Origin of the sequence: Sporosarcina sp. P1, assembly GCF_002743155.1 — a bacterium.
Taxonomy (GTDB): domain Bacteria; phylum Bacillota; class Bacilli; order Bacillales_A; family Planococcaceae; genus Sporosarcina; species Sporosarcina ureae_B.
Map to the genome: position 1 here is coordinate 230687 of NZ_PDYS01000002.1, position 57671 is coordinate 288357.

Sequence of the window (57671 nt, forward strand, 5' to 3'; positions counted from 1 at the left end):
GAGTCGGTAGTATATAGTGTCGCGGCAACGCGTCCATTGATTGACAGCAATCAGAAAATGAATGTCAGTAAATCGATCGCATCAAAAGTGTATGAAGTGATTATGCCTCGAAATCTTGAGAATAAACCGACAGAAGAAATCTACACTTTTTCTGTACGGGTAAAGCAGCGGAATCAATTACTAAAACCGGTAGCTGACAGGAAAAAGACAAAAGAAGTGGAACAGTGGAAGTTCCGTTATACGACATTTTTAAAGGAAGATATTATAAAGAATCCGAATCTCTTTTCACCGATACCATACTTTACAGGAGATGATCGGGACTTTAATCCAGAAGGGAAAAGCTTCCGTACCCGTGTGGATATAGAAGGAGAGTTTATCGGGGGAGACAGTACATTGCAATTTACGAAAGCCACGGGACCATCAATCGGCTTGAATACGATGAAACGGTATAAGCGTCATGACCATGCGTCTGTAGATGGTATAGACATTGATCGGTTGGAAGGGAAATCGACAGAAGTTCATTTTACAATCAATCATGACGTAGGCAATCCATTAACCACTTCACCGCCAATTCATTATGAAGTGAAAGCTCATGTGGATCAGGAAGGGAACATTGACCTGGTTGGCTATCATAATGATGCACCTCATCATGAAATTTATTTAGCGCTTGACGGAGAGGACTGGCGTTCCGTCCATCGTACTGAAAGTGAAGGATTAGCGTATTTGTCAGGTGTGTTGGGAGATAATTATTGGCGTTATACCACATGTAATTAATGCAGTTGAGAAAATAGTATCATCCATCCCCTCTATTCTATCGTCTAGTAAGTATAATTTTATCTATTATTGTCAAAGCTAAATGATATAAAAACGTTAGAGGGTTTTCGTATGAAAAAAACCGGTTCTATAAGTGTCTTGCATGTTATTTTCCTGTCGATGACAATAATTGGTTTGAAAAATCATGTGACTATTATCCCGTCATTGGTGAAAGGGGCGGGAAGGGATGGATGGATATCTATTCTAGTGGCAACTATTGCAATCTTTCCTTGGCTTTTTCTCGTACTTTACATCCATAAAAAATCAAATCAACAACCGTTAACAAAGTGGTTGGAGACGAACATCGGGAAAGTCGCTACAGCCATATTCCGGTACGTAACGGCTTTCTTTTTAATTATTATGGCCGCATTTACAATGGGTGAGACATTATTTTGGATGGTGTCAACTTTTCTGCCAGAAACGCCTATGCTGCCGTTGGTAATCGTTTACACCATTTTATGTATCCTACTTGTCACCACAAACTTACAAACGATTGCGATGGTTAATGTACTTATTTTATTTTGGATCGTTATTTTAGGTTTTTTTATTGCATTTACGAATATGCAAGTGAAAAATTATGAGTTGCTTCAACCTTTTTTGGAACATGGATTTCAACCTGTACTCACTACCGCGATGTTTGCAGCATCCGGATTTGTCGAGATTTTGTTGTTCTTGTTCATACAACAACGAGTCAAAGATCGGATGCGGTGGTATCATTTCGCTATTATGCTTTTCATTTTAATGGGTTTGACCATGGGTCCTACCATTGGAGCCATAACGGAGTTTGGTCCAACCGAAGCGACAAAACAAAGATTTCCCGCCTATGAAGAATGGGGACTGGGATCGGTTGGGCGGTTTATCGAGCATTTTGATTTTGCTTCAATTTATCAATGGTTGTCAGGTGCATTCATAAGAGTGGGGCTTCTTTTATTCATAGCAGCGGACTTGTTAAATATGACAGGAGACAAACAGCGTATTTGGAAAATACTTGCCCCCGCTTTTTTCTTTATGACGTTGTCGTTGTCTCTTTTGGATGATCGTCTTTTTCATACCATTAAAGGAGATTATGTATTGATCATCACTTTATTCTTCATGCTCTTTCTATCTTTCTTTTTAGTCGTTATTGCTTTGATTTCAAGAAAACCATCTAGAAAAGTCAGAACATAAAATCTATACAGAAAATGGTGAAGAACCATGAAGTCGGATGAAAAGGAAATAGATATAAATTCCATGAAACAATTGTTTCTAAAGTCCGCGGATGTTCAGTTTCAATCGTACACGTTCAATGAACGTCCAGTAGTATTCATTACATGTAATGCCATGATCGATCAGCAATTACTGAATGAAGTCATTGTTCAACGTGTTCAGCTTATGATGAATCATTTGAAGGATGTAACGACAGAAGAAGCCATTGTAGCACAATTACACATTCCGGATTTAAAAAGAGTGGAAGACATTAATGAAGCGGGTACACTCGTATACACCGGAAATTTGCTTCTATATTTTGAGGAGTTTGGTCTTCTCTTTTCAAGTAATATTGCAAAAAAACCAAACCGAAATCCCGAAGAGACAAAATTAGAAGCACCGGTTAAAGGGCCTAGGGATAATTTTATTGAAGATGTTTCGGTCAATATCGCGCTAATCCGGAAGCGTTTACCAACGAGTTCATTGAGTGTGGAAAAATTTGAATTGGGGAAGCGAACTAAAACGACAGTAGCTCTTCTATATTTTGACGATATCGCTAGTAAAGAGACGTTAAATAGTATAAAAAACCAGATAAAAAAAGTTGATATGGATATCGTATTCAGCCCGGACTTACTGATGGAGAGTATGGATATTAAGGGCGTACTCTTCCCAAGAACTAACTATACAGGTCGACCCGATAATGCGATTCAATCACTAGCAAGAGGTAGATTTCTCATTTTTGTTGATGGGGCGGCCTATGCTGTAATTTTGCCCATAAACCTGTTTTTACTTGTTAAAACAAGTGATGATAATGAGAATATAGCTATTTATAGTTCGTTGGAACGGATATTGCGTATTTTTGGTTTGTCGATAGGTATAACTTTACCGGCACTTTGGCTCGCATTAACAACATTTCATCAAGATCAATTGCCCCTTCTATTATTAGCGACAGTCGTGAAAGCTAATACGGGACTGCCGTTGCCTACAACACTTGAAATGCTACTCATGCTACTCATGTTTGAATTATTTCGTGAGGCAGGCTTACGTCTTCCAATTGCACTTGGAGGAACGATTGGCGTTGTGGGTGGGTTAATTATTGGAGATGCCGCCATTCGGGCAGGAATTACAAGTCCCGCTATGATTGTCGTTATAGCGGCTTCAACGATTTCGACATTTACGTTGGTTAACCAATCGTTGGTGGGATCCGTGAGTATACTACGTATATTTTTCATTATCTTAACGTCCTTTTTTGGACTGTTTGGATTATTTATGGCGCTCTATTTTACCGTTCTATACTTAGCTAGTATTCGAACATTCGGGGTGCCTTACATGAATATTGCGACGGATTTAAGCTGGGAGACCATACAGAAGTCGCTTTTGCGTTTATATCCCAAACAATATAAAAAGCGTCCGAATATGCTAAGTCCCAAGGATAAAACACGGAACAAAGAAGGTGGAAAATGACTGCACGTATACTTACGCTAGTTTTGGCAATCCTTTCAGCAGTCCTTTCTGGCTGTGTGGATTCTAATGAGCCCGAAAGAATGCTTTATATCAATGGAGTCGGTGTGGATTTTAAGGATGGAAAATACGAAGTGTATGTGCAACTTGTCAGTTTTGCTAATACAGCAAATAGCGAGCAACCCATTGATATCGGAGCCGTGCAAGCGGAAGTTGGACATGCCACAGGCAATACAATGGATGAAGCGCTTTTTGAATTATATCATTCAGTAGATCAAAAATTGTTTTGGGGTCATCTTTCTTATATTGTTGCATCAGAAGACGTGATGGTTAAAGGGAAATTAAGTCCGGTTATTGATAGTTTTATTCGCTATAAGGAAACAAGATATCAAATTTGGCTGTACACCACGAAAGATCCCGTGCAAGATGTTCTTTTATTAAGACCCGTTCTTAATAAATCAATCACATTGTCTAAGCTTGGTGATCCCAAGAACTCCTATGAACAAGAATCTTTCATTCAGCCACTAAATATTCGACAGTTACTAATCGGACTGGATGAGCCTGGCCATGAAGCGATGATTCCATTAATTTCAGTGGAGGAAAATTGGAAGTCTATGCAGGAGCCTATTAAAGCACCGGTTTTGTCAGGGGTGGGTGTAATCACCCCTACCAGCTTCAAGGGATTTATCTCAGGTGACAAAGCCCGAGGAATACAATGGATGTCAAATAATACGAAAAGGGGCCAAGTTACCTTTAAATTGGACGGAGGAAATTATTTTACGATGATCATTGATAAGGTGAAGGTGAAAATCAAGCCGATTACTGGAAAGGGAGAAGTGAAGTTTGATATTAATGTCGATTTGTCGGCAACTGTCAGTGAAATGGGAAAAGATATTACGACAGATCGAATTCGGAAAGAGATAGAAAAAGTGGTGGAAAGTGAAATTAAGGAAACGTATGAGGATGCTTTAACAATAGACGTTGATATTTATCATCTTTCAGAGAAACTATATAGAAAAAACGTTAAAGAGTGGAAGAAGCATCATAAGGAAGGTAAATTGGAGTTGACCGAGGATTCTATTCGAAACTTGAAGGTGCGTGTTACAAAGCTTTCCTCAGATAGAAAATCATATAAAGAGACGATTGAACGATAAAGAATGACAACACAACTAATGGAATAAGCGATTTCTATTTGTCTGACCTGCACTATGTGAGTGGATAGCGATTGAGCTTTATAAATCAATCTTGGCATCTATACTCTTTTCTTTCGAAAGTATAGAATGAAAATATTCTACATTGAATTTTTTTATCGCATAGTTGGATTATGAATAGTAAATAAGTTAGTTCCAGCCAGTGTAATTGGCGAAACTTCTACCGTATATTTAAAGTGAAAAGTATTTAGTTGAAAGAAATGGAATCTTCCGCTATTATAAAAGATACTACATGTAAGCGCATTCAATTTGCATAAAGTTCTATAGAGATTCGTATAGTAGCTCTGTGTGCAAAAATGATTGCACTAGACTAATAGAAAAATGAGAGAACAGGGAGTGTGACGCAGTATGGTACAAGCTTCAGAAAATCTAGTTTATGCAAATCCGAATACAGAAGGTTCAAAAGTTCAGTTCAAGGAACGCTATGATAATTTTATTGGTGGTAAGTGGACGGCACCAGTAAAAGGCCAGTATTTCGATAATCCAACACCAGTTACAGGTAAGGTATTTACCCAGGTGGCGAGATCTACGGAAGAAGACATTGAACTGGCTCTGGATGCTGCTCATGCGGCGAAAGATGCATGGGGAAAAACATCAGTCACTGAACGTTCGAATATATTACTGAAGATAGCAGATCGTATTGAAGAGAATTTGGAAATGCTGGCTGTAGCTGAAACATGGGATAACGGAAAAGCTGTCCGTGAAACGTTGAATGCCGATCTTCCACTTGCAGTAGATCATTTCAGATACTTTGCTTCTGCAATTCGTGCACAAGAAGGCGGAGTCAGTCAAATTGATAACGACACAGTAGCCTACCATTTCCATGAGCCATTAGGAGTCGTGGGTCAGATTATTCCTTGGAACTTCCCGATTCTAATGGCAGTATGGAAACTTGCCCCGGCATTGGCGGCAGGAAACTGTATCGTGTTAAAACCAGCTGAGCAAACACCAGCGTCTATTTTGGTATTGGTAGAATTAATCGAAGATTTACTACCAGCAGGTGTTTTAAACGTCGTCAACGGTTTTGGACTGGAAGCCGGAAAACCCCTAGCGTCCAATCCTAGAATTAATAAAATCGCTTTTACTGGCGAGACGACAACAGGTCGTCTGATCATGCAGTACGCTTCTCAAAACTTGATTCCGGTCACATTAGAACTGGGCGGGAAATCCCCGAACATTTTCTTTGAAGATGTAATGGCGAAAGATGATGCGTTCCTTGACAAAGCAGTCGAAGGTTTTGTTATGTTCGCCTTGAATCAAGGGGAGGTCTGTACATGTCCGTCCCGAGCGCTAATTCAGGAATCCATTTACGACAAGTTTATGGAACGTGCACTTGAGCGTGTTAAAGCGATCAAGACGGGTAATCCATTGGATCCAACAGTCATGATGGGTGCTCAGGCATCTACTGAACAACTGGAAAAAATTCTTTCCTACTTGGATATCGGAAAACAAGAAGGCGCAGAATGTCTGACGGGTGGAGAGCAGAACAAACTCGAAGGGGATCTTGCAGAGGGGTATTATGTGAAGCCGACTGTATTTAAAGGGCATAATAAAATGAGGATCTTCCAAGAAGAGATTTTCGGTCCCGTAGTAGCGGTTACAACATTCAAAGATAAAGAAGAAGCGTTAGAAATTGCGAACGACACATTATATGGACTAGGTTCAGGTGTATGGACGCGTGATATGAATACGGCGTACCGCTTCGGTCGCGGAATTCAGGCAGGACGCGTATGGACGAACTGTTATCATGCGTATCCGGCACACTCTGCATTTGGTGGCTATAAAGCTTCAGGGATCGGACGTGAAAATCACTTGCAAATGCTGGCACATTATCAGCAGACGAAGAACATGCTCGTTAGTTACGACGAAAGTAAACTAGGATTCTTTTAATCGAATCTATCTGGAGGATTCAAAGTGAATGGAGGAAATCCTATGCCAGATCGAGTAATCGCAACAGAAAAAGCGTTGGTTCTTATAAAATTGTTAAAAGATAAGCACGGTCCTTTGATGTTCCATCAGTCTGGCGGTTGCTGTGATGGATCTTCTCCGATGTGTTACGAAGACGGAGATTTGATTGTAGGTAATCAGGATATCTTGCTTGGTCATATTGGAGGTATGCCATTCTATATGATGAAAAGCCAGTTTGAGTATTGGAAACATACGCAACTGATTATTGATGTAGTCGACGGACGTGGGGGAATGTTTTCGCTCGAAGGAGTGGAAGGGAAACGTTTCTTAACTAGATCTCGTGCTTTTACCGACGAGGAATATAAGGAATTTACTTCATAAAAAAGCCTTCCATGCAATAGGAAGGCTAGGACTGGAAGCAACTCTCAAAAAATGGGAGTTTGTTTTCAGTTTTTTTATTTACTGCATCAGGGCTTTATAATGATTAAACACTTCATGCCATAAAACGTTGACGGTCCTCAGGTGAAGGCAACATGCAGGATAATTCTTTTTTACCGAACCATTTATATCGGTTTGTTGCAACATAGTCGTAGACGATATCGCGGATTGCTGGTGGGATGACTACGAATAGAAATGCCAAGTGCCATAAACCATCCAGTTTTTTTGCGATACGCAAGGCTGCGCCTGACTTTGTATAAGCTTTCCCATTTTCGATCAATACTAAGCTATCAACGTTGTCAGGAATTTGATAGTCCTTACGAAGTTTTCTACCTACATCATCTTGTAACGAAGCGAATGAAAAGTGTTTGTATGGATCACGTTTAATAATAAATTGAACGCTTGCATCACAGAAGTTACATTCGCCATCAAATAGTATAATTCTATTTCGTTTCATATTATATTCTCTCCTTTAAAAATAGATGATATCGTACTATACCCACATAGTTTTAACTTCACTCATGCTCATTAAACTGGATAGAGTGAATTACTTTGTGGTTAGTATATAAGAGAAGATGATTAGGATCGATTTGTCTTGTGCATCATATCATATAAAAAAGAAGGAGTGGACAGGTATGAAACGCCAATACATTCATCCAGCTGAGCTGGCGTTGCGTCGCGACTCTGACTTTTTACACTCTGAGAATATGGTAGGTGAAGGTGCTCCGGTCCATAGCGCATTAAACGGGTGTAAATTTATTGTGAAGAAACCAGAATCAATAGAAAATAGTCTAGGTTATGAGTAGCCTTCTATACGGAGAAGCTGTGAGTTATAAATAGCTTATTAACAAAATAGCAATGACTTTTATCTCTAATGATAAAGGTCATTGCTATTTATTTTTCACTATACTATGGCGGTAGCCCGTAACAAATGTGTTAGCTCGCATGTAATAAGGTATAAGGAGGTGGAGAAATGAATCAAGGACATTGTGGAATGTCAGGCGGACATGGTCAGCAGGGATGGGGACACCATCAGCATCATCAAGGTATGCATGGTCAGCAAGGTTTTCAACCCGTTTTTTGCCCACCGCAATATCGCTTTAACGATTGCTTCACTAAACAGGAAATGCCATTTATTCATCCGATCGTGAATGTGAATCGACACCACGTAGTCGGTGTGCCACAGCACTACTATACAGAAACTACTGAAAATGTTATGGGCTCTACTATCATGCCAGGAAGAGGGCCGGGATATGGAGGTATGTGGGGTGGCGAAGGTTGTCACCGCCGCAGAAGATGCCGCTAATCATTTTTTAATACGAAGAATCCGCCAACTCTAGTATTTCAGAGATGGCGGATTCTTTTATTTCCTCCAACGCCTGTCGAGTCTAGACGGCGCTTTTAGCATTAGGGTCATCCAGCTTCAAGCGCCAGACTCTCGGGACGTTTCAGAAATACCAAAAAGGTAAAGAGCACCTTTGTGGTATTTCCTCCACCGCCTGTCGAGTCTAAACGGCGCTTTTAGCATTAGGGTCATCCAGCTTCAAGCGCCAGACTCTCGGGACGTTTCAGAAATGCCAAAAAGGTAAAGAGCACCTTTGTGGTATTTCTTCCAACGCCTATCGAGTCTAGACGGCGCTTTTAGCATTAGGGTCATCCAGCTTCAAGCGCCAGACTCTCGGGACGTTTCAGAAATACCAAAAAGGTAAAGAGCACCTTTGTGGTATTTCTTCCAACGCCTGTCGAGTCTAGACGGCGCTTTTAGCATTAGGGTTATGCGTTAAAGTATCGTGCGTCGGGGTGTGCGAAGACGATGGCTGATACGGATGCTTCTGGTTCCATCATGAATTCTTCGGTTAGCACGACGCCGTGATCTTCCGGTTTGATGAGGCCGAAGAGTTTAGCTTGATCTTCTAGATTTGGACAAGCAGGGTAGCCGAATGAGAATCGCTGACCTTGGTATTTAGCTGCGAAACGTTCGAGCATGGTAAAGTCTGTTGGGTCAGGGAATCCCCATTGATCACGAATTTCTTGGTGAATCCGTTCAGCGAAACCTTCCGCTAATTCCAATGCAGTTGCTTGGAATGCGTGGCTTTCAAGGAATTTCCCTTCTTCCTTCAGTTTGTTTGCATAATCACGGACCCCTTTACCAGCGGTCACTTGCATGAATGCAACGTAGTCCATTTCGCCACTTTGCACTGTTTTCAAGTAATCAGCCAAACATAGGAACGGATCTTTTTCTTGACGCGGGAACGTAAATCGTTCAATTTCAGTTTTTGAATCTTTCGGATCATAAATGATTACGTCATCGCCGTCTGCTTGGGCTGGGAAGAATTGATAAATACCGGAAGCTCTCATCTTGTCGGACTTCAAGAATCCAGTCACCATTTCATGAAGTTGTACTGCGCGTTCTTCTTTTCTTTCAAGCATTTTATCGACATTTCCTCGTAGGCCTAAGTGGTGACCAATAAGTGTACGCATATTTACGTAAGGATGTAGGTGGGCAACCGAGTAATCTTTCACGACCCGTCTGCGTAAATCAGTTGGGGTGAATACAGGAACATCGGTGCGTACCGTTTTCACAGGACGTGGCTTCACTGCAACCGCTGAAGTACCTCGACTTGCTTTAATCGCATCATTGGTTTCACGTTTCTCTATACTATCTGCTAATTCCTCGAGTAGCGTGCCTTTGTCATTACTTTGGAGACGGTTTGCTAAATCAAGGCCTTGCATCGCGTCTTTTGCAAAAATAACAGGGCCGTCATACTCGGGTGCAATCTTTGTTTCAGTAAAGCGTCTTGTTAATGCAGCTCCACCTACCATTACCGGTGTGTCAATTCCTGCTGCCTTAAAGTCCTGTGCCGTCAACACCATCTGTTGTGCAGACTTTACAAGAAGTCCTGATAGTCCTACGATGTCTGGTTTTTCTTTACGAATTACTTCAATTAATGCAGCTGGAGTAACTTTAATACCGATGTCTATTACTTTAAATCCGTTATTACTTAAGATGATTTCCACGAGGTTTTTTCCGATATCATGTACGTCACCTTTTACAGTTGCAAGAATAATCTTGCCTTTCCCACTATCGTCTTCTTTCTTATCCATAAATTGTTCAAGATAGGAAACAGAAGCTTTCATGACTTCAGCACTTTGAAGAACTTCAGCTACGATCAGTTGGTTATCATTGAATAGTCGTCCAACTTCAGCCATTCCTTTCATTAAAGGACCATTGATGATATCGAGTGGTTCATCATATGTCTTTAAAGCTGTTTCCAAGTCAGGAATTAAACCTTCTTTTGTACCTTCCACTACATAGTATGCAAGACGATCAGGCACGGTTTTTGGAATGTCATCTTCTGACTTTTCTTTTTTCTTCCCACGATAGAAATCCGTAAACTCAGCTAATGTTTCATCAGTTGTTGTAAACAGCAAGTCGTTTGCCAGCTTGATTTCTGCTTCTGGAATCGATGCAAAGCGTTCAAGTTTCTCTGTATTTACAATCGCGTAATCTAGACCTGCTTGTGTACAGTGATACAAATACACGGCATTCAACACTTCACGACCAACAGGAGGTAACCCGAAAGATACGTTGCTGACACCGAGAGTCGTTAAGGTGCGCGGTAGTTTTTCTTTGATTAATCGAATTCCTTCAATCGTCTCCACCGCTGATCCGATGTATTGCGCGTCGCCTGTACCAACAGGGAAGACAAGTGGATCAAAAATGATATCTTCTGGTGGGATCTCCCATTTATTGACGAGTAAATCATAAGAACGCAAGGCGACTTCTAGTTTACGTTCTCTCGTAACTGCCATCCCGATTTCATCAATCGTTCCTACAACGACAGCTGCTCCATATTTTTTTACTAAAGGAAGTACAGCATCAAAGCGTTCTTCACCATCTTCTAAGTTAATAGAGTTAATGATTGCTTTACCTTGCGAAAATTTCAGCGCCTCCGCAATAACGTTTTCGTCCGTAGAGTCGATGACAAGAGGAACTTTGACTTTTTTCACGACTTCTTTCATGAAACGAGTCATATCGTACAATTCATCACGGTCAGGGTTCGCAAGACAAATATCTAATACGTGAGCACCACGTTTTACTTGTGCTCGTGCGATTTCAGCAGCTTCTTCAAACTTTTCCTCTACAATTAGTTGTTTGAATTTACGTGAACCGATAACGTTTGTACGTTCACCAATTAATAATGGACGCAATGTATCGTCGTAAAGCAAAGGTTCAATCCCTGAAATAGCATGACCATGAGGGTTTTCGGGCATCTTGCGTGGAGCCTTATCTTTAACTACCTCACGTATTGCGCGAATATGATCAGGCGTTGTACCGCAGCAGCCGCCCACCATGTTCAACCAACCTTTTTCAGCGAAGCCTTCCAGTTTTTTCGATAGTGATTCAGGAGATTCATGATAATGTCCTTCCTCATCTGGCAATCCCGCATTTGGATAGCAGGTTACGTAGCTTGTCGCTAAGTCCGATAATGAACGCAAATGGTCCGTCATGAATTCTGGACCTGTCGCACAGTTTAAACCCACCGAAAGTGGATGGACGTGTTCAATGGAAATATAGAATGCTTCAATACTTTGTCCAGCAAGTGTTGTACCCATCGGTTCGATCGTACCTGAAATCATGATAGGAATTTCGCGTCCAAGCTCTTCAAATGCCTTTTTAATACCAATTGTTCCAGCTTTCACATTCAGCATATCCTGACTCGTTTCCATCAGTATCAAATCACTGCCTGCTTCTATAAGCGCTTTAGCCTGTACATAGAAATCATTGGATAGTTCATCGAACGTAATACCGCCCGTGACCGAAAGCGTTTTTGTCGTAGGTCCGATCGCACCTGCGACAAAACGTGGCCATTCTGGAGTAGAAAACTTCGCCGCACTTTTTTTCGCTATCTCTACAGACTTTGCATTAATTTCATCTGCACGATGACCAAGTGAAAATTCATTTAGTACTAGGGGAGTGCCGCCAAATGTATTCGTACAAATGATATCAGCACCGGCTTCTAAATATTCATCGTGAATTTTCTCCAAGACGTCGGGGCGCAACACACTCATGTATTCATTACATCCATCATATTCTTCTCCGCCGAAGTCTTCCGTCGAGAAATCTTCCGCTTGCAGCATCGTCCCCATCGCACCATCAATGATCAGGATTCGTTTATCTAGTTGTTCTTCAATAGGATGTCTCTGCATGTGTTAATTCCCTCTCCTTCTGCTGGTCTATTTTCTTAATATACTCATACAACTCTAATGTCATATCGTAGCGCAGGAATGGTGTGATGAGATACAGCCCATTAAAATATTGTGCCGCTGTATCTATCAATTCTTTTGCGATTTCAAGACCTGTTTCAGTTGATCTTTCGCGATCCTCTCCGCATTCACGCATTCTTTCCAACACATCTTCTGAAAGCTTGATGCCCGGTACCTCGTGATGCAGGAACTCTGCATTTCGTATATTCGTCAATGGCATGATACCGATGAAGATCGGTGTATCCAAGTGTTTTGTTGCTTCATATACATCGATAATCTTTTCTTTCGTATAAACTGGCTGAGTGATGAAATAGTCCGCACCCGCTTCAATTTTCTTCTCAAGCCGTTGTACAGCACGATCGATTACACGTACGTTCGGATTGAAAGCTGCTGAAATGGAGAAGCTGGCTTTCTTGCGCAACGGCTTACCAGAGAATGAAATCCCTTCATTCAATTTCTTAATCAATTGCAATAACTCCATGCTGGATACATCGTAGACACTTGTAGCACCGGGGAAGTCCCCAACTTTTGTCGGATCGCCTGTTACAGCTAGGATATCGTGAATACCTAATGCATCAAGCCCCATCAAATGTGATTGTAAGCCGATAAGATTGTGATCCCGACACGTTAAGTGTACAAGCGGGCGGATATTATGTTGCATCTTAACGATCGAGCCCATCGCCATGTTGCTGATGCGAGGGGAAGCAAGTGAATTATCTGCCATTGTTATAGCGTCAACTCCAGCGTCATATAACATATTTGCACCTTTGATATAATCGTCCGTTTCCAAGTGGCGTGGTGTATCTAGTTCTACAATTACTGTACGCTCTGTTTTCGCTTTTTCATGAAGAGGTTGATGTTTTGCAGGACCCGCTTCATGAATCACGATAGGTTTTGCCGGTTGTACAACCTTTTCTGTGATAGGTGTCAGTCGCGCTAACTGTGTTTTCGCAGCTTTAATATGCTTAGGTGTTGTCCCGCAACATCCACCAATCAGCCGAACGCCTTGATCACGAAGTAATACGGCAGCGCGTCCAAAGTATTCTGCTTCTGATTCATAGACAATACGGCCATCCTCAACATCTAATAGACTGGCGTTTGGATATGCGGATAAAAATGCTTTTTCCGGTAATGTCACATTATCGAATGCTTGAATCGTGTGGTAAGGACCTAATCGACAATTGACTCCTACGATATCTGCTCCAAGAGACTCGAGCTGATGAAGTGCGGCGTTTAATGAAAGTCCGTTCTGCAATACGCCGGGATCATGCATAGAAACTTGTGCAATCAATGGGACATCCGTGATTTTCTTTAATGTTGTAACTACGGATGATAACTCTTCAAAGTCATAATACGTCTCTAATAGAAGACCATCAGGATCACCTGCCAATAATGCATTGGCTTGTTCTAGTACGACTTTTTCTATTTCATCCAATGTAGCATCGCTTTTACGTATCCCCCGCAAGCCGCCTATTGTTCCAAGTACAAATTGCCCCCCAGGTGCCGCTGCACGTTTTGCAATTTTCATAGCTGCCTTATTGAATTCTGTAACATGACTTTCTAGACCGTAGCGAGCTAATTTGTTTGCGTTCGCACTGTAAGTGTTTGTCTGGATAATATCTGCACCGGCTGAGATGTAATCTTGGTGAATTTGCTCTATAATTTCAGGCTTTTCTATGTTTAGTTCTTCATAACAGTAATCAATTCCGTAAGAATATAAAATCGTCCCCATTGCACCATCTGCCGTTAGGACATTTGTTTGTAGTTTCTCGAGCAATGACATAATTCCATCTCCCTTTGCTTTTTTTAATCAAAAAAAGCCTTCAAGTATATTAGAAGGCTTTGTAATCTCAATGACTAGTTCCCTCTCATCTTTTCAGTGTGTCGATTTGACAGACTGCTGGAAGTAGCACCTTGCCAAAATGGCTGGTTGCTGAAGCGTCGACGGGCCAGTCCCTCGGCTTCTCTTGATAAGATATGATTCTTATTCAATTATTTCGATTATTCTAACCATATCATAGCGGCTTTGTTGGATACCGTCAAGTGAACGTTTGGTGAAGTTCAAAGTGCGGAGTTAGAGCATAGAGAAATTGTGGCATATATGATAAAATACAAGAATCAACTCAAAAAGGTGAGGAATTATGCGATTCTTTAAATACTCATTTCCAATCGCTGTTCTTGTAGGTACACTTGCTTGGATTATGATAGGCAATAGTTACGAGGAAGTTGCTTATGATATGCGTGTGTACATTACGATAGCGGCTGCTATATTTAGTGGATTAATCTCAAGTGTTTTGTTTCGAAAAGAAAAAGAAGAACAGATTGATGAGAAGAAGTAGACTGTCAGCGTGATGCTGCAGTCTTTTTTTGTCTACTTTTATTGGTTAACTAAATAATAAATTGTGTTGACAATAAATGAGTTAACCGATATTATTTGTGAGGTAACTAATATAAAAAGAGGTGTCGTAATGACAATAGCAACAGAGAGACGAGCGGTAAGTAGATTTAGCGCATTAACTATTGTCTACAGTGGGATGTTCGCAGCGTTAATGATGATTGGAGCGAATATTACATCCTTCGTGCCGTTTTTAGTAGTTGGTGGAGTACCCATCACATTGCAAACATTTTTCGCAATCTTATCAGGACTATTACTTGGCAGTCGTCTAGGTGCGTTATCGATGACGGTTTATATGTTAATAGGGCTAGCGGGTGCGCCGGTTTTTGCTAAATTTTCTGGAGGCTTCGGTCAGATCTTGAGTCCGACGTTTGGCTTTATTCTCACATTTATTCTGATCGCTTATGTAGCGGGAAAGATTGTAGAGCGAAAACACACCATGTCTGCTTTTATTACCGCAGCATTGGTCGCTACAGCAATCAACTATATACTAGGCACAAGTTGGATGTATTTTGCGTACAAGATGTGGGCTGCTGCACCCGACGTGTTTACCTATAAGATTGCTTGGCTATGGATGATGCCTCCACTGCCAAAAGATTTAATTCTTGCTGTATTGTCAGGCGTATTCGCGTTTAGAATGTCAAAACACTTGAAAGTGAGGCGTACGTTATAATGAACTACCAAAGATTGGCTACACAAGTACTTGAAGGTTATGTATTGACTGATGAGGAATCACTCGCAATATTAAATAGCCCAGATGAAGATTTACTATTATTACTGCACGCAACGTATTCAATTCGATCGCATTATTTTGGAAATAAAGTGAAGTTAAATATGATCATCAATACGAAATCAGGATTATGTCCAGAAAACTGTGGGTATTGCGCACAATCCATCATTTCAAAAGCACCTGTCGAAAAGTATGCGATGATGAAATCGGAAGAAATACTAGAAGGTGCAGAACGTGCTGCTGCTAATAAAGCGGGCACCTATTGCATTGTAGCAAGTGGACGGGGACCGCGTGACAGTGAACTGGACATTGTCATTGATTCTGTTAAACAGATTAAAGAGAAACACAAAGGCATGACGGTATGTGCTTGTCTAGGTATTTTGAAACCAGGACAAGCGACTCGTTTGAAAGAGGCAGGAGTCGATCGCTACAACCACAACTTGAACACTTCTGCAGAGCATCACGAAAGTATTACTACATCGCATACATACGATGATCGGGTAAATACTGTAGGACTTGCCAAAGAAGCAGGCATATCTCCATGTTCAGGTGTCATCGTCGGCATGCGTGAAACAAAGCAAGATATCATCTCCATGGCGCGTAGCCTAAACGAACTGGATGCAGACTCAATACCTGTAAACTTCCTGCATGCAGTGGATGGAACTCCATTAGAAGGGACATCAGAACTGGAGCCACGTTACTGCTTAAAAGTCCTGTGTCTGTTCCGCTACATTAATCCTAGCAAAGAAATCCGCATCTCAGGTGGACGTGAAGTTAATCTAAGAAGCCTACAACCACTAGGCCTATACGCTGCGAACTCTATCTTTATCGGCGATTACCTCACAACAGCCGGCCAAGAAAACGATCAAGATCAAAAAATGCTTGAAGATATGGGCTTCGAAGTTGACTTGGAACCTTTGAACAAAGAACCCATCACTATTTAAATAAAATGAATAAAATTATTTGTATACTTTGTGACTGAAGACAATCCACTATAAGGATCTGTACTTCAGTCTTTTACTATTCGTTTAGAATACACTATAGAAAGATTACAGTAGTTCACCGTAAGTAGAAAGTACCCGTCTGGAACGATGGACAACGGTGCTAACCTATCCGCCATGTTTTTGTCTCAAGACTAATTGAATAATCATTAGCTAAATGTGGCAACCTAGCAATAGGTTTTCTTTCGACGTAATAAGGTATACATATAAACAAATGAATTGCATCCCACCTAATTTCTGCGATACAATCAAGTCAAAGATAGTCAAAGTCAACTAGAAGATCGAGCGAAATGAGGTGACGAGATGCGTAATATTTCTGACATTATAGAAGGATATTTGAAGTCGATTATAGAAGAGGAAGATAGCGCTTCTATTGAAATCAAAAGAAATGAGATTGCCGAGAAATTCCAATGCGTACCATCACAAATCAATTACGTAATCAAAACCCGGTTTACAGTCGAAAGAGGCTACGCCGTAGAGTCTAAGCGAGGGGGCGGGGGCTATATCCGGATTTACAGGGTACGTACCAACTCCCGAAAGGATTTACTTGAACAAGCGTTGGAGATTTTAGAGAGTGAAGCGTCTTCTACTATGGCGGAAGATGTCATCATCCGTTTAATTGAAGAAGAAGTCATTACAGAACGTGAAGCTAAGCTGATGCTTGCTGCGGTGGGCCGTGCTACTTTGCGTTATATGTTACCTGAGCGGGATGCGTTACGTTCGCGTATTCTTCGCGCCATGTTAGTTACATTAATTTATGAAGAGATAGAATGAGGTGAATCTCAATGCTTTGTGAAAACTGTAAAGAACGACCAGCTACTGTAGTGTTTAAACAAGACACCTTAAATGATAAAACTGAGCGCCATTTATGTGATAAATGTGCATTTTACTCGCAAACATTTTCATTCAGTCCGGATCAGGAACCGTTATCAATTCAACAATTTTTAGCACACTGGTTGGGCGGATCAGAATTATTCTCAGAACAAAAAGCCGATGAGAGATTACCGGATGGTCCGAAATGTCCGAATTGTGATTTGACCTTCCATCGTTTCCTTGACATCGGAAAGTTTGGTTGTGCTACATGTTACGTGGCATTCAGCGGACAGCTACCAAGGTTGTTTGCTAAATTGCATAATGGGCATACCCAACACCGCGGAAAAATTCCGGTTTCCCTTAATGAGCGTTTTGCTTTAAAGAAAAAACTAGAAGATATCCGTACGAAAATGCAGCAAGCTGTAGAAAATGAACGATTTGAAGAAGCGGCAACTTTGCGGGATGAGGCGAACCAGTTGAAACAGCAACTGTCCGACGGGGGTGATGATCAACATGTCATTTGAAAAATTCTTCAAACAAGAACTGACGGGTTGGATGGTGGCGGAAGGTGAGCATGCTGACATTGTCTTATCCACAAGAATCCGGCTAGCTCGTAATTTACAAGATCATCTATTTCCTATAAATGCTTCACAAGAAGATGCAAACCGTGTAAGCCAAGCGTTGAATCAAGCAGTCGAGACGATGCAGGATCACCACTTCACAGGCACCACGATGAAAGATTTGTCACCACTTGAAAGACAAATTTTAGTCGAGAAACACTTGGTCAGTCCGCAATTGATCAATCCTAAAAAACATGGATCGGTTTTGCTGTCGGAAGATGAAACGATCAGTATTATGGTGAATGAAGAAGATCATATTCGCATTCAATGTATTTATCCAGGCTTTCAAATAGATCAGGCATATGAGCATGCTGATCAAGTGGATAGCGAATTGGAAGTGAATTTGAACTATGCCTTCGATGAAACATTCGGCTATTTGACAAGTTGTCCATCTAACACAGGTACAGGAATGCGCGCTTCTGTCATGATGCATTTACCTGCATTAACTATCACTAAGCAAATCGAGCGAATTATTCCTGCGATATCAAGGCTTGGAATGGTCGTACGTGGAAGTTACGGAGAGGGCAGTGAAGCGCTAGGCAATATTTATCAAGTTTCCAATCAAATTACACTTGGCAAATCAGAAGAGGAAATACTGAAAGACTTAGGGAGTATTTCAAAGCGTTTGATTGCGCATGAAAAGAAATCCCGTGAATTATTATTGGCTAAGTCAGAAGTTCACTTAGAGAATAGATTATTTAGAGCACTTGGCACACTGACTCATTCGCGGATTTTACCATCAGCGGAAGCAGCAAAATGTTTGTCTGACGTCCGTTTGGGTATTGATTTAGGTATCATTGAAAATATTGATATGACCATTTTGAATGAATTGATGATTTTCATGCAACCAGGTTTTCTCCAACAATACGCGGAGACAGAGTTAACATCTGATGAACGAGATATTCTTCGTGCACAATTATTCCGGGATCGGCTAGGCGTAGTACGATCTGCTACACAAAAAAAAGACAGTGATCCGTTATGAGCAAAGTTTTTGCAAGAAAGACTCATAGCATTTATAATTAATCAAAGATAGTCAAAGTCAATATGCGAATTAGGTTGTATCGCGAACTGACATGAATATATATAGTTATATGAAACAAAGCATGGATGCGTTATTTTGCATAACATAGAATATAGTCCACTGATGAAGGAAAGAGGGGAATGGATATGATGTTTAATCGATTTACACAACGTGCACAAAAAGTTTTACAACTGGCTCAAGAAGAGGCTATTCGTTTAAAGCATGAATCTATTGGTACTGAGCATATTCTACTTGGATTGATTCGAGAAGGCGGCGGCATCGCGGCAAAAGCTCTTGAAGCAATTAGCGTGAGTGCAGATACTATTGAACGAGAAGTAGAGATTTTAGTAGGCGTAGGCTCTAAAGATGTGGGTCCGATCGTTCATTATACTCCGCGTGCAAAACGTGTGATCGAATTATCTGTTGATGAGTCTCGCAAATTAGGACATTCTTATATTGGTACTGAGCATATTTTATTGGCTTTAATTCGAGAAGGAGAAGGTGTGGCGGCACGCGTTCTGAATAATGCAGGTGTTAGCTTGAATAAAGCTCGCCAGCAAGTACTCCAATTGCTTGGTAATGATGAAAGTTCTGTTGGAAACCCAGCGAATTCTGCATCAGCAGCAACACCTACATTAGATGGCTTAGCGCGAGATTTAACTGAAATCGCACGTGAAGGTACATTAGATCCAGTAATTGGGCGAAGCAAAGAAATCACGCGTGTTATTGAAGTATTGGCACGTCGTACGAAAAACAACCCAGTACTGATTGGGGAACCGGGTGTAGGTAAAACAGCGATTGCAGAAGGCTTGGCGCAGCAAGTCGTAAGTAATGAAGTACCGGAAATCTTGCGCGACAAACGCGTTATGACACTGGATATGGGTACAGTTGTCGCAGGTACAAAATACCGTGGTGAGTTCGAAGATAGAATGAAGAAAGTAATGGAAGAAATTCGTCAAGCAGGTAACATCATTTTATTCATTGATGAATTGCACACATTGATTGGTGCGGGTGGAGCAGAGGGTGCTATCGATGCATCCAATATCTTGAAGCCATCACTTGCACGCGGCGAACTACAATGTATCGGTGCTACAACACTTGATGAATATCGTAAATATATTGAAAAAGATGCAGCGCTTGAACGACGTTTTCAACCAATTCAAGTCGATGAGCCATCCGTAGACGAAACGATTCAGATCATTAAAGGCTTGCGTGACCGTTACGAAGCGCACCACCGTGTGAAGATTACGGATGAAGCGGTTGAAGCAGCAGCGAAGATGTCTGATCGTTATATCTCGGACCGTTTCTTACCAGATAAAGCAATTGATTTAATTGACGAAGCGGGTTCGAAAGTCCGCTTGCGTTCGTATACAACTCCTCCTAACCTAAAGGAGCTCGAGGTGAAGCTTGAGGCCATCCGTTCCGAGAAGAATGCAGCCGTACAAAGCCAAGAATTTGAGAAAGCTGCTTCTTACCGTGATAAAGAGCAGAAGATGAAGGAAGAATTGGAAACAACGAAAGCGGCTTGGAAAGAAAAGCAAGGGCAGACTGAATCCGAAGTGACAGTAAATGATATCGCATCTGTTGTGGCGATGTGGACAGGAATTCCTGTTGACAAGATTGCAGAAACAGAGTCCGCTAAATTGCTTAACATGGAAGAAATTCTACATGAACGCGTCATTGGTCAAAATGAATCTGTTGTAGCAATTTCCAAAGCAATCCGCCGTGCACGTGCGGGGTTAAAAGATCCTAAACGTCCAATTGGTTCATTTATTTTCCTTGGCCCTACTGGTGTAGGTAAAACTGAACTAGCTCGCGCGTTAGCAGAAGTAATGTTCGGTGATGAAGATGCGATGATTCGTATCGACATGTCAGAGTATATGGAGAAGCATGCAACATCTCGTTTGGTGGGATCACCTCCCGGCTATGTTGGTTATGAAGAAGGTGGTCAGTTAACGGAGAAAGTTCGCCGTAAGCCTTATTCAGTAGTACTACTCGATGAAATTGAAAAGGCACACCCTGATGTATTCAATATCTTATTGCAAGTATTGGAAGATGGGCGTCTGACAGATTCTAAAGGACGTACAGTTGATTTCCGTAACACGGTAGTCATCATGACTTCTAACGTAGGGGCAACGGAATTGAAGAAAAACCGTTACGTTGGCTTTAATATTCAGGATGGCGAGTCCAATTATGATGATATGAAAGAGAAAATGCTTGCAGAGTTGAAAAAAGCATTTAGACCAGAGTTCTTAAACCGTGTAGATGATATGATTGTCTTCCACTCATTGGAGAAAGAGCACTTACGTGAAATTGTTAGCTTGATGAGTGATGAACTTGCAAAACGTTTGGCTGAACAGGACATCGAATTGGTGTTGACTGAATCTGCTAAAGATAAGATTACGGAAGAGGGATATGATCCTGAATACGGGGCTCGTCCACTACGTCGTGCATTACAGAAACATGTGGAAGATCGATTATCTGAAGAGTTACTTGAAGGTAAAGTTCTGATGGGTGAAAAAGTAATCATTGATGTAGAGGATAATCAGTTTGTCGTACGTACGGAAAAACAAACAGTAGCAGCAGAAAAATAATAATAGGATAAACCGGATAGCTCGCTCGCTTAGTTTTTAAAAAGCGTAGCGGGCTGTCCTTTTCGTATTTTAAGATAAGGAGAGAGTATATGGCTAAGCGTAAATCAAAGTTCATGTGCCGCTCTTGTGGATATGAATCCGCTAAGTGGATGGGGCGCTGCCCTGGTTGTGGAGAATGGAACACAATGGATGAAGAAGTAGAGATTGTGCAAAAAGGACCGCGTGCCGCATTTCAGCACGGGGAAAGAATGAATCAGAAAGCTTTGCCGATCAGTCAGGTAGAAATGGCTGAAGAGCCCCGTGTCAAAACGGAATTAGAGGAATTAAACCGCGTACTTGGAGGGGGGATCGTTCCGGGCTCGCTCATATTAATCGGTGGTGATCCGGGAATCGGGAAATCTACATTATTGCTTCAAGTCTCGTCATTACTTGCGAATCAACAGCAGCGCGTACTATATATATCAGGAGAGGAATCGATTAAGCAAACTAAGTTACGAGCAGAACGTTTAGGTGTGAAGTCAGACGAGTTATATATTTATGCCGAAACCGATCTCGCAATGATCAATGAAACTGTGGACGATGTGAAGCCGAGATTTGTTATTGTGGACTCGATTCAGACTGTTCATCATCCAGAAGTATCATCAGCGCCAGGGAGTGTATCTCAAGTGCGTGAATGTACCGCAGAACTAATGCGTATAGCAAAGACGCAAAACATTGCTATATTCCTCGTAGGTCACGTAACGAAAGAAGGGCAGATTGCAGGACCACGATTGCTTGAGCATATGGTGGATACGGTACTATATTTTGAAGGAGAACGTCACCATACATACCGTATTTTACGCAGTGTTAAAAATCGCTTTGGTTCCACCAATGAAATCGCCATTTTTGAAATGTTGCAAGCGGGATTAAAGGAAGTCTTAAATCCATCTGAAATGTTTTTGCGTGAGCGGTCACAAGGTGGAGCGGGCTCTACCATTGTCGCTTCTATGGAAGGCACACGACCGATACTCGTTGAAATTCAAGCATTAATGACGGCATCAAGTTTTAATTATCCGAAGCGTATGGCGACTGGACTGGATCAAAACCGTGTGCAATTATTGATGGCGGTATTGGAAAAACGTGCAGGGATGCTATTGCAGACACAAGATGCGTATATTAAGGTTGCGGGCGGTGTTAAATTGGATGAACCCGCCATTGATTTAGCAGTCTTACTAAGTATCGTTTCTAGCTATCGTGACACGGCTGTAGGGGCGCGGGATTGTTTTGTTGGTGAAGTAGGGTTAACAGGAGAGGTTAGAAGGGTATCTAGAATAGAACAACGCGTTACGGAGGCGGCGAAGCTTGGTTTTGATCGCATTATCATTCCGTCGTCCAATCTGGGTGGTTGGGATGTTCCGGAGGGGATTGAAGTTGTAGGAGTTGAAACTATAACGGAGGCGTTGGGAGTGGCATTCAGATAATAAATTTTTATACAACGGGATAAGTAGAAAGATAAGAAACTTTCCTGTAATTTAAATAGTCCTAGTAGGTTAAGTGAGGAATTTTCAGAAATTCCTCACTTAACCTAAGCGGCTAACCATAATTCGTTGTATACTATTAGAAAGAAAAGGAGGTGGAAGAATATGTTGAAAAAGGTAGTCCAAGTTTCGTTCTTATTAATCGGAGGAACTCTCGGTGTATTATTTTTACCGTACTTATTCGCTATGTTTGAGTTTACATCTCGCCCCATTATAGAGAACCCGTATGTGGAGGCAATTATAGGAGCCATCATTCTATTTTTATTAAGCTTATTTTTAACTGAACCGATTGTAAATTTCATTAAATGGATTGAAGAAAGACTTCTGAAAGCACCGATCATGGATTTATTATTCGGTACAATTGGATTAGTCGTAGGATTAATCGTTGCATTTTTATTCAGTTTCGGACTAAGTGCTATCGGTTTTCCGGTAGTGTCTTCTGTTGTGCCTGTATTATTGTCTATTCTTCTCGGTTATTTAGGTTTCCAAGTAGGTTTTAAAAAATGGGAAGAATTCATTAATGCATTTTCTAATTTACGCATGACAACAGCAAAAAGGAAAGAATCGTCAGAACCAGTTGTCACTCCTCCACAAAAAGATGTATATAAATTATTAGATACTAGCGTCATTATCGATGGACGTATTGCGGATATAGTGGCAACAGGATTTTTACAGGGAATTTTAGTTGTACCTCAGTTTGTACTGACGGAACTACAGCATATAGCAGATTCATCTGACACGTTGAAGCGAACAAAAGGTAGACGTGGTCTGGATATTCTAAAACGTTTACAAAATGATGACGGCCCTCAAGTGCTCATTACGGACGAAGATATTCCAAATGTAGCCGAAGTGGATCTAAAGTTAGTTAAACTGGCGAAGAAAATGGATGGCCTAGTTGTAACAAATGATTTCAACTTAAATAAAGTATCGGATTTGCATGGTGTTGCAGTTTTGAACATAAACGATCTCGCTAATGCAGTAAAACCGGTAGTCATTCCGGGTGAAGAAATGCATGTGGTCGTCATCAAGGACGGCAAAGAACATAATCAAGGCGTCGCATACTTGGATGATGGCACAATGATCGTCATTGAAGATGGTCGGTCTCATATCGGGGATGCCATTGATGTTGTAGTGACAAGTGTATTGCAAACATCCGCGGGACGAATGATTTTTGCGAAACCCAAGGGTCGATAACCAGCATAGAAAGCAGAGTGACAAACGTGAAATATACAGTGATGATTCCTGCTGCAGGAAGCGGCAAACGAATGGGTGCTGGACAAAATAAACTCTTCCTGAAAATTGGAGGGCATTCAATCTTGTATCATACAGTAAGTGTGTTTCAAGAAGACCCCAATTGTGAAGAAATCATTATGGCTGTGAAGCCGGAAGAGCAAGCCGTGATTGAAGAGATTCTTGAACTGCATCAACATGCGAAACCTATTACATTTGTAAAGGGTGGTGGTGAGCGTCAAAAAAGTGTGGCGGCTTGTATCTCTGCTTATGAAAAGGAAGGTATTGTTCTCGTCCATGACGCGGCTAGACCTTTCTTAAATTCATCAGTCATTACCGAACTGGTGCGTACCGCTAATGAAAAAGGTGCAGCTATAGCGGCAGTTAAGGCGAAAGATACAATTAAGTACGCGGAAGCTGGTGCTGTAAAAGAAACGTTGGATCGTGAAAAGCTGTGGCTTGTACAAACGCCTCAAGCATTTCAATATAAATTGCTTAAAGAAGCCTCTGACTCGGCCATTCAAGACGGTTTCCTGGGCACGGATGAATCCATGCTAGTGGAACGGATTGGCCACGAAGTCCAAGTGGTGGAAAGCTCATATGACAATGTAAAAATGACAACCCAGGAAGATCTGGCTATAGGTGAAATCTTACTGGCCAGAAGAAAGTAGGAGGAATAATCACATGTTTCGAATTGGACAAGGTTTTGATGTACATGCATTTGAAGAAGGTAGACCACTTATTATCGGCGGTATCACCATTCCGCACACAAAAGGATTGATTGGTCACTCCGATGCGGATGTGTTGTTGCATACCGTAACAGACGCTGCACTTGGTGCAATTGGTAAAGTGGATATTGGCACACATTTCCCTGATACGGATGATGCGTTTAAAGACGCCGATTCTGCTGTTTTATTGGAAAAAGTGTGGGCGATGGTAAAAGAAGAAGGTTATCGTCTAGGTAATATTGATTGTACGATTATTGCGCAGCGCCCGAAAATGGCACCATATATTGGGGATATCCGTGAACGCGTGGCGGAATTGCTTGAAGCGGATCTGTCGCAAGTGAACGTGAAAGCTACGACTACGGAACGTCTAGGTTTCCCTGGGCGCGAAGAAGGAATCGCAGCGATGGCAACGATTTTACTAATGAAAAACCAGTAACTTTCAAAACATCCTCTACAGTGCTAAAATAGATAGGAAATTATATAAGAACGTAATCAATTTGAAACGGAGAGGTAAATCATATGACACAAGAAGTACGAGTGCGTTATGCACCAAGTCCAACAGGCCAACTACATATTGGTGGCGCGCGGACCGCGTTATTCAACTATTTGTTCGCTCGCCACTATGACGGGAAATTCATTGTTCGTATTGAAGATACGGATACAGCACGAAATATTGAAAGTGGTGAGCTGTCACAACTTGAAAATTTGACGTGGCTCGGTATCCATCATGACGAATCAATTGATATTGGCGGAGAATATGGGCCGTACCGTCAAATGGATCGTCTGGATTTGTATAAGAAGTATGCAGATGAAATGCTCGAAAAAGGGCATGCTTACAAATGTTTCTGTACACCTGAAGAGTTAGAAGCAAAGCGTGACGCACAGAAAGCAGCGGGAATCGCAGCGCCTATGTATGATGGCACTTGTCGCAATTTGACAGCTGAACAAGTAGCGGAAAATGAAGCCGCTGGGAAACCTTACAATATTCGTATGCGCGTTCCTAAAGACGTTACGTATACAATTGATGACCTTGTGCGCGGTGAGGTAACATTCGAATCAAAAGACATCGGTGACTGGGTTATGGTTAAAACGAACGGTATTCCTACGTATAACTTTGCTGTAGTCGTCGATGATCATTTGATGAAAATCTCCCATGTTTTCCGCGGAGAAGAGCATTTGACGAATACACCAAAGCAACTAATGGTATTTGATGTATTCGGTTGGGAACATCCGCGATTTGGTCATATGACGCTGATTGTCAATGAAGAACGTAAAAAGCTTTCAAAACGTGATGAATCCATCATTCAATTCATTACACAATACAAAGATTTAGGTTATTTGCCGGAAGCAATGTTTAATTTCTTCTCTTTGCTTGGTTGGTCGCCTGTTGGAGAAGAGGAGATCTTCTCACATGACGAACTTGTGAAACAATTTGATGAGTCTCGCTTATCAAAATCACCTTCTATGTTCGACACGGATAAGCTGACGTGGATGAATAATCAATATATAAAAAAACTGTCTTTGGAAGAAGTAATTGAATTAACATTGCCTCATCTACAAGCGGCGGGATTGGTTTCTGAAAATATGTCTGCTGAAGAACAAGCATGGGTTCACGATTTGATCGCGCTATATCATGGACAATTAAGCTTTGGTGCTGAAATCGTCGAGTTATCTGCCCAGTTCTTCCAGGATACATTGGAATATGATGAAATAGCATCGGAAATTTTAGCTGGTGAACAAGTGCCTGAAGTGATGACTTCGCTTAAGAAGCAACTTGAAGAATTAGAAACTTTCGACGCGCCATCCATTAAAGCGGCTATTAAAGCAGTTCAAAAAGAAACGGGACATAAAGGCAAGAACCTATTCATGCCTATACGTGTTGTGGCGACTGGCCAGACATCAGGTCCTGAACTACCAGATGCAATTGCACTGATCGGTAAAGAAAAAATCATTCAACGCGTTGGAAGATTTGCAAAATAATCAATATTGACAATTCAATGAATTTATGTAAAATGAACCTAATATGAAATTACCATATATAAAGCGTTGAGAAGGAAAGTACGTAGTGGATACTCTGTAGAGAGGGTCATCTAGGCTGGAAATGACCTGAGTCGTTCACTATCGAAATGCACCTTTGAGCGATGAGCCGAAACTGTTAGTAGGCCATACGTATAGTCTGCGTTAAAGACATTAAGCGGGGGACGATTAAGTTCTCAAGCGGAGTGGAACCACGCATTTAATGCGTCTCTGTCATCATAAGTGACGGGGGCGCTTTTTTTATCTCACAAAATTTTTCTATAGTGGAAACCACCGTCATGTGAAAGAGAAAAAAGGGGGAAGTTCATTGTTCAAACGTATGAAAGAAGATATTCGGTGTATTTTCGATCAAGATCCGGCAGCCCGCAGCACGATTGAAGTAGTCTTAACGTATTCGGGGTTGCATGCAATTTGGATGCACCGTATTGCACATGTGTTTTATAAGCGTAATTTCCGTTTCTTGGCCCGTGTAGTATCGCAAGTTAGCAGATTCTTTACGGGTATCGAAATTCATCCTGGAGCCGTGATAGGTAGACGTCTTTTCATCGATCATGGGATGGGTGTAGTAATAGGAGAAACATGTGAAATTGGTGATGATGTGACACTGTATCAAGGAGTCACATTGGGCGGGACGGGTAAAGAAGGCGGTAAGCGACATCCGACGCTCTGTGATAATGTATTGGTTGCGTCAGGTGCCAAAGTACTTGGTTCCATCACGATCGGTGAGAATAGTAAGGTAGGAGCGGGTTCGGTCATTTTGAAAGAAGTGCCGCCCAACTCTACAGTGGTTGGGATACCAGGGAAGATCGTTATTTCAAATGGGGTACGTGTGAAAAGTAAACTGGATCATTCTACGCAAGATCCGATTGCGGATGAAATCAAGCGATTAGAAAAGCAAATTCAGGAGTTAAAGCTGCGTACTGAGCAGTTGGAAACTATGAATGAAAAAGAAGGAGATTTACATGAGCATTCAACTTTATAATACATTGACACGTAAGAAAGAAAAGTTTATTCCAATAGAAGAAGGAAAGGTTAAAATGTATGTCTGTGGACCGACCGTTTATAACTATATTCATATCGGAAACGCTCGTCCTGTGATTGCATTTGACACGATTCGCCGCTACTTGGAATACCGGGGGTATGAGGTGAATTACGTCTCGAACTTCACGGACGTAGACGACAAAATTATTAAAGCGGCGAATGAATTAAATGAAGAAGTTGGAGAGTTAACCGAGCGTTTCATTGCGGCGTATCACGAAGATGTTAGTGCTCTCGGTTGTGAAGTAGCAACTGCACATCCTCGAGTAACTGAGCATATTCATGACATTGTGGAATTCATCCAAGTTCTTATCGATAAAGGATTTGCCTACGAGTCTTATGGAGATGTCTATTTCCGTACACGTGAATTCGAAGGCTATGGGAAACTTTCACACCAATCTATTGATGAACTAAAAGTAGGTGCGCGGGTGGAAGAAAACGCCATCAAAACAGATCCTCTTGATTTTGCACTTTGGAAATCGGCAAAAAGAGAAGAAATTTCGTGGGATAGTCCGTGGGGCAAGGGGCGTCCGGGGTGGCATATCGAATGTTCGGTAATGGCCAAGCAACTTCTCGGGGATACCATTGATATTCATGCAGGTGGGCAAGATTTAACATTCCCGCACCATGAAAATGAAATCGCGCAGTCTGAAGCAGCTACAGGCAAAACTTTCGCCAACTATTGGATGCATAACGGGTATATCAATATTGATAATGAAAAAATGTCAAAGTCTTTAGGTAACTTTATTTTGGTACATGATATTCGTAAGCAAATCGACCCGAAGGTACTGCGTTTCTTCATGCTATCTGTGCACTATCGTCATCCGGTCAACTTTGCACAGGAACTTGTAGAGAGTGCGGCGAATGGATTGGAGCGTATCCGGACTTCGTACAGCAACTTGCAGCATCGTCTGACGATTTCGGCGGATCTAGCGGAAAATTCCGAGTCATGGTTAAATAAGATCAGCGACCAAGTTAACGCATTTGAGAAATCAATGGATGATGACTTCAATACTGCTAATGCAATCGCGTCAATTTTTGAACTGTCCAAACAGGCAAATGTTTACTTGCTTGAGAAAAATACAGACCGTCACGTACTTCAGCAATTCATAGAAGCGTTTGATCTGTTAATGGGTGTACTTGGATTGCCTTTTGATAGCGCGGATGAATTAGTGGATGATGAAGTGGATAAATTGATCCAGGAACGTCTTGATGCTCGGAAAAATCGTGATTTTGCACGGTCGGATGAAATTCGTGATGAACTAAAAGTGCGAGGGATTATTTTAGAAGATACAGCGCAAGGTACTCGCTGGAAAAGAGGATAACGGCGTGGAGAAATTACGTGAAATAGACGTTAAACAACTCAATGCACTAGCCCTTGCTTATATGGGAGATGCCGTATATGAAACAGCAGTTAGAGAACATTTACTACGCCGTGGACGTGTAAAACCGCAAATTTTGCATAAGGAAGCTACGCGCTTTGTCTCTGCGAAAGCACAGGCGCGAATTATCCTAACGATGAGAGATCAACAAATTCTCACGGAAGAAGAATTGGCGGTAATGCGCCGTGGTCGCAATGCGAAGGCGGGATCTGTCCCCAAAAACACTGATGTGACAACATATAATTATAGCTCTGCATTCGAAGCAGTTCTCGGGTATGTACATTTATTGGATCGGCAAGAGCGACTGGCTGAACTGATCGAGACAGCTATTCGACTGGTGGAGCAGCCTGAGGAGGAGAAAGCATGACAGAGTTAGAAGTTGAATTGATTGGTGGAAGAAACCCTGTCGTAGAAGCGCTACGTTCAGGAAGACAACTGAATAAAATCTGGGTAGCAGAAGGCGTTAATAAGAAAAGTATCGGCGAAATTATGAAGCTTGCTAAAGAAGCGGGAGTAGTTGTGCAGACAGCACCGAAGCAGAAATTGGATGGTATGACGGATCTGAGTCACCAAGGAATTCTCGCTTCAGTTGCTGCTTACGATTATGCGGAGCTGGAAGACTTATTTGCAATTGCTAAAGAAAGGCAAGAAGATCCGTTCTTCATCATTCTTGATGAGCTAGAAGATCCACATAATCTAGGATCTATCTTACGAACTGCTGATGCTTCAGGCGTGCATGGCATCATCATTCCGAAGAGACGTGCTGTTGGTTTGACAGGTGTAGTGGCGAAAGCGTCAACAGGTGCGATTGAACATATACCCGTTGTGCGTGTGAATAATTTGTCCCAAACTGTGGATGAGCTAAAGAGACAAGGGATTTGGATTGCGGGAACGGATGCTTCCAATGCCACTGATTATCGCCATATGGATGCCACATTACCTTTGGCTGTCATTATAGGTAGTGAAGGTAAAGGGATGTCACGCATTTTGCGAGAAAGATGCGATTTCCTTTATGGATTGCCAATGGTCGGAAAAGTTACGTCATTAAATGCTTCGGTAGCGGCGGCATTATTGATGTATGAAGTTCTACGAAAGCGTCAATCCGCTCAGGCTACATCATGAAGAAAGATGTGCTACTCGTTGATGGATATAACATCATCGGTGCGTGGCCTGAACTGCAACAACTGAAACAAGAAGATTTTGCGCAAGCGCGTGATCGACTTATTGAGCGGATGGCGGAATTTCAGGCCAATAGGGGATGGCGTGTCATTGTAATATTCGATGCCCACCTGGTACCAGGTATCGAAAAACGAAAAAAACAATACCGTGTAGAAGTCGTCTTTACAAGAGAGAATGAAACGGCGGATGAGCGGATTGAAAAATTGGTGTCCGAATTATCCGGTCGTTTGACGCAAATCCATGTAGCTACTTCAGATCTTGTAGAACAATGGGTAGTGTTTGCCCAGGGTGCACTCCGCATCTCTGCACGGGAGTTAGAAATTGCTATGAAAGAAGTGGACCGCGTAATTGCGCAAAAGTTAAAAGATTCAATAGAACAACGGCCTCTATCAAAAATTCCTCTGACAGATGAAGTGGCAGCGGAATTCGAAAAAATGAGACGTGGTGGAAAATGAGTAGTTGACGTGAAAAATCACCGCGTCTATACTGGCATATAAAACCAATTAGTACTCTGGGGTGGAGAGGTTGGTGCGGGACATGGAAAATGTAAAGAGTAAAAACGAGTTTTCTAAACTATCTGATGAAGAAATGGTGGAATTGATCCATTTAGGGAATTCGGATGTATTAGATTTTTTAATAACTAAATTTCAGCCAATTGTCCGAATGAAAGCAAGAGCGTATTTCATTATTGGTGGAGATCGTGAAGATATCATGCAAGAAGGAATGATCGGACTCTATAAAGCGATACGTGATTTCCGTCCTGACAGATTAAGCTCCTTTAAAGTCTTTGCTGAGCTATGTATTACGCGACAAATTATTACAGCTATTAAAACTGCCACGCGTCAAAAACATATTCCACTAAATACGTCTATTTCGTTGGACAAGCCGATGTATGATGAAGATCAGGAGCGAACGTTGCTAGATATCATATCGGGCTCTACATTAGATGACCCTGAAGATTTGATAATCCATAAAGAAAACTTCACATTCATGGAAAAAGAGATGAATAAAGTGTTAAGCGGATTGGAAAAAGAAGTATTAACATTGTATTTAGAAGGTCAATCCTATCGCGAAATTTCTGAAGTGTTGAATCGCCAAGTGAAATCGATAGATAATGCTTTGCAACGGATCAAACGCAAATTGGAACACTCGATGGCGGTGGATTTGGTACGTTAAACTTATCGATAGTAAATTGACATATCGTTAGTTAAATGGTACTCTTTAGCGAGACTATTGTCTTGAATTAGGTGAATTGAAATGTCGAAAAAAATAACTTTAAGCTGTGAGATATGTGGTTCGCGAAACTATTCTTTACCCGCTGGCAACAACGGCCGTGAGGGAAGAATGAGTATAAAGAAGTTTTGCAGTCATTGCAATGCGCATACATTGCATAAGCAAACCATTTGACCAGTTACATAGAGTTCGAGTCAGAACGCTATGTCATTCGGAAGGGTTGGAGAAGAATGGGCAAGATTACCGATTTTTTGAAAAAAGTCGTTTCGGAAATGCGGAAAGTCAGCTGGCCGAAACGTAAAGAACTAACAAAGTATACTGTAGTCGTTATTTCGACGGTTATATTCATGGCTGTCTATTTCTTCGTAGTGGATTTAGGAATCTCTGGAGTAATGAAATGGTATACAGGTCTGTAATAAAGAAAGTATGAATAGCGTGAGAATATCCCGTTTTGATGAATAAACGGGTTTTTTCAGCTTTAATTTAAAGGAGGGACGGACGCGCAGTCCTCAATGTCATGGAAATGGATAAAAATTGGTATGTTGTGCATACGTACTCAGGGTATGAGAACAAAGTAAAGGCTAATCTTGAAAAACGTGTCGAGACAATGGGCATGTCTGATAAGATATTCCGTGTCGTCATTCCGGAAGAAGAAGAGACGGATATTAAAGATGGTAAAAAGAAAACGGTTATGCGTAAAACGTTCCCAGGCTATGTTTTGGTTGAATTGATCATGACAGATGACTCGTGGTACGTTGTTCGCAATACGCCAGGTGTTACTGGGTTTATCGGTTCATCAGGTGGTGGAGCGAAGCCTACACCGTTGTTGCCGGAAGAAGTAGAATTCATCCTAAAGCAAATGGGTATGAAAGAGCAACGTGTAGATATCGATTTTGGAGTAGGCGAAAGTGTAACGGTGTTAGAAGGGCCGTTTGCCAACTTTGAAGGTAAAGTGGAAGAGATTGAAATGGACAAAGGTAAAGTGGTCGTAAGTGTTGATATGTTCGGACGCGAAACGAAAATGGAACTTTCGTTTGATCAAGTAGAAAAAATGGATTGATGGGTAATAGGGATTTCCCTCTTGCAAAATCTGTGTAATGGTGGTATCATTTCAAAGGTCAGACTTAGTCTGTACGGATTAACCAATTCTACCGACATCGTCGGCAGGCACATATTTGAGTGGGAGGGGCAACCCAATTACCACATCACGGACTTAAGGAGGTGTGTCTCGTGGCTAAAAAAGTTACTAAAGTAGTGAAATTGCAAATTCCAGCTGGTAAAGCAAATCCAGCACCACCAGTAGGGCCGGCATTAGGTCAAGCAGGTGTTAACATTATGGGATTCTGTAAAGAATTTAACGCTCGTACAGCAGATCAAGCTGGTCTAATTATCCCAGTTGAAATCTCAGTATTCGAGGACCGTTCATTTACATTCATCACAAAAACTCCGCCAGCAGCAGTATTGCTAAAGGTTGCAGCAAACGTTCAAAAGGGTTCAGGTGAGCCTAATAAAAACAAAGTTGCTACAGTTAAGCGTGATAAAGTTAGAGAAATCGCAGAACAAAAGATGCCAGACTTAAACGCGGCGTCAGTTGAAGCGGCGATGGCAATGGTCGAAGGTACTGCTCGCAGTATGGGATTCAAAATCGAAGACTGATTTTGGTTTTTCATAATACAGCAATTGTTTGAAGGTGGAGGCTGCGGTCGAATGAGATTCGCAGCCTTCATTAAGTGGGAGGTTTAATCCGTTAAAACCACAAATGAGGAGGAAAATTCTGATGGCTAAAAGAGGTAAAAAATTCGTAGATGCATCGAAGCTTGTAGATCGTACAGCTACATACTCTGCGAAAGAAGCAATTGAACTTGCTAAAAAGACAACTACTACTAATTTTGATGCAACAGTTGAAGTAGCTTTCCGTCTTGGTATTGATACACGTAAAAACGATCAGCAAATCCGTGGAGCAGTAGTGCTTCCTAATGGTACTGGTAAAACTCAACGCGTATTAGTATTCGCTAAAGGTGAAAAAGTTAAAGAAGCAGAAGCTGCAGGCGCAGACTACGTAGGCGACGCAGAATTAATTGCTAAAATTCAACAAGGTTGGTTCGAATTTGATGTAATCGTTGCTACACCTGACATGATGGGCGAAGTTGGTAAGATTGGTCGCGTACTTGGACCAAAAGGTCTTATGCCGAACCCTAAAACAGGTACAGTAACATTCGACGTAACGAAAGCTATTGAAGAAATCAAAGCAGGTAAAGTTGAATACCGTGCGGACAAAGCTGGAATCATCCATGCGCCAATCGGGAAAGCTTCTTTCGATAACGAGAAGTTGGAAGAAAACTTCTTGACTATCTTTGAAACGATTCAAAAAGCTAAACCGTCATCGTCAAAAGGAACATACATGAAATCAGTAAACGTTACGACAACTATGGGTCCTGCTGTAAAAGTAGATCCGTCAAGCGTTACTGTTAAAAAATAATTGACAAGCATAAAGTGATCTGTTAAGATTACGCTTGTTATGATGATAACCATTTGTACCGAAGACAGCAGGTGTGGCTTGCCACTTAATGCTCCTGCCGAGGACAAGACGCTCTTTTTTAAAGATGACGACTTTTCTGCCCTCATGTCTTAGACATTGAGGGCTTTTTATATCGGTATAAGTGACCCTAATTACCAGGAGGTGTCAACATGAGCAAAATTTTAGAAGCTAAACAAGCGGTCGTATCAGAAGTCGCTGAGAAGTTGCAAACAGCAGCATCTGTAGTAGTTGTCGATTACCGTGGTCTTACGGTTTCGCAAGTTACAGAATTGCGTAAACAACTTCGTGAAGCGGGCATCGAGTTCAAAGTTTATAAAAACTCTATGGTGCGTCGTGCGACAGTAGTTGCAGGACTAGAAGGTTTGAATGAAAACTTGACAGGTCCAAACGCTATCGCCTTCTCAACAGAAGACGTAGTAGCGCCAGCTAAAATCTTAAATGATTTCGCTAAAAAGAACGACAAGCTTGAAATTAAAGCGGGTGTGATTGAAGGAAACGTTGCATCAGCTGAAGATGTGAAAGCATTGGCTACTCTACCGTCTCGCGATGGTCTACTATCTATGCTACTCAGCGTTCTTCAAGCGCCAGTACGAAACTTTGCACTTGCTACAAAAGCAGTTGCAGAACAAAAAGAAGAGCAAGGTGCTTAATTTCGCATTTTGACTATGACCGGAACAAACTAGCCGGTTAAATACAACTTTCCAGGAGGAACTTAAAATGACTAATGCACAAATTTTAGACGCAATCAAAGAAATGACAGTTCTTGAACTAAACGACCTTGTTAAAGCAATCGAAGAAGAATTCGGCGTAACAGCAGCAGCACCAGTTGCAGCAGCTGGAGCAGTTTCAGAAGCAGCTGAAGAGCAAACTGAATTCGACGTAATCCTTGCATCAGCTGGAGATCAAAAGATCAAAGTTATCAAAGCTGTTCGTGAAATCACTGGCCTAGGCTTGAAAGAAGCTAAAGCTCTTGTAGACGAAGCTCCTAAAGCTGTTAAAGAAGCAGCAACTAAAGAAGAAGCAGAAGAAATGAAAGCTAAACTTGAAGAAGTTGGCGCATCTGTAGAAGTTAAGTAATTTCTACTTCCCTGAGAAAAGCCCGTCTATCTGACGGGCTTTTTTCTTCATATACAGATAATGTAACTCTACGCAGGAGGTGTATGTATGGGAGAGCATTACTATTCAAAAAGTCCCCAAGTGTCAAGTGCCCCCAAGCAGTGGAAGGCTGAGATTCGCAACAAAGTCTTTTCATTCACAACAGATGCTGGTGTATTCAGTAAAGGTAGCATAGATGAAGGATCAAAATTGCTCGCTGAAACGTTTAAAGTACCATCAGTCGGGGGAGACTTATTGGAAATAGGTTGCGGCTATGGTCCGATTGCCTTGTCTATTGCGTCAGATTTCCCTGAACGGCTTGTCCATATGGTTGATGTTAACGAGCGAGCATTGGCTCTTTGTAAAATAAATGCCCAGCAAAACAAGATCACCAATATACAAATTTATGAAAGTAGTGGAATCGATCAAGTTCAATCTGATGGTTTTGCTGCAATTATAACGAATCCACCTATTAGAGCAGGTAAGCAAACAGTCTTTTCATTCTACGACGGTGCTTATGAAAAATTGACTTCGGGTGGGGAGTTATGGGTTGTCATTCAAAAGAAACAAGGAGCTCCATCCACAATAGATTACTTGAAGAAGTTGTTTGGTAATGTGGATACGGTTGCCAAGAAAAAAGGCTACTTTATTTTGGTGGCGAAAAAAGTTTGACAGGATCGACATCTTGTAGTAGCATTATTGAATGCATAAATATTTATATTGCAGCTGTATGCCCTTTTGTGTGATGTAGTAGAGGAAAAGGCATATTGATGTTTGGATAAAGATTGTGAAATCGAAAATGAGCTCTTGTCGGAACTCGTTTTCTTTTTGTTTTTTCGAAGTCACAGCGGAATTTCTGATTTTGCAAAAAACTAATATTGTTTTAATGAGGGGTGAATGAGTTGACAGGTCATTTAGTTCAGTATGGTCAACATCGTCAGCGTAGAAGTTTCGCGCGAATCAAAGAAGTACTCGACTTGCCGAATTTGATTGAAATTCAAACGGCATCTTACGAGTGGTTCTTAGAAGAGGGGTTACGTGAAATGTTTCGGGATATTTCTCCTATCCAGGATTTCACAGGTAACTTATCCTTGGAATTTATCGATTACAAACTGGGTGAACCAAAATATCCGGTAGACGAATCAAAAGAGCGCGATGTGACATATGCCGCACCACTTCGTGTAAAAGTACGTCTTCATAACCAAGAAACAGGCGATGTAAAGGAACAAGACGTTTTCATGGGAGATTTCCCACTCATGACAGAAAACGGAACATTCATTATTAACGGAGCTGAGCGTGTTATTGTTTCACAGCTCGTTCGTTCGCCAAGTGTTTACTATAATGATAAGACGGATAAAAATGGTAAGCGTGGATTTGGCGCTACTGTTATTCCGAACCGTGGAGCATGGCTTGAATATGAAACAGATGCAAAAGACGTAGTGCATGTCCGTATCGACCGTACTCGTAAGTTGCCAATCACTGTTTTATTGCGTGCGTTAGGCTTCTCTACTGATCAAGAAATTATCGATTTAATCGGTGATAATGAGTATTTACGAAATTCATTAGAGAAAGATAATACCGAGACTTCAGAAAAAGCGATGCTTGAAATCTATGAGCGACTTCGTCCAGGTGAACCACCAACACTAGACAGCGCAAGAAGTCTTTTGTATTCACGTTTCTTTGATCCGAAGCGCTATGATTTAGCGAATGTCGGTCGTTATAAAATGAATAAGAAGCTTCACTTGCAAAATCGATTGTTCAATCAAACAGCTGCTGAAACACTTGTCGACCCTGAAACTGGCGAGATTTTAGTGGAAAAAGATCAGCTAATCGATCGACGTACATTAGATAAATTACTACCGTTTTTATCTCAAGGTATCAATACTGAGTCGATTGAACATGTAGGGTCTATATTGGAAGAACCAATGGTTATCCAGACGCTAAAGATTTACGCACCGAAAAGTGAAGAAAAGCAAGTGATCAACGTCATTTCTAACGCTGAAGTAGACGAGTCTATTAAACATATTACCCCTTCGGATATCGTTGCTTCTATTAGCTATTTCTTTAACCTCTTGCATGGTGTAGGGAACACGGATGATATTGACCATCTTGGTAATCGTCGTTTGCGTTCTGTTGGTGAATTACTTCAAAACCAATTCCGTATCGGTCTTTCCCGTATGGAGCGTGTGGTTAAAGAGAGAATGTCTATCAATGACACGCAATCTATCGTACCCCAACAATTGATCAATATCCGTCCAGTTATTGCATCAATCAAAGAGTTCTTCGGAAGTTCACAGCTTTCTCAGTTCATGGACCAAACAAATCCATTGGCTGAATTGACGCATAAGCGTCGTTTATCTGCACTAGGACCTGGTGGTTTGACTCGAGAGCGAGCAGGAATGGAAGTTCGTGACGTTCACTACTCTCACTATGGTCGTATGTGTCCAATTGAAACACCAGAGGGACCGAACATTGGATTGATTAACTCGCTGTCTACATTCGCGAAAGTGAACCAATTTGGTTTCATTGAAACTCCTTATCGTAAAGTAGATCCTGAAACGGGTCGCGTTACAGCGCAAATTGATTATTTGACAGCAGATATTGAAGATAACTATGTTGTAGCACAGGCTAACTCACTACTTGAGGAAGACGGATCATTTACTAATGAGGGCGTGGTAGGTCGTTTCCAAGGGGATAATACTGTATTCCGCCGCGAACAAATTGACTATATGGACGTTTCACCTAAGCAAGTTGTATCTGCAGCTACTGCATGTATTCCGTTCTTAGAAAATGATGACTCTAACCGTGCATTGATGGGTGCGAACATGCAACGTCAAGCAGTTCCTTTATTAAATCCTGAAGCACCATTTGTGGGTACAGGTATGGAACATATTTCCGCGCGTGATTCAGGGGCGGCTGTTGTATCTAAATACCACGGTATCGTAGAACACGTTGAAGCGAAAGAAATTCGTATTCGTCGCATTGAAGAAGTGGGCGGTAAAGAAGTCAAGGGTGACCTTGTCGTTTGTCGTTTGTCTAAATTCATTCGTTCGAACCAGGGAACTTGCTATAACCAACGCCCGATTGTAAAAGTTGGCGACCGCGTAAAACCGCTTGATATTCTTGCGGACGGACCATCAATGGAACAAGGAGAACTTGCGCTTGGTCGCAACGTTCTAACAGCATTCATGACATGGGATGGCTACAACTATGAGGATGCGATTATCATGAGTGAGCGTCTGGTGAAAGATGATGTATTCACATCCGTTCATATTGAAGAATATGAATCAGAGGCACGTGATACTAAGCTTGGACCAGAAGAAATCACGCGTGATATTCCAAACGTCGGAGAAGATGCACTGCGCAACTTGGACGACAGAGGAATTATCCGTATCGGTGCAGAAGTACGTGATGGTGATATCCTGGTCGGTAAAGTAACGCCTAAGGGAGTTACGGAATTGACTGCGGAAGAACGTCTTCTACATGCAATCTTTGGGGAAAAAGCACGCGAAGTTCGCGATACTTCATTACGTGTACCCCATGGAGCAGGCGGAATTGTTCTGGATGTTAAAGTCTTTAACCGTGAAGATGGCGATGAGCTATCCCCAGGAGTAAACCAGTTGGTACGAGTATATATCGTACAGAAACGTAAAATCTCTGTTGGAGATAAGATGGCAGGACGTCACGGTAACAAGGGTGTTATTTCCCGAATTTTACCTGAATCGGAAATGCCGTTCCTTCCAGATGGTACACCGATCGATGTCATGTTGAACCCACTTGGGGTTCCATCACGTATGAATATCGGACAGGTTCTTGAAATGCATCTTGGTATGGCTGCGCGCAGTCTAGGTATTCACACTGCATCTCCTGTATTTGATGGTGCGAACGAAGAAGACGTTTGGGCTACAATGGAAGAAGCGGGAATGAACCGTGACGGTAAAACAATGCTATACGATGGCCGTTCAGGTGAACCATTTGATAACCGCGTGTCAGTCGGCGTTATGTACTTGATCAAACTTGCCCACATGGTAGATGATAAGTTGCACGCGCGTTCTACTGGGCCATACTCTCTCGTTACGCAGCAACCACTCGGCGGTAAAGCCCAGTTCGGTGGACAACGTTTCGGGGAAATGGAAGTATGGGCACTGGAAGCATATGGTGCTGCTTATACATTGCAAGAAATCTTAACAGTCAAATCCGATGACGTCGTAGGTCGTGTGAAAACATATGAAGCGATTGTCAAAGGTGATAGCGTACCTCAACCAGGTGTACCGGAATCATTTAAAGTACTAATCAAAGAACTTCAGAGTTTGGGATTAGACGTGAAAATGTTGACGGAAGACTTTGAAGAAATTGAGCTTCGTGATCTAGATGACGAAGAAGACTTGCAACCAACTGACGCATTGAACTTGATGAAAGAAGATCAGCCGATCGCCTAAAGTCGATAACGCTAATCTGAAATGTAAATAAACCAAACAAAAACGAATAGAAGAGGGCTTCGAGCACCCTCTTCTATTTTATTCAGTAAGAAGAATGTCTTACGTGAATGTACTATTACAAGTTAAGTTGACTGATAAGCCGTTATGGCGATTAGACTAAAGGGAGGTTGGCTCCTTGATAGATGTTAATAATTTTGAGTATATGAAAATTGGCCTTGCTTCACCTGACAAGATTCGCTCTTGGTCGTATGGAGAAGTGAAAAAACCTGAAACGATCAATTACCGTACACTAAAGCCAGAGAAAGACGGATTATTCTGTGAGAGAATCTTCGGCCCAACGAAAGATTGGGAATGTCACTGTGGTAAATATAAACGGGTTCGTTATAAGGGCGTTGTCTGTGATCGTTGTGGCGTAGAGGTAACGCGTCAAAAAGTACGTCGCGAACGAATGGGTCACATCGAGCTTGCGGCACCTGTCACACATATTTGGTACTTCAAAGGAATTCCTAGCCGTATGGGCCTGATTCTGGATATGACACCACGTGCATTGGAAGAGATTATCTACTTTGCATCTTACGTAGTTGTCGAACCGGCGGATACGCCACTTGAGCGTAAACAGCTGCTTTCTGAAAAAGAGTACCGTTTGTACCGTGAAAAATATGGTTCTAAATTCCAAGCTGCAATGGGAGCAGAAGCAATCGAGCAGCTACTTCGTGCAATCGACTTGGATAAAGAAACAGATTCATTGAAAGAAGAGTTGAAAACAGTACAAGGTCAGCGTCGTACACGCGCAATCCGACGTCTGGAAGTCGTGGAATCTTTCCGTAACTCTGGAAATCGTCCGGAATGGATGGTATTGGAAGTACTTCCTGTTATCCCTCCTGAATTACGTCCTATGGTACAGCTAGACGGAGGGCGTTTTGCAACATCTGACTTGAATGATCTTTACCGTAGGGTTATTAACCGGAACAATCGTCTGAAGCGTCTATTGGATTTAGGAGCGCCTGGTATTATCGTTCAGAATGAGAAGCGGATGCTTCAAGAAGCAGTAGATGCACTAGTAGATAATGGCCGTCGTGGAAGACCTGTAACGGGTCCAGGCAACCGTCCATTGAAATCACTTTCTCACATGCTGAAAGGTAAGCAAGGACGTTTCCGCCAGAACTTACTTGGTAAACGTGTAGACTATTCTGGTCGTTCGGTTATCGTAGTAGGCCCTAACTTGAAAATGTACCAATGCGGTCTGCCAAAAGAAATGGCGATTGAGCTATTTAAGCCGTTCGTTATGAAAGAATTAGTAGAACGCAATTTGGCGCATAACATCAAGAGTGCGAAACGTAAAATTGAACGTCTTCATTCCGAAGTGTGGGATGTATTGGAAGATGTCATCAAAGAACATCCAGTGCTTCTTAACCGAGCACCAACGCTTCACCGTCTAGGGATTCAAGCGTTTGAACCGATACTGGTCGAAGGGCGCGCAATTACATTACACCCGCTAGTATGTACAGCTTACAACGCTGACTTCGATGGTGACCAAATGGCTGTTCACGTACCGCTATCTGCTGAAGCTCAAGCTGAAGCGCGTTTATTGATGTTAGCTGCCCAAAACATTTTGAATCCGAAAGACGGAAAACCAGTTGTAACTCCTTCACAGGATATGGTTCTTGGTAACTATTACTTAACAGTCGAGCGTAAAAATGCAGCTGGAGAAGGTTCTGTGTTCAGTGATCCGAATGAAGCGTTAATCGCCTATCAAACAGGACACGTTCACTTACATTCCCGCATCGCAGTTCAGGCTGGCAGTATTAACAATCCAACGTTTACGGATAAGCAAAATAGTCAGCTATTGTTAACGACTGTAGGTAAAATCATTTTCAATGAGATTCTACCGGAATCGTTCCCGTACATTAACGAACCGACGAATCAAAACTTACAGGTAGAAACACCTGAAAAGTATTTCATCGACGGAACAGTGAATGTTAAGGAACATTTGCAAGAAGCAGAACTGATCACGCCATTCAAAAAAGCAATCCTTGGGGAAATTATCGCGGAAATCTTCCGACGCTTCCACATTACAGAAACTTCTAGAATGTTGGATAGAATGAAAAACCTAGGATTTAAATATTCTACTCGTGCTGGAATTACGATCGGTATTTCCGATATCGTCGTTTTGCCAAATAAAGCAGAGATTCTTCATGAAGCACAAGAAAAAGTTGACAAAGTCACGCAGCAGTTCCGACGTGGTTTAATTACCGAAGAAGAGCGCTATGATCGTGTCATCTCTTATTGGAGCCATGCGAAGGATATCATCCAGAATAAGTTAATGGATTCATTGGATATTGAAAACCCGATCTTTATGATGAGTGACTCCGGAGCCCGTGGTAACGCATCAAACTTTACACAACTTGCTGGTATGCGTGGACTAATGGCCAACCCGGCTGGGCGGATTATCGAACTTCCGATCAAATCTTCCTTCCGTGAGGGGCTAACAGTACTCGAATACTTTATCTCTACACACGGTGCGCGTAAAGGTCTTGCCGATACAGCACTGAAGACTGCCGATTCAGGTTACTTGACTCGCCGTCTCGTAGATGTAGCGCAAGATGTTATCGTTCGTGAAGAAGATTGCGGAACAGACCGCGGTCTTGCGATTACTGCATTAACCGAAGGAAATGAAATGATCGAAACACTGTTTGAGCGTATTGAAGGTCGACACACGAAGAAGACTATCAAACATCCGGAAACAGGTGAAGTCATTCTTGAGAAAAACGGATTAATTACTGCGGACATAGCGAACATAGTAATTCAAGCCGGTATCGAAGAAGTGACGATTCGTTCTGCATTTACTTGTAATACAAAACATGGCGTATGTAAAAAATGTTACGGTATCAACTTGGCTACTGGAGAGACGGTAGAAGTAGGGGAAGCAGTGGGAATCATTGCGGCACAATCTATCGGAGAACCAGGAACGCAGTTAACGATGCGTACATTCCACACAGGTGGAGTTGCTGGAGATGATATTACACAAGGTCTTCCACGTATTCAGGAGATTTTCGAATCCCGGAATCCGAAAGGTGTAGCGGTTATTTCTGAAATTGCAGGTACGGTTATTGAAATTGATGAAATCCGTGAAGGGTTAAAAGAAATCACTATTGAAGGCGAAGTAGAAACACGTAAATATCCTACGTTGTATAATGCGCGTTTAAGCGTAGAAGTAGGCGATGTGGTTGAGCGTGGACAAACTATTACTGAAGGTTCAATTGATCCTAAACAATTGATCATAGTAAAGGACGTTTCAACTGTACAAGAGTATCTGTTGAAAGAAGTTCAAAAAGTTTACCGTATGCAAGGTGTAGAGATTGGTGATAAGCACGTTGAAGTGATGGTACGTCAAATGCTTCGTAAAGTTCGAGTTATCGAAGCAGGAGACACGGATCTTCTTCCAGGTTCATTATTGGACATCCACCAATTTTCTGAAGCGAACGAAAAGGTGTTGTTAGCGGGTAAAGTTCCAGCTACTTCACGTCCTGTAATTCTTGGAATTACGAAAGCTTCACTTGAAACGGAATCGTTCTTGTCAGCCGCATCATTCCAAGAAACGACTAGAGTTCTTACAGATGCAGCTATTAAAGGTAAAACAGATGAGTTGCTAGGTCTGAAAGAAAACGTTATTATTGGGAAATTGGTTCCTGCAGGTACTGGTATGCAGAGATACCGTCAAATAAAAATGCAACATGATGAAGTAGAAGAGACTATTACAGCTGAATAAAAATAAACGGGACATCGTTCCCGTTTATTTTCTTAAATTTGTTGACAAGTCGTTGTGAAGATGATAATATACAAAAGGTTGATAGTTGTTGACCGTTAACTTATCAGGAAGAAAAATGTTCTTTCGAATAAGTGCAAGGCGATAAGCAATCATCATTATAAAATAACAGTAAGCAGAGATCTCTGGAGTTACTGTCACCCGTTTTTGTGTGTGCACGCACAAAAACTTTGTTTTTACTCAAAAATGAACCACCTGGGTGTGTGGTATTATAAAAAGCTCGGAAGGAGGAACAACCTGATGCCTACAATTAATCAATTAGTCCGTAAACCTCGTAAATCGAAAACGGAAAATTCTAAGTCTCCGGCTCTAGGAAAAAGCTATAACAGCTTTAAAAAGTCTATGACAAACGTGAACTCACCACAAAAAAGAGGTGTTTGTACACGTGTTGGTACTATGACTCCTAAGAAGCCAAACTCGGCGCTACGTAAGTATGCTCGTGTTCGTTTAACTAATACATTGGAAGTAAACGCATATATTCCAGGTGAAGGCCACAACTTGCAAGAACACAGTGTGGTACTAATCCGCGGAGGACGCGTAAAAGATTTACCGGGTGTTCGTTACCATATCGTACGTGGGGCACTTGATACAGCTGGAGTTACTGGCCGTATGCAAAGCCGTTCAATGTATGGAGCTAAAAAGCCCAAAGTTAAGAAGTGAGACAAAACTAACCATATTGAAAGGAGGAACTAATTATGCCTCGTAAAGGTCCAGTAACAAAACGTGATGTACTACCTGATCCGATTTATAATTCCAAGCTTGTAAGCCGCCTTATCAACAAAATGATGGTAGACGGTAAAAAAGGTACTTCTCAAAAGATTCTTTATGGAGCGTTCGAAATTGTTAAAGAACGTTCTGGACAAGAGCCAATCGAAGTATTCGAAGCAGCTTTAAATAATGTAATGCCAGTTCTTGAAGTGCGCGCTCGCCGCGTAGGTGGAGCTAACTATCAAGTGCCGGTTGAAGTACGCCCTGAACGTCGTTCGACTCTAGGTCTTCGTTACCTTGTAAACTATTCACGTACACGTGGAGAAAAAACAATGGAAGAACGTCTAGCGAATGAAATTCTTGATGCATCAAATAACACAGGTGCTTCTGTTAAACGCCGTGAAGAAATGCATAAAATGGCTGAAGCCAACAGAGCATTCGCTCACTATCGCTGGTAAGGTCGGATAAACAATAGCAGTAATCCGAAACGGAAGGAGATTACAAAATGGCTAGAGAGTTCTCACTAGAGAATACTCGTAACATTGGTATCATGGCTCACATTGACGCTGGTAAGACAACGACAACTGAGCGGATCCTTTTTTACACAGGTAAAATCCACAAGATTGGTGAAACGCACGAAGGTGCATCACAAATGGACTGGATGGAGCAAGAGCAAGAACGTGGAATCACGATTACTTCCGCTGCAACAACAGCAGCATGGAAAGGTCACCGCGTAAATATCATCGATACACCGGGGCACGTAGACTTCACAGTTGAAGTTGAACGTTCACTTCGCGTATTGGATGGTGCTGTAGCGGTACTTGATGCTCAATCAGGTGTTGAACCACAAACAGAGACAGTTTGGCGTCAAGCGACAAACTACAAAGTACCACGTCTTGTATTCGTAAACAAAATGGATAAGACGGGTGCTGACTTCCTTTATTCTGTAGGAACACTACGTGATCGCCTACAAGCGAATGCACATCCGATTCAATTGCCGATCGGTGCGGAAGATAACTTCTCAGGAATTATTGACTTAATCGAAATGAAGGCAACTATGTATCCAAATGATCTAGGAACAGATACGACAGTCGAAGAAATTCCTGCTGAACATCTTGAACTAGCTAAAAAATATCGTGAGAGCCTAATCGAAGCTGTTGTAGATTTCGATGAAGATCTTATGGAAAAATATCTTGGCGGTGAAGAACTTACAATAGAAGAACTTACAACAGCTATTCGTAAAGCTACGTTGGCAGTTGAATTCTATCCTGTAGTTTGTGGAACTGCTTTCAAAAACAAAGGTGTACAACTAGTACTGGATGCGGTAGTAGACTACCTACCATCACCACTTGATGTACCACCAATGATGGGCTTCAACCCTGAGACTGAAGAAGAGGAAGTGCGTGAATCAACTGATGAAGCACCTTTCTCAGCATTGGCGTTTAAAGTTATGACGGATCCTTATGTAGGTAAACTTACATTCTTCCGTATATACTCTGGTGTTCTTCAAGCAGGTTCTTACGTAGCAAACTCTACAAAAGGCAAGCGTGAGCGCGTAGGACGTATTCTACAAATGCACGCAAACAGCCGTGAAGAGATTTCTGAAGTACACGCGGGTGAAATTGCTGCTGCTGTTGGTTTGAAAGATACAACTACTGGAGACACACTATGTGACGAGAAATCATTGATCATTCTTGAATCAATGGTATTCCCTGAACCGGTAATCTCTGTAGCGATTGAACCGAAAACAAAGGCGGATCAGGATAAAATGGGTCAAGCTCTTGGTAAGCTACAAGAAGAAGATCCAACATTCCGTGCGCACACAGATCAAGAAACAGGAGAAGTTATCATCGCAGGTATGGGTGAACTTCACTTGGATATTATCGTCGACCGTCTACGTCGTGAATTTAAAGTGGAAGCAAACGTGGGTGCACCACAAGTTTCTTACCGCGAAACATTCCGTCAGTCAGCTGAAGTCGAAGGTAAATTCGTTCGTCAATCAGGTGGACGTGGACAGTTTGGTCACGTATGGATCGAATTTGGTCCAAACGAAGAAGGAAAAGGATTCGAGTTCGTGAATAATGTTGTTGGTGGTTCTGTTCCTCGTGAATATATCCCAGCAGTTGAAGCGGGAATTCGTGATTCATTAGATAACGGTATTTTAGCTGGATATCCATTAATCGATGTCAAAGCACGCCTGTATGACGGATCTTACCATGACGTTGACTCCAACGAGATGGCATTTAAGATTGCTGCATCAATGGCTTTGAAAAATGCTGCATCAAAATGTAATCCTGTAATTCTTGAACCGACAATGAGAGTAGAAGTAATCATTCCGGAAGAATACATGGGCGATATCATGGGTGATATTACATCACGCCGTGGCCGTGTTGAAGGTATGGAAGCTCGTGGTAACGCACAAGTAGTTCGTGCGATGGTTCCGCTTGCTGAAATGTTTGGTTATGCAACATCTCTACGTTCAAACACGCAAGGACGCGGAGTATTCTCAATGGTGTTCGATCACTATGAGGAACTTCCAAAGTCTATCGCTGAAGAAGTAATCAAGAAAAACAAAGGTGAATAATAAAGTTCATCCTTGTTTCTTTTAAGCAATACTTGTAAGATATGGATAGTCGAAGGTATACATTCGACTATCCATATTATAAAAATTAATCTTTTTAAATAAAGGGAGGACCTCTAAAATGGGTAAAGAAAAATTCGACCGCTCCAAGGAGCACGCAAACGTAGGAACAATTGGTCACGTTGACCATGGTAAAACAACTTTGACTGCTGCAATCGCAACAGTTCTTTCTAAAGCACAAGGTGGAGAAGCAAAGTCATATGCTGACGTTGATAACGCACCTGAAGAAAAAGAGCGTGGAATTACAATCAGTACTTCACACGTTGAGTACGAAACTGACAAGCGTCACTATGCACACGTTGACTGCCCGGGTCACGCTGACTACGTTAAAAACATGATCACTGGTGCTGCACAAATGGACGGCGGAATCTTAGTAGTATCTGCTGCTGATGGTCCAATGCCACAAACACGTGAGCACATCCTTCTTTCACGTCAAGTAGGTGTTCCTTACCTAGTTGTCTTCATGAACAAATGTGACATGGTAGATGACGAAGAACTACTTGAATTAGTAGAAATGGAAATCCGTGAACTTCTTTCTGATTACGACTTCCCTGGTGATGATATTCCTGTAATCAAAGGATCAGCTCTTAAAGCTCTTGAAGGAGAGCCAGAGTGGGAAGAAAAAATCCTTGAACTTATGCAAGCAGTAGATGACTATATTCCAACACCAACTCGTGACACTGACAAGCCATTCATGATGCCTGTTGAGGACGTATTCTCAATCACAGGTCGCGGTACAGTTGCAACTGGCCGTGTTGAGCGTGGAGTAGTTAAAGTCGGAGATGTTGTTGACATCATCGGTCTTGCTGAAGAACCAAAAGCTACTACTGTAACTGGTGTAGAAATGTTCCGTAAACTTCTTGACTATGCAGAAGCAGGCGACAACATCGGTGCTCTTCTTCGTGGTGTATCACGTGAAGATATCGAGCGTGGACAAGTTCTTGCTAAGCCAGGAACAATCACTCCACACACTCAGTTCAAATCTGAAGTTTATGTTCTATCAAAAGAAGAGGGTGGACGTCATACTCCATTCTTCTCAAACTACCGTCCTCAGTTCTACTTCCGTACAACTGATGTAACTGGTATCATTCAACTTCCTGAAGGCGTAGAAATGGTTATGCCTGGAGATAACGTTGAAATGACAGTTGAACTTATTTCTCCTATCGCGATTGAAGAAGGTACTAAATTCTCAATCCGTGAAGGTGGACGTACAGTTGGAGCTGGCGTTGTAGCAACAATCACAAAATAATTTGTTTTGATCCCGCCCTTGAGGCGGGATTTTTTTGCTTTCGATCATACTAAAGGCAGTATGTAATCGGATATAGATTAAGAAATAGATTCTATAAGTGCACATCGAATCGCGTGCAAATCAAGAAGAATGCTGGTAGTATAGTAAACGGATTAAAAGTTAAACTAATTTCTTCAAAAGGGTTGCACAATCCTTTTATATTATGTATAATGTTGAATGTTGGTCTTTGACTGCGATGAAGCGAGAGGTTACCGATACACCCGGCCGCTTTGCCATGGCGCGTGTAAGGAAAATTTTCGTGGAGAATTGTCTAGAAAATAGGCGAAAGGGAGGGAAAATAATGGCAAAACAAAAGATTCGTATTAGATTGAAAGCTTACGATCACAGAATGATCGATCAGTCAGCTGAAAAGATTGTTGAAACGGCTAAACGTTCTGGAGCTAGTGTTTCAGGTCCAATTCCGTTGCCAACTGAAAGATCAGTTTACACGGTATTGCGTGCTGTTCACGTATACAAAGATTCACGTGAGCAATTTGAAATGCGTACGCACAAACGTTTAATCGATATCGTGAATCCAACGCCACAAACGGTGGATGCACTTATGAAGCTTGATTTACCATCAGGCGTCGACATCGAAATTAAACTATAAAACATAAAAACAAACAATATTACAGGAGGTGTGACTAATGACCAAAGGAATCTTAGGAAGAAAAGTCGGAATGACGCAAGTTTTTGCTGAAAACGGCGATCTAATCCCAGTAACAGTGATTGAAGCTGCTCCAAACGTTGTTCTTCAAAAGAAGACAATAGAAACAGACGGCTACGAGTCAATCCAACTAGGATTTGATGATAAACGTGAAAAGCTTTCAAACAAGCCAGAACAAGGCCATGTAGCAAAAGCTAACACTGCACCTAAGCGCTTCATTCGCGAAGTTCGCGGAGCTGACGTTAGTGCATACGAAGTTGGTCAGGAAGTCAAAGTCGATACATTCGCAGAAGGCGAAGTAGTAGACATTACAGGAGTTTCAAAAGGTAAAGGATTCCAAGGTGTCATTAAGCGCCACGGTTACTCACGTGGACCAATGTCTCACGGATCACGTTTCCATCGCGCACCAGGTTCACTTGGAGCAGTTGATGCACAACGCGTATTCAAAGGAAAAAAATTACCTGGACGTACTGGTGGCAAAACAGTAACGATCCAAAACGTTGAAATCGTTCGAGTTGACGCTGAGCGCAACTTGTTATTAGTAAAAGGTAACGTTCCTGGAGCTCGTAAATCACTTGTACAAGTGAAAAGTGCTATCAAAGGAAACTGAGTAAAACAGAAAGGAGGAAACAGGAATGCCTAAAGTATCTGTAGTAAGTCAAACAGGTTCTGCTGTCGGCGACATCGAACTAAACGATGCGATTTTTGGAATCGAGCCGAATGAAGCAGTATTATTCGAAGCAATTGTTCAACAACAAGCTTCTTTACGCCAAGGTAACCACAAGGTTAAAACTCGCGCGGAAGTAGCAGGCGGCGGTCGTAAACCATGGCGTCAAAAGGGTACAGGTCGTGCTCGTCAAGGTTCAATCAGATCACCACAATGGCGTGGAGGCGGTATCGTATTCGGCCCTTCACCACGTAGTTACAGCTATAAAATGCCTAAGAAAGTTCGTCGTTTAGCTCTTCTATCCGCTCTTTCTACGAAAGTAGCAGCTGAAGAACTAATCGTTCTAGAAAACTTAGCATTTGATGCACCAAAAACAAAGGGCTTTGTAAAAGTGCTTGAAGATCTTTCAATCACTAAGAAAGCATTATTTGTTACAGCTGACCTAGAAGAATCAGTAGCATTGTCTGCTCGTAATATTCCAGGAATCAGCGTCGTTTCAGCGAACGGTATTAATGTTCTAGACCTAGTCGGACATGACCAGCTTGTAATGACAAAAGCAGCAATAGAAAAAGTCGAGGAGGTGCTTGGTTAATGGAAGCACGTGATATTCTGAAACGTCCGGTCATTACCGAGCGTTCTTCTGAACAAATGGAAGACTTAAGAAAATATACATTCGAAGTTGATACGCGCGCGAGCAAAACTCACGTGAAACAAGCTATTGAAGAAATCTTCGGTGTTAAAGTTGAAAAAGTTAACGTTATGAACTACAAAGGTAAGTTCAAGCGTATGGGGAAACATGCTGGTTATACAAACAAGCGTCGTAAGGCAATTGTTACACTAACTACTGATTCCAAAGATATCGAACTTTTTGAAATGTAATTAACCCATAATAAATGAAGGAGGGAACACAAAATGGCGATTAAGAAGTACAAAGCTACCTCCAACGGACGTCGTAACATGACTTCTTCTGATTTTGCTGAGATTACAGCTAGCAAACCAGAAAAATCATTGCTTGAACCAGTCAAGCGTAAAGGCGGACGTAACAACCAAGGTAGAATGACAGTTCGTCACCAAGGTGGAGGACATAAGCGCCAATACCGTGTCATCGATTTCCAACGTCGGAAAGATGGCATTCCAGGACGCGTTGCTACGATCGAATACGATCCAAACCGTTCGGCAAACATCGCATTAATCAATTATGCAGATGGAGAAAAGAAATACATCCTTGCTCCTAAAGGATTGACAGTAGGTTCCACAATCATTTCAGGACCTGAAGCGGATATCCGCGTAGGAAATGCTCTACCATTAGAGAACATCCCTATGGGTTCTACGATTCACAACATTGAAATGAAGCCAGGCAAAGGCGGACAATTAGTTCGTTCTGCAGGAACTTCTGCTCAACTACTAGGACGCGAAGGCAAATACGTCATCATTCGTCTGCAGTCAGGTGAAGTTCGTATGATCCTTGCTACTTGCCGTGCTACAATCGGTCAAGTTGGTAACGAACAACACGAATTGATCAACATTGGTAAAGCAGGTCGTTCACGTTGGTTAGGCAAACGCCCATCTGTTCGTGGATCTGTAATGAACCCTAACGATCACCCACACGGTGGTGGTGAAGGACGTACACCAATCGGTCGTCCAAGTCCTGTTACTCCTTGGGGTAAACCAACTCTTGGATTCAAGACACGTTCGAAGAACAATAAATCAGATAAACTTATCGTTCGCCGTCGTAAAAAATAATGTTATTGCACTGCGGTTCAGTAGATGGACCGTAGTACATACTTGGAAGGAGGTTCCAGAATGGGCCGCAGCTTGAAAAAAGGACCTTTTGCAGATGACCATTTACTAAAAAAGGTTGACGCACAAAAAGACTCAGAAAAGAAACAAGTTATTAAAACATGGTCACGCCGTTCAACAATCTTCCCGACTTTCATCGGATTGACGATTGCAGTATATGATGGACGTAAACATGTTCCTGTTTATGTAACAGAAGATATGGTAGGTCACAAACTAGGTGAATTCGTACCTACACGCACATACCGAGGCCATGGTGCCGACGATAAGAAAACAAAACGCTAATTTGAGAGGAGGTTATCCTGATGCAACAAGCTAAAGCATCTGTACGCACAGTCCGTATTGCTTCTCGCAAAGTTCGTTTGGTCGTTGATCTTATCCGCGGCAAGAATATAGGTGAAGCTATGGCTATTCTACGACTTACGCCTAAAGCGGCATCTCCAGTCGTGGAAAAATTATTGAAATCAGCAATTGCAAACGCTGAACATAACTACGAAATGGATACTGAGAACTTAATCGTCAGTGAAGTATTCGTAGATGAAGGACCAACAATGAAACGTTTCCGTCCACGTGCACAAGGTCGTGCAAGTGCGATCAACAAACGTACAAGCCACATCACATTAGTGGTATCTGAAAAGAAGGAGGGGTAATTAGTGGGCCAAAAAGTACATCCTAATGGACTACGTGTAGGCGTCATCCGTGACTGGGACTCAAAATGGTACGCGGAAAAAGATTATGCGTCCTTACTACATGAAGACTTAAAGATCCGTGAATACATCGAAAAACGACTTGTAGAAGCATCTGTTTCAAAGGTTGAAATTGAGCGTGCTGCTAAGCGTGTTAATATTACAATCCACACTGCAAAGCCAGGTATGGTTATCGGTAAAGGTGGTTCCGAAGTAGAAACACTTCGTAAGCAACTTAACGAGATTACAGGCAAGCGTGTACACATCAACATCGTAGAAATCAAACGTGCTGATTTGGATGCGAGATTAGTCGCAGAATCAATCGCTCGTCAATTAGAAAGTCGTGTATCATTCCGTCGTGCTCAGAAACAAGCGATTCAACGTACTATTCGTTCTGGCGCAAAAGGAATTAAAACACAAGTGTCTGGTCGTCTCGGCGGTGCTGATATCGCTCGTGCAGAACACTACAGTGAAGGAACTGTCCCTCTTCATACATTACGTGCAGATATAGATTATGCACATGCTGAAGCTGATACTACTTATGGTAAGCTTGGCGTAAAGGTATGGATTTATCGTGGTGAAGTCCTTCCAGTAAAAGTTAAGAAGAACTCTGGGGAAGGAGGCAAATAATATGTTAATGCCTAAACGTGTAAAACATCGTCGTGTATTCCGTGGGAAAATGCGTGGTGAAACAAAAGGTGGCGCTACAGTTCAGTTTGGTGAGTTTGGTCTTCAAGCTCTAGAAGCAAGTTGGATCACTAACCGTCAGATTGAATCTGCTCGTATTGCTATGACTCGTTACATGAAACGTGGCGGTAAAGTATGGATCAATATTTTCCCGCACAAACCATATACTAAAAAGCCTCTAGAAGTCCGGATGGGTTCCGGTAAAGGTGCTGTAGAAGGCTGGGTTGCAGTTGTGAAACCTGGTAGAGTAATGTTCGAAATTGCAGGTGTTTCAGAAGAGGTTGCTCGTGAGGCACTTAGACTTGCATCGCACAAACTTCCTGTAACAAGCAAGTTTGTAAAACGACAAGAAATTGGTGGTGAGTCTAATGAAAGCTAATGAAATTCGTGACTTAACAACTGCAGAGATTGAGCAAAAAGTGAAATCACTTAAAGAAGAGCTTTTCAACCTTCGCTTCCAGTTAGCGACAGGTCAATTAGAAAACACTGCACGCATCCGTGAAGTACGCAAATCGATTGCGCGCATGAAAACTGTAATACGACAAAGAGAAATCAGTGCAAATAACTGATGAAGGAGGTTGCAGCCATGACTGAGCGTAATCAGCGCAAAGTATACACAGGCCGTGTGGTTTCCGATAAAATGGATAAAACCGTTACGGTAATGGTAGAAACATACAAAAAACATTCTTTATACGGTAAGCGTGTAAAGTATTCTAAGAAACTTAAAGTTCATGATGAGCTAAACGAAGCGAAAATCGGCGATGTTGTTCGTATTATGGAAACACGTCCATTATCAGCAACTAAGCGTTTCCGTCTTCTAGAAGTCGTTGAAAAAGCGATCATCATCTAATAGGTTTTTAACTCAGATTTCGGAAGGAGGTAACCTCGATGATTCAACAGGAAAGTAGAATGAAAGTTGCTGACAACTCTGGTGCACGCGAAGTACTAACAATTAAAGTACTAGGCGGATCAGGTCGTAAAGTAGCTAACATCGGTGACGTAGTTGTTGTTACGGTTAAGAAGGCAACACCAGGTGGCGTTGTTAAGAAGGGTGACGTTGTTAAAGCGGTCATCGTTCGTACGAAAAGTGGAGTTCGTCGTAAAGACGGTTCATACATTACATTCGATGAGAATGCTTGCGTTATTATCCGTGATGATAAAGGGCCACGTGGAACACGTATTTTCGGACCAGTTGCTCGCGAACTACGCGACAATAACTTCATGAAAATCATTTCACTTGCTCCAGAAGTTCTTTAATTCTAATGACAGAGCCAGTCAAGGAGGTGCGATAAATGCACGTTAAAAAAGGCGACAAAGTAATGGTGATCTCTGGGAAAGATAAAGGCAAAACAGGTGTGATCCTAACTGCTTACCCGAAAAAAGACCGTGTGCTTGTTGAAGGTATTAATATCGTCAAGAAACACACAAAGCCGAACCAAGAAAACCCACAGGGCGGAATTGTAAGCCAAGAGTCTACAATCCACGTCTCAAACGTGATGGTAATCGATCCTAAAACAGGCGAGCCGACTCGTGTAGGTTACAAAATGGAAGACGGTAAAAAAGTACGTATTGCAAAAAAATCCGGTGAATCATTGGATAAGTAAGTATTGCATGAAAGGAGGTCCGACTGATGAGTCGTTTGAAAGAGAAGTTTTCTAAAGAAATCACACCTGCTCTAATGAGCAAGTTTGAATATACATCTGTTATGCAAGTTCCTAAAGTAGATAAAATCGTTATCAACATGGGTGTTGGTGATGCTGTCCAAAATACAAAAGCACTTGATGCAGCTGTTGAGGATCTTGCAACTATTTCAGGTCAAAAACCAGTCATTACGAAAGCGAAAAAATCTATCGCAGGATTCCGTTTACGTGAAGGAATGCCGATCGGAGCTAAAGTAACGCTTCGCGGTGAGCGCATGTATGAGTTCCTCGATAAATTAGTTACAATCTCATTACCACGTGTACGTGACTTCCGTGGCGTTTCTAAAAAAGCGTTTGACGGTCGCGGTAACTATACTCTTGGTGTGAAAGAGCAACTTATTTTCCCTGAAATTGACTTCGATAAAGTATCAAAAGTACGAGGGATGGATATCGTCATCGTGACGACAGCTAACACTGATGAAGAAGCACGTGAGTTGCTTGCACAGTGTGGCATGCCATTCCAAAAGTAAAATAATAGGGAGGCGAAAACGTGGCTAAGAAATCTATGATCGCTAAACAGAAACGTACGCCAAAGTACAAAGTACAAGAATATACACGCTGCGAACGTTGTGGCCGTCCACATTCAGTATATCGCAAATTTAAACTTTGCCGTATTTGTTTCCGCGAACTTGCATACAAGGGACAACTTCCTGGCGTCAAAAAAGCCAGCTGGTAAACCCCTAATTAGGGAAGGAGGTTAATTCAAATGACAATGAGTGATCCGATTGCAGATATGCTTACACGCATCCGTAATGCGAACATGGTTCGCCACGAGAAGCTTGAGGTACCTGCTTCAAACGTAAAGAAAGAAATCGCTGAGATCTTAAAACGAGAAGGTTTCGTTCGCGATGTGGAATACGTGGAAGATAACAAACAAGGCATCATCCGCATTTTCCTAAAATACGGTCAAGATAACGAACGCGTTATCAATGGCTTGAAACGTATTTCTAAACCAGGACTTCGTGTATATGCTAAATCAAATGAAGTTCCTAAAGTACTTAACGGCTTAGGTGTTGCACTAGTTTCTACATCAAACGGTGTATTAACAGACAAAGAAGCCCGCGCTAAACAAGTCGGCGGAGAAGTCGTCGCTTACGTTTGGTAATTAGCTACAATTGAATGGAGGTGCAATAGAATGTCCCGTATTGGTAATCGTCAGATCGAAGTCCCTGAAAACGTTACTGTAACAATTTCAGAGGGAAACTTCGCTACTGTTAAAGGTCCGAAAGGTGAACTTTCGAGACAATTAGATAAAGAAATTACGATCACTCACGAAGGTAATGTAATTACATTTACTCGTCCTTCTGAATCAAAAGCTCACCGTTCAATTCACGGTACTACACGCTCTGTACTTAACAACATGGTAGTGGGAGTATCTACAGGATTTGAACGCACACTTGAATTGGTTGGGGTTGGATATCGTGCTTCTATGCAAGGGAAAAAACTTGTATTGAACGTAGGTTACTCACATCCAGTTGAATTCACACCAGAAGAAGGTGTAGAAGTTGAAGTTCCAGCGAACACGAAAATAATCGTTCGCGGATACAACAAAGAACACGTAGGTGCTCTTGCTTCTAACATCCGTCAAGTACGTCCACCAGAGCCATATAAAGGTAAAGGTATTCGTTATGAAGGCGAAATTGTTCGTCGTAAAGAAGGTAAAACAGGTAAATAATACCGCCCGAGGTATTTGGAAGGAGTGACTCCGATGATCACGAAACAAGATAAAAACGCTGTCCGTAAAAAGCGTCACGCACGTGTGCGTACGAAAATCAGCGGAACTGCAGAGCGTCCACGTCTAAACGTTTACCGTTCAAACAAACACATCTATGCACAATTGATTGATGATTTGAATGGTGTAACAATCGTTAGCGCTTCTACAAGAGATAACGATGTTGAGACTGGCTCTACTGGCAACACTGAATCTGCAGCTAAAGTCGGCGAGCTTATTGCAAAGAAAGCTGTTGAAAAAGACGTTAAAACGGTTGTTTTCGACCGCGGCGGATATCTTTTCCACGGCCGTGTAAAAGCATTAGCCGATGCTGCACGCGAAAATGGACTGGAATTTTAATTAAGAGGGAGGGACATATTTCATGCGTCGTAATGATCAGAACAAAAGTGAGTTCGAAGAACGCGTAGTAACGATCAACCGCGTTGCGAAAGTTGTAAAAGGTGGACGTCGTTTCCGCTTCACTGCACTTGTCGTAGTCGGTGATAAAAACGGTCGTGTCGGTTTTGGTACTGGTAAAGCACAAGAAGTTCCAGATGCAATCCGTAAAGCAATTGAAGATGCGAAGAAAAACTTGATTGTAGTGCCAATGGTCAAAGGTACAACTCCACATGAAGTAATCGGACGCTTTGGTGCAGGACAAATCCTCATCAAACCAGCTGCTCCGGGTACTGGTGTTATCGCAGGTGGACCTGTCCGTGCGGTACTTGAACTTGCAGGCATCACGGATATTCTTTCTAAATCTCTTGGATCAAGCACACCGATCAATATGGTACGTGCAACAATCGAAGGGTTGCAGAATTTGAAGCGCGCAGAAGACATTGCCAAATTGCGTGGTAAATCCGTAGAAGAACTGTTAGGTTAAGGGGGGAAATACAATGACGAACAAACTTGAAGTCACCCTTACGAAAAGTGTTATTGGTTCAAAACCGACACAACGTAAAACAATTGAAGCACTAGGTCTTCGAAAGTTAAATCAAACAGTTGAGCATCAAAGCAACGATGCCATCCGTGGTATGATCACAAAAGTTAGCCACTTGGTAACCGTTAAAGAAATTTAAGTACTATTTTACAATAAGGAGGTGCCGATAAGATGAAATTACATGAGCTAAAACCAGCTGAAGGATCTCGTAGAAACCGCAAACGTGTTGGTCGTGGGATTGGATCTGGAACAGGTAAGACTTCTGGTAGAGGTCATGACGGCCAAAACGCTCGTTCAGGCGGCGGTGTACGTCTTGGTTTCGAAGGTGGACAAATTCCTCTTTTCCAACGACTTCCTAAGCGCGGGTTCACGAACATCAATCGTAAAGATTATGCCATCGTTAACCTCGATACATTAAATCGTTTCGAAGAAGGCACGGAAGTAACACCGGAATTGCTAATTGAGACTGGTGTTGTAA

Annotated in this window: 64 protein-coding genes, 1 riboswitch and 2 other annotated features (2 of these 67 running past the window's edge); of the genes, 61 read left to right on the forward strand and 3 right to left on the reverse strand. The window is 41.9% G+C overall.

The window, feature by feature from the left end:
* From CSV73_RS03990 to CSV73_RS04015, 6 genes are all read left to right on the forward strand, one after another.
* Positions 1-774, forward strand: partial view of a DUF3238 domain-containing protein gene (locus tag CSV73_RS03990; RefSeq protein WP_085132051.1) — the 3' portion only. The gene continues 423 nt to the left of window position 1, outside the view; 774 of the gene's 1197 nt are visible here — the last part of the coding sequence; the start codon falls outside the window, past its left edge; it ends in the stop codon at positions 772-774.
* Between the two features lie 111 nt (positions 775-885).
* Positions 886-1980: a GerAB/ArcD/ProY family transporter gene (locus CSV73_RS03995; RefSeq protein ID WP_099626710.1), complete on the forward strand. Its 1095-nt coding sequence runs from the start codon at positions 886-888 to the stop codon at positions 1978-1980.
* A gap of 27 nt (positions 1981-2007) precedes the next feature.
* A complete protein-coding gene (locus CSV73_RS04000) occupies positions 2008-3462 on the forward strand; it encodes a spore germination protein (protein ID WP_099626711.1) in 1455 nt (484 codons plus the stop codon).
* The gene (locus CSV73_RS04005) at positions 3459-4613 is read left to right on the forward strand and encodes a Ger(x)C family spore germination protein (RefSeq protein ID WP_099626712.1); all 1155 of its coding nucleotides are present in this window, start codon (positions 3459-3461) and stop codon (positions 4611-4613) included. The genes CSV73_RS04000 and CSV73_RS04005 overlap by 4 nt, the downstream gene beginning before the upstream one ends.
* A 405-nt stretch (positions 4614-5018) precedes the next feature.
* Complete coding sequence (gene adh, locus CSV73_RS04010; RefSeq protein ID WP_085132047.1) at positions 5019-6560, forward strand: aldehyde dehydrogenase; 1542 nt, start codon at positions 5019-5021, stop codon at positions 6558-6560.
* Positions 6561-6602: 42 nt separating this feature from the next.
* On the forward strand, positions 6603-6959 hold the full coding sequence (locus CSV73_RS04015; RefSeq protein WP_085133592.1) for a DUF779 domain-containing protein: 357 nt from the start codon (positions 6603-6605) through the stop codon (positions 6957-6959).
* Between the two features lie 112 nt (positions 6960-7071).
* On the opposite strand, the gene CSV73_RS04020 is transcribed toward CSV73_RS04015, so the two are convergent.
* The gene (locus CSV73_RS04020) at positions 7072-7473 is read right to left on the reverse strand and encodes a thiol-disulfide oxidoreductase DCC family protein (protein ID WP_085132046.1); all 402 of its coding nucleotides are present in this window, start codon (positions 7471-7473) and stop codon (positions 7072-7074) included.
* Between the two features lie 178 nt (positions 7474-7651).
* Between CSV73_RS04020 and CSV73_RS16430 the strand changes: the two genes are divergently transcribed.
* Complete coding sequence (locus CSV73_RS16430) at positions 7652-7822, forward strand: hypothetical protein (protein WP_157111238.1); 171 nt, start codon at positions 7652-7654, stop codon at positions 7820-7822.
* Positions 7823-7989: 167 nt separating this feature from the next.
* Positions 7990-8322, forward strand: a complete 333-nt coding sequence (locus CSV73_RS04025; protein ID WP_085132045.1) for a hypothetical protein — start codon at positions 7990-7992, stop codon at positions 8320-8322.
* Between the two features lie 467 nt (positions 8323-8789).
* Here the strand turns inward: CSV73_RS04025 and metH are convergent, their stop codons facing one another.
* Together metH and CSV73_RS04035 are read right to left on the reverse strand one after the other, a co-directional pair.
* Positions 8790-12227: a methionine synthase gene (metH, locus tag CSV73_RS04030; protein ID WP_099626713.1), complete on the reverse strand. Its 3438-nt coding sequence runs from the start codon at positions 12225-12227 to the stop codon at positions 8790-8792.
* Entirely contained in the window at positions 12208-14067 is a 1860-nt protein-coding gene (locus tag CSV73_RS04035; RefSeq protein WP_099626714.1) for a bifunctional homocysteine S-methyltransferase/methylenetetrahydrofolate reductase, read from the reverse strand. Before CSV73_RS04035 ends, metH begins: the two co-directional genes overlap by 20 nt.
* An 82-nt stretch (positions 14068-14149) precedes the next feature.
* Positions 14150-14261: riboswitch (SAM riboswitch) on the reverse strand.
* A 164-nt stretch (positions 14262-14425) separates the two neighbouring features.
* Here CSV73_RS04035 and CSV73_RS04040 point away from each other — a divergent pair.
* The 53 genes from CSV73_RS04040 to rplO form a co-directional block, all read left to right on the forward strand.
* On the forward strand, positions 14426-14623 hold the full coding sequence (locus CSV73_RS04040; protein ID WP_085132042.1) for a hypothetical protein: 198 nt from the start codon (positions 14426-14428) through the stop codon (positions 14621-14623).
* 129 nt (positions 14624-14752) lie between these two features.
* Entirely contained in the window at positions 14753-15352 is a 600-nt protein-coding gene (locus tag CSV73_RS04045) for a biotin transporter BioY (RefSeq protein ID WP_099626715.1), read from the forward strand.
* Positions 15352-16353, forward strand: coding sequence for a biotin synthase BioB (bioB, locus tag CSV73_RS04050; protein WP_143560927.1), 1002 nt, complete (start codon positions 15352-15354; stop codon positions 16351-16353). Before CSV73_RS04045 ends, bioB begins: the two co-directional genes overlap by 1 nt.
* Before the next feature lie 360 nt (positions 16354-16713).
* The gene (locus CSV73_RS04055) at positions 16714-17184 is read left to right on the forward strand and encodes a CtsR family transcriptional regulator (protein ID WP_029053306.1); all 471 of its coding nucleotides are present in this window, start codon (positions 16714-16716) and stop codon (positions 17182-17184) included.
* Positions 17185-17195: 11 nt separating this feature from the next.
* Positions 17196-17747, forward strand: a complete 552-nt coding sequence (locus CSV73_RS04060; protein ID WP_099626716.1) for a UvrB/UvrC motif-containing protein — start codon at positions 17196-17198, stop codon at positions 17745-17747.
* Positions 17737-18825, forward strand: coding sequence for a protein-arginine kinase McsB (gene mcsB / locus CSV73_RS04065; protein WP_099626717.1), 1089 nt, complete (start codon positions 17737-17739; stop codon positions 18823-18825). The genes CSV73_RS04060 and mcsB overlap by 11 nt, the downstream gene beginning before the upstream one ends.
* A 185-nt stretch (positions 18826-19010) precedes the next feature.
* Entirely contained in the window at positions 19011-21458 is a 2448-nt protein-coding gene (locus tag CSV73_RS04070) for an ATP-dependent Clp protease ATP-binding subunit (protein WP_085132037.1), read from the forward strand.
* Positions 21459-21547: 89 nt separating this feature from the next.
* Positions 21548-22918 carry a DNA repair protein RadA gene (radA, locus tag CSV73_RS04075; protein ID WP_099626718.1) on the forward strand — a complete coding sequence of 457 codons (1371 nt, stop codon included), beginning with the start codon at positions 21548-21550 and terminating at the stop codon, positions 22916-22918.
* Between the two features lie 162 nt (positions 22919-23080).
* Positions 23081-24169, forward strand: coding sequence for a PIN/TRAM domain-containing protein (locus tag CSV73_RS04080; RefSeq protein ID WP_085132035.1), 1089 nt, complete (start codon positions 23081-23083; stop codon positions 24167-24169).
* 26 nt (positions 24170-24195) lie between these two features.
* Positions 24196-24876 carry a 2-C-methyl-D-erythritol 4-phosphate cytidylyltransferase gene (gene ispD / locus CSV73_RS04085; protein ID WP_099626719.1) on the forward strand — a complete coding sequence of 227 codons (681 nt, stop codon included), beginning with the start codon at positions 24196-24198 and terminating at the stop codon, positions 24874-24876.
* A gap of 13 nt (positions 24877-24889) precedes the next feature.
* On the forward strand, positions 24890-25369 hold the full coding sequence (gene ispF / locus CSV73_RS04090; protein WP_085132033.1) for a 2-C-methyl-D-erythritol 2,4-cyclodiphosphate synthase: 480 nt from the start codon (positions 24890-24892) through the stop codon (positions 25367-25369).
* A gap of 83 nt (positions 25370-25452) precedes the next feature.
* On the forward strand, positions 25453-26913 hold the full coding sequence (gltX, locus tag CSV73_RS04095) for a glutamate--tRNA ligase (protein WP_099626720.1): 1461 nt from the start codon (positions 25453-25455) through the stop codon (positions 26911-26913).
* A gap of 57 nt (positions 26914-26970) precedes the next feature.
* Positions 26971-27185: a binding site (T-box leader), on the forward strand.
* A gap of 92 nt (positions 27186-27277) precedes the next feature.
* Entirely contained in the window at positions 27278-27952 is a 675-nt protein-coding gene (gene cysE / locus CSV73_RS04100; protein WP_099626721.1) for a serine O-acetyltransferase, read from the forward strand.
* Positions 27933-29333, forward strand: a complete 1401-nt coding sequence (cysS, locus tag CSV73_RS04105) for a cysteine--tRNA ligase (RefSeq protein WP_099626722.1) — start codon at positions 27933-27935, stop codon at positions 29331-29333. Before cysE ends, cysS begins: the two co-directional genes overlap by 20 nt.
* Before the next feature lie 4 nt (positions 29334-29337).
* Entirely contained in the window at positions 29338-29757 is a 420-nt protein-coding gene (locus tag CSV73_RS04110; protein ID WP_099626723.1) for a Mini-ribonuclease 3, read from the forward strand.
* Positions 29754-30512, forward strand: coding sequence for a 23S rRNA (guanosine(2251)-2'-O)-methyltransferase RlmB (gene rlmB, locus CSV73_RS04115; RefSeq protein WP_085132029.1), 759 nt, complete (start codon positions 29754-29756; stop codon positions 30510-30512). The genes CSV73_RS04110 and rlmB overlap by 4 nt, the downstream gene beginning before the upstream one ends.
* Positions 30509-31024, forward strand: coding sequence for an NYN domain-containing protein (locus tag CSV73_RS04120; RefSeq protein WP_085132028.1), 516 nt, complete (start codon positions 30509-30511; stop codon positions 31022-31024). The genes rlmB and CSV73_RS04120 overlap by 4 nt, the downstream gene beginning before the upstream one ends.
* A gap of 82 nt (positions 31025-31106) precedes the next feature.
* Positions 31107-31745, forward strand: coding sequence for an RNA polymerase sporulation sigma factor SigH (sigH, locus tag CSV73_RS04125; protein WP_085133590.1), 639 nt, complete (start codon positions 31107-31109; stop codon positions 31743-31745).
* Positions 31746-31826: 81 nt separating this feature from the next.
* On the forward strand, positions 31827-31976 hold the full coding sequence (gene rpmG, locus CSV73_RS04130; RefSeq protein WP_085132027.1) for a 50S ribosomal protein L33: 150 nt from the start codon (positions 31827-31829) through the stop codon (positions 31974-31976).
* A gap of 56 nt (positions 31977-32032) precedes the next feature.
* Positions 32033-32218 carry a preprotein translocase subunit SecE gene (gene secE, locus CSV73_RS04135; protein ID WP_085132026.1) on the forward strand — a complete coding sequence of 62 codons (186 nt, stop codon included), beginning with the start codon at positions 32033-32035 and terminating at the stop codon, positions 32216-32218.
* A 107-nt stretch (positions 32219-32325) separates the two neighbouring features.
* Positions 32326-32862 carry a transcription termination/antitermination protein NusG gene (gene nusG / locus CSV73_RS04140; protein ID WP_085133589.1) on the forward strand — a complete coding sequence of 179 codons (537 nt, stop codon included), beginning with the start codon at positions 32326-32328 and terminating at the stop codon, positions 32860-32862.
* A gap of 170 nt (positions 32863-33032) precedes the next feature.
* Positions 33033-33458 (forward strand): 50S ribosomal protein L11, encoded by a 426-nt coding sequence (gene rplK / locus CSV73_RS04145; protein ID WP_029053289.1) that lies wholly within the window; start codon positions 33033-33035, stop codon positions 33456-33458.
* A 121-nt stretch (positions 33459-33579) separates the two neighbouring features.
* Positions 33580-34281 carry a 50S ribosomal protein L1 gene (gene rplA / locus CSV73_RS04150; RefSeq protein WP_085132025.1) on the forward strand — a complete coding sequence of 234 codons (702 nt, stop codon included), beginning with the start codon at positions 33580-33582 and terminating at the stop codon, positions 34279-34281.
* A gap of 40 nt (positions 34282-34321) precedes the next feature.
* Positions 34322-34460: a sequence feature (ribosomal protein L10 leader region), on the forward strand.
* A 30-nt stretch (positions 34461-34490) separates the two neighbouring features.
* The gene (gene rplJ, locus CSV73_RS04155) at positions 34491-34991 is read left to right on the forward strand and encodes a 50S ribosomal protein L10 (RefSeq protein WP_085132024.1); all 501 of its coding nucleotides are present in this window, start codon (positions 34491-34493) and stop codon (positions 34989-34991) included.
* Between the two features lie 67 nt (positions 34992-35058).
* A complete protein-coding gene (gene rplL, locus CSV73_RS04160; protein ID WP_085132023.1) occupies positions 35059-35418 on the forward strand; it encodes a 50S ribosomal protein L7/L12 in 360 nt (119 codons plus the stop codon).
* Between the two features lie 87 nt (positions 35419-35505).
* Positions 35506-36108, forward strand: coding sequence for a class I SAM-dependent methyltransferase (locus CSV73_RS04165; RefSeq protein ID WP_085132022.1), 603 nt, complete (start codon positions 35506-35508; stop codon positions 36106-36108).
* Between the two features lie 221 nt (positions 36109-36329).
* Positions 36330-39875 carry a DNA-directed RNA polymerase subunit beta gene (gene rpoB, locus CSV73_RS04170; protein ID WP_198166096.1) on the forward strand — a complete coding sequence of 1182 codons (3546 nt, stop codon included), beginning with the start codon at positions 36330-36332 and terminating at the stop codon, positions 39873-39875.
* A 175-nt stretch (positions 39876-40050) separates the two neighbouring features.
* Positions 40051-43644 (forward strand): DNA-directed RNA polymerase subunit beta', encoded by a 3594-nt coding sequence (gene rpoC, locus CSV73_RS04175; RefSeq protein WP_099626724.1) that lies wholly within the window; start codon positions 40051-40053, stop codon positions 43642-43644.
* Between the two features lie 297 nt (positions 43645-43941).
* Complete coding sequence (gene rpsL / locus CSV73_RS04180) at positions 43942-44361, forward strand: 30S ribosomal protein S12 (protein ID WP_085132019.1); 420 nt, start codon at positions 43942-43944, stop codon at positions 44359-44361.
* A 35-nt stretch (positions 44362-44396) separates the two neighbouring features.
* Positions 44397-44867 (forward strand): 30S ribosomal protein S7, encoded by a 471-nt coding sequence (gene rpsG / locus CSV73_RS04185; RefSeq protein ID WP_029053281.1) that lies wholly within the window; start codon positions 44397-44399, stop codon positions 44865-44867.
* Between the two features lie 47 nt (positions 44868-44914).
* A complete protein-coding gene (gene fusA, locus CSV73_RS04190; RefSeq protein WP_085132018.1) occupies positions 44915-46993 on the forward strand; it encodes an elongation factor G in 2079 nt (692 codons plus the stop codon).
* Between the two features lie 118 nt (positions 46994-47111).
* Entirely contained in the window at positions 47112-48299 is a 1188-nt protein-coding gene (gene tuf / locus CSV73_RS04195; RefSeq protein ID WP_085132017.1) for an elongation factor Tu, read from the forward strand.
* A 340-nt stretch (positions 48300-48639) separates the two neighbouring features.
* On the forward strand, positions 48640-48948 hold the full coding sequence (gene rpsJ, locus CSV73_RS04200; protein ID WP_085427465.1) for a 30S ribosomal protein S10: 309 nt from the start codon (positions 48640-48642) through the stop codon (positions 48946-48948).
* A gap of 37 nt (positions 48949-48985) precedes the next feature.
* The gene (gene rplC / locus CSV73_RS04205) at positions 48986-49615 is read left to right on the forward strand and encodes a 50S ribosomal protein L3 (protein ID WP_085132015.1); all 630 of its coding nucleotides are present in this window, start codon (positions 48986-48988) and stop codon (positions 49613-49615) included.
* A gap of 25 nt (positions 49616-49640) precedes the next feature.
* The gene (gene rplD, locus CSV73_RS04210; protein ID WP_085132014.1) at positions 49641-50264 is read left to right on the forward strand and encodes a 50S ribosomal protein L4; all 624 of its coding nucleotides are present in this window, start codon (positions 49641-49643) and stop codon (positions 50262-50264) included.
* Entirely contained in the window at positions 50264-50551 is a 288-nt protein-coding gene (rplW, locus tag CSV73_RS04215; protein ID WP_085132013.1) for a 50S ribosomal protein L23, read from the forward strand. Before rplD ends, rplW begins: the two co-directional genes overlap by 1 nt.
* Positions 50552-50584: 33 nt before the next feature.
* Positions 50585-51415, forward strand: a complete 831-nt coding sequence (gene rplB, locus CSV73_RS04220) for a 50S ribosomal protein L2 (RefSeq protein WP_085132012.1) — start codon at positions 50585-50587, stop codon at positions 51413-51415.
* Between the two features lie 60 nt (positions 51416-51475).
* Positions 51476-51754, forward strand: coding sequence for a 30S ribosomal protein S19 (gene rpsS / locus CSV73_RS04225; protein WP_085132011.1), 279 nt, complete (start codon positions 51476-51478; stop codon positions 51752-51754).
* Positions 51755-51774: 20 nt separating this feature from the next.
* Positions 51775-52119, forward strand: coding sequence for a 50S ribosomal protein L22 (gene rplV / locus CSV73_RS04230; RefSeq protein ID WP_037561627.1), 345 nt, complete (start codon positions 51775-51777; stop codon positions 52117-52119).
* A 3-nt stretch (positions 52120-52122) separates the two neighbouring features.
* On the forward strand, positions 52123-52785 hold the full coding sequence (gene rpsC, locus CSV73_RS04235) for a 30S ribosomal protein S3 (protein ID WP_085132010.1): 663 nt from the start codon (positions 52123-52125) through the stop codon (positions 52783-52785).
* Between the two features lies 1 nt (position 52786).
* Entirely contained in the window at positions 52787-53221 is a 435-nt protein-coding gene (rplP, locus tag CSV73_RS04240; protein WP_085132009.1) for a 50S ribosomal protein L16, read from the forward strand.
* Positions 53211-53411 carry a 50S ribosomal protein L29 gene (rpmC, locus tag CSV73_RS04245; protein ID WP_025783856.1) on the forward strand — a complete coding sequence of 67 codons (201 nt, stop codon included), beginning with the start codon at positions 53211-53213 and terminating at the stop codon, positions 53409-53411. The genes rplP and rpmC overlap by 11 nt, the downstream gene beginning before the upstream one ends.
* Before the next feature lie 17 nt (positions 53412-53428).
* Positions 53429-53692 (forward strand): 30S ribosomal protein S17, encoded by a 264-nt coding sequence (gene rpsQ / locus CSV73_RS04250; RefSeq protein ID WP_029053269.1) that lies wholly within the window; start codon positions 53429-53431, stop codon positions 53690-53692.
* Between the two features lie 38 nt (positions 53693-53730).
* Positions 53731-54099, forward strand: a complete 369-nt coding sequence (rplN, locus tag CSV73_RS04255; RefSeq protein WP_081243203.1) for a 50S ribosomal protein L14 — start codon at positions 53731-53733, stop codon at positions 54097-54099.
* 35 nt (positions 54100-54134) lie between these two features.
* Positions 54135-54446: a 50S ribosomal protein L24 gene (gene rplX / locus CSV73_RS04260; protein WP_029053267.1), complete on the forward strand. Its 312-nt coding sequence runs from the start codon at positions 54135-54137 to the stop codon at positions 54444-54446.
* A gap of 26 nt (positions 54447-54472) precedes the next feature.
* Positions 54473-55012: a 50S ribosomal protein L5 gene (gene rplE, locus CSV73_RS04265; RefSeq protein WP_085132008.1), complete on the forward strand. Its 540-nt coding sequence runs from the start codon at positions 54473-54475 to the stop codon at positions 55010-55012.
* Between the two features lie 20 nt (positions 55013-55032).
* Positions 55033-55218 carry a type Z 30S ribosomal protein S14 gene (locus tag CSV73_RS04270; protein WP_008298870.1) on the forward strand — a complete coding sequence of 62 codons (186 nt, stop codon included), beginning with the start codon at positions 55033-55035 and terminating at the stop codon, positions 55216-55218.
* 30 nt (positions 55219-55248) lie between these two features.
* Positions 55249-55647, forward strand: a complete 399-nt coding sequence (rpsH, locus tag CSV73_RS04275) for a 30S ribosomal protein S8 (RefSeq protein WP_029053265.1) — start codon at positions 55249-55251, stop codon at positions 55645-55647.
* A gap of 30 nt (positions 55648-55677) precedes the next feature.
* Positions 55678-56217 (forward strand): 50S ribosomal protein L6, encoded by a 540-nt coding sequence (rplF, locus tag CSV73_RS04280; protein ID WP_085132007.1) that lies wholly within the window; start codon positions 55678-55680, stop codon positions 56215-56217.
* A 33-nt stretch (positions 56218-56250) separates the two neighbouring features.
* Complete coding sequence (rplR, locus tag CSV73_RS04285) at positions 56251-56613, forward strand: 50S ribosomal protein L18 (RefSeq protein WP_085132006.1); 363 nt, start codon at positions 56251-56253, stop codon at positions 56611-56613.
* A gap of 22 nt (positions 56614-56635) precedes the next feature.
* Complete coding sequence (gene rpsE / locus CSV73_RS04290; RefSeq protein WP_083034251.1) at positions 56636-57136, forward strand: 30S ribosomal protein S5; 501 nt, start codon at positions 56636-56638, stop codon at positions 57134-57136.
* 13 nt (positions 57137-57149) lie between these two features.
* Positions 57150-57332, forward strand: coding sequence for a 50S ribosomal protein L30 (rpmD, locus tag CSV73_RS04295; protein WP_029053261.1), 183 nt, complete (start codon positions 57150-57152; stop codon positions 57330-57332).
* A 32-nt stretch (positions 57333-57364) separates the two neighbouring features.
* Positions 57365-57671, forward strand: the 5' portion of a protein-coding gene (gene rplO / locus CSV73_RS04300) for a 50S ribosomal protein L15 (protein WP_083034249.1). Its footprint extends 134 nt past the window's final position; 307 of the gene's 441 nt are visible here — the first part of the coding sequence; its start codon is at positions 57365-57367; its stop codon lies beyond the right edge, outside the window.

Coding starts and splice junctions, on each gene's coding strand:
- CSV73_RS03995 (WP_099626710.1), top strand. CDS start 886: ATGAAAAAAACCGGTTCTATAAGTGTCTTGCATGTTATTTTCCTGTCG.
- rplR (WP_085132006.1), top strand. CDS start 56,251: ATGATCACGAAACAAGATAAAAACGCTGTCCGTAAAAAGCGTCACGCA.
- CSV73_RS16430 (WP_157111238.1), top strand. CDS start 7,652: ATGAAACGCCAATACATTCATCCAGCTGAGCTGGCGTTGCGTCGCGAC.
- rpsJ (WP_085427465.1), top strand. CDS start 48,640: ATGGCAAAACAAAAGATTCGTATTAGATTGAAAGCTTACGATCACAGA.
- CSV73_RS04020 (WP_085132046.1), bottom strand. CDS start 7,473: ATGAAACGAAATAGAATTATACTATTTGATGGCGAATGTAACTTCTGT.
- CSV73_RS04040 (WP_085132042.1), top strand. CDS start 14,426: ATGCGATTCTTTAAATACTCATTTCCAATCGCTGTTCTTGTAGGTACA.
- CSV73_RS04120 (WP_085132028.1), top strand. CDS start 30,509: ATGAAGAAAGATGTGCTACTCGTTGATGGATATAACATCATCGGTGCG.
- rplW (WP_085132013.1), top strand. CDS start 50,264: ATGGAAGCACGTGATATTCTGAAACGTCCGGTCATTACCGAGCGTTCT.
- CSV73_RS04070 (WP_085132037.1), top strand. CDS start 19,011: ATGATGTTTAATCGATTTACACAACGTGCACAAAAAGTTTTACAACTG.
- CSV73_RS04025 (WP_085132045.1), top strand. CDS start 7,990: ATGAATCAAGGACATTGTGGAATGTCAGGCGGACATGGTCAGCAGGGA.
- rplP (WP_085132009.1), top strand. CDS start 52,787: ATGTTAATGCCTAAACGTGTAAAACATCGTCGTGTATTCCGTGGGAAA.
- rplJ (WP_085132024.1), top strand. CDS start 34,491: ATGAGCAAAATTTTAGAAGCTAAACAAGCGGTCGTATCAGAAGTCGCT.
- CSV73_RS04165 (WP_085132022.1), top strand. CDS start 35,506: ATGGGAGAGCATTACTATTCAAAAAGTCCCCAAGTGTCAAGTGCCCCC.
- tuf (WP_085132017.1), top strand. CDS start 47,112: ATGGGTAAAGAAAAATTCGACCGCTCCAAGGAGCACGCAAACGTAGGA.
- rpsL (WP_085132019.1), top strand. CDS start 43,942: ATGCCTACAATTAATCAATTAGTCCGTAAACCTCGTAAATCGAAAACG.
- sigH (WP_085133590.1), top strand. CDS start 31,107: ATGGAAAATGTAAAGAGTAAAAACGAGTTTTCTAAACTATCTGATGAA.
- adh (WP_085132047.1), top strand. CDS start 5,019: ATGGTACAAGCTTCAGAAAATCTAGTTTATGCAAATCCGAATACAGAA.
- CSV73_RS04080 (WP_085132035.1), top strand. CDS start 23,081: ATGTTGAAAAAGGTAGTCCAAGTTTCGTTCTTATTAATCGGAGGAACT.
- metH (WP_099626713.1), bottom strand. CDS start 12,227: ATGCAGAGACATCCTATTGAAGAACAACTAGATAAACGAATCCTGATC.
- rplC (WP_085132015.1), top strand. CDS start 48,986: ATGACCAAAGGAATCTTAGGAAGAAAAGTCGGAATGACGCAAGTTTTT.
- CSV73_RS04045 (WP_099626715.1), top strand. CDS start 14,753: ATGACAATAGCAACAGAGAGACGAGCGGTAAGTAGATTTAGCGCATTA.
- rpmD (WP_029053261.1), top strand. CDS start 57,150: ATGACGAACAAACTTGAAGTCACCCTTACGAAAAGTGTTATTGGTTCA.
- rplD (WP_085132014.1), top strand. CDS start 49,641: ATGCCTAAAGTATCTGTAGTAAGTCAAACAGGTTCTGCTGTCGGCGAC.
- rplB (WP_085132012.1), top strand. CDS start 50,585: ATGGCGATTAAGAAGTACAAAGCTACCTCCAACGGACGTCGTAACATG.
- CSV73_RS04055 (WP_029053306.1), top strand. CDS start 16,714: ATGCGTAATATTTCTGACATTATAGAAGGATATTTGAAGTCGATTATA.
- fusA (WP_085132018.1), top strand. CDS start 44,915: ATGGCTAGAGAGTTCTCACTAGAGAATACTCGTAACATTGGTATCATG.
- nusG (WP_085133589.1), top strand. CDS start 32,326: ATGGATAAAAATTGGTATGTTGTGCATACGTACTCAGGGTATGAGAAC.
- rpsH (WP_029053265.1), top strand. CDS start 55,249: ATGACAATGAGTGATCCGATTGCAGATATGCTTACACGCATCCGTAAT.
- rplF (WP_085132007.1), top strand. CDS start 55,678: ATGTCCCGTATTGGTAATCGTCAGATCGAAGTCCCTGAAAACGTTACT.
- rpmG (WP_085132027.1), top strand. CDS start 31,827: ATGTCGAAAAAAATAACTTTAAGCTGTGAGATATGTGGTTCGCGAAAC.
- rplL (WP_085132023.1), top strand. CDS start 35,059: ATGACTAATGCACAAATTTTAGACGCAATCAAAGAAATGACAGTTCTT.
- CSV73_RS04015 (WP_085133592.1), top strand. CDS start 6,603: ATGCCAGATCGAGTAATCGCAACAGAAAAAGCGTTGGTTCTTATAAAA.
- rplA (WP_085132025.1), top strand. CDS start 33,580: ATGGCTAAAAGAGGTAAAAAATTCGTAGATGCATCGAAGCTTGTAGAT.
- rpsE (WP_083034251.1), top strand. CDS start 56,636: ATGCGTCGTAATGATCAGAACAAAAGTGAGTTCGAAGAACGCGTAGTA.
- bioB (WP_143560927.1), top strand. CDS start 15,352: ATGAACTACCAAAGATTGGCTACACAAGTACTTGAAGGTTATGTATTG.
- rplX (WP_029053267.1), top strand. CDS start 54,135: ATGCACGTTAAAAAAGGCGACAAAGTAATGGTGATCTCTGGGAAAGAT.
- mcsB (WP_099626717.1), top strand. CDS start 17,737: ATGTCATTTGAAAAATTCTTCAAACAAGAACTGACGGGTTGGATGGTG.
- CSV73_RS04005 (WP_099626712.1), top strand. CDS start 3,459: ATGACTGCACGTATACTTACGCTAGTTTTGGCAATCCTTTCAGCAGTC.
- gltX (WP_099626720.1), top strand. CDS start 25,453: ATGACACAAGAAGTACGAGTGCGTTATGCACCAAGTCCAACAGGCCAA.
- CSV73_RS04035 (WP_099626714.1), bottom strand. CDS start 14,067: ATGTCATTGCTCGAGAAACTACAAACAAATGTCCTAACGGCAGATGGT.
- rpsS (WP_085132011.1), top strand. CDS start 51,476: ATGGGCCGCAGCTTGAAAAAAGGACCTTTTGCAGATGACCATTTACTA.
- rpsG (WP_029053281.1), top strand. CDS start 44,397: ATGCCTCGTAAAGGTCCAGTAACAAAACGTGATGTACTACCTGATCCG.
- secE (WP_085132026.1), top strand. CDS start 32,033: ATGGGCAAGATTACCGATTTTTTGAAAAAAGTCGTTTCGGAAATGCGG.
- CSV73_RS04000 (WP_099626711.1), top strand. CDS start 2,008: ATGAAGTCGGATGAAAAGGAAATAGATATAAATTCCATGAAACAATTG.
- CSV73_RS04060 (WP_099626716.1), top strand. CDS start 17,196: ATGCTTTGTGAAAACTGTAAAGAACGACCAGCTACTGTAGTGTTTAAA.
- ispF (WP_085132033.1), top strand. CDS start 24,890: ATGTTTCGAATTGGACAAGGTTTTGATGTACATGCATTTGAAGAAGGT.
- radA (WP_099626718.1), top strand. CDS start 21,548: ATGGCTAAGCGTAAATCAAAGTTCATGTGCCGCTCTTGTGGATATGAA.
- cysS (WP_099626722.1), top strand. CDS start 27,933: ATGAGCATTCAACTTTATAATACATTGACACGTAAGAAAGAAAAGTTT.
- rlmB (WP_085132029.1), top strand. CDS start 29,754: ATGACAGAGTTAGAAGTTGAATTGATTGGTGGAAGAAACCCTGTCGTA.
- rpmC (WP_025783856.1), top strand. CDS start 53,211: ATGAAAGCTAATGAAATTCGTGACTTAACAACTGCAGAGATTGAGCAA.
- rplV (WP_037561627.1), top strand. CDS start 51,775: ATGCAACAAGCTAAAGCATCTGTACGCACAGTCCGTATTGCTTCTCGC.
- rplN (WP_081243203.1), top strand. CDS start 53,731: ATGATTCAACAGGAAAGTAGAATGAAAGTTGCTGACAACTCTGGTGCA.
- rpsQ (WP_029053269.1), top strand. CDS start 53,429: ATGACTGAGCGTAATCAGCGCAAAGTATACACAGGCCGTGTGGTTTCC.
- rplE (WP_085132008.1), top strand. CDS start 54,473: ATGAGTCGTTTGAAAGAGAAGTTTTCTAAAGAAATCACACCTGCTCTA.